General features: G+C 65.8%; 54 protein-coding genes, 1 tRNA gene and 1 pseudogene (2 of these 56 running past the window's edge). 33 read left to right on the forward strand and 23 right to left on the reverse strand.

What is annotated here, in order from left to right; translation table 11 throughout:
• The 15 genes from ABD729_RS11455 to alaS all read left to right on the forward strand — a co-directional run.
• Positions 1-981: the 3' portion of an FGGY family carbohydrate kinase gene (locus ABD729_RS11455; protein WP_344710386.1), read on the forward strand. Its footprint begins 492 nt before the window's first position; the window shows 981 of its 1,473 coding nt (coding positions 493-1,473); its start codon lies beyond the left edge, outside the window; the stop codon is at positions 979-981.
• Complete coding sequence (locus tag ABD729_RS11460) at positions 978-1,985, forward strand: YeiH family protein (RefSeq protein WP_344710388.1); 1,008 nt, start codon at positions 978-980, stop codon at positions 1,983-1,985. Before ABD729_RS11455 ends, ABD729_RS11460 begins: the two co-directional genes overlap by 4 nt.
• Positions 1,986-2,196: 211 nt before the next feature.
• Positions 2,197-3,465, forward strand: a complete 1,269-nt coding sequence (gene clpX, locus ABD729_RS11465; protein WP_344710390.1) for an ATP-dependent Clp protease ATP-binding subunit ClpX — start codon at positions 2,197-2,199, stop codon at positions 3,463-3,465.
• A 247-nt stretch (positions 3,466-3,712) separates the two neighbouring features.
• Complete coding sequence (ffh, locus tag ABD729_RS11470) at positions 3,713-5,170, forward strand: signal recognition particle protein (RefSeq protein WP_344710392.1); 1,458 nt, start codon at positions 3,713-3,715, stop codon at positions 5,168-5,170.
• 27 nt (positions 5,171-5,197) lie between these two features.
• A complete protein-coding gene (rpsP, locus tag ABD729_RS11475; RefSeq protein ID WP_344710394.1) occupies positions 5,198-5,746 on the forward strand; it encodes a 30S ribosomal protein S16 in 549 nt (182 codons plus the stop codon).
• 89 nt (positions 5,747-5,835) lie between these two features.
• Positions 5,836-6,318, forward strand: a complete 483-nt coding sequence (rimM, locus tag ABD729_RS11480) for a ribosome maturation factor RimM (RefSeq protein ID WP_344710396.1) — start codon at positions 5,836-5,838, stop codon at positions 6,316-6,318.
• 69 nt (positions 6,319-6,387) lie between these two features.
• A complete protein-coding gene (locus ABD729_RS11485) occupies positions 6,388-8,736 on the forward strand; it encodes a chemotaxis protein CheA (protein WP_344710398.1) in 2,349 nt (782 codons plus the stop codon).
• 1 nt (position 8,737) lies between these two features.
• Positions 8,738-9,181 carry a chemotaxis protein CheW gene (locus tag ABD729_RS11490; RefSeq protein WP_344710400.1) on the forward strand — a complete coding sequence of 148 codons (444 nt, stop codon included), beginning with the start codon at positions 8,738-8,740 and terminating at the stop codon, positions 9,179-9,181.
• Positions 9,182-9,260: 79 nt separating this feature from the next.
• Positions 9,261-9,626: a response regulator gene (locus ABD729_RS11495; protein WP_249504473.1), complete on the forward strand. Its 366-nt coding sequence runs from the start codon at positions 9,261-9,263 to the stop codon at positions 9,624-9,626.
• 11 nt (positions 9,627-9,637) lie between these two features.
• Positions 9,638-10,735: a chemotaxis protein CheB gene (locus tag ABD729_RS11500; protein WP_344710405.1), complete on the forward strand. Its 1,098-nt coding sequence runs from the start codon at positions 9,638-9,640 to the stop codon at positions 10,733-10,735.
• A complete protein-coding gene (locus tag ABD729_RS11505; protein WP_344710407.1) occupies positions 10,722-11,558 on the forward strand; it encodes a CheR family methyltransferase in 837 nt (278 codons plus the stop codon). Before ABD729_RS11500 ends, ABD729_RS11505 begins: the two co-directional genes overlap by 14 nt.
• Positions 11,559-11,661: 103 nt before the next feature.
• Entirely contained in the window at positions 11,662-12,294 is a 633-nt protein-coding gene (locus ABD729_RS11510; RefSeq protein WP_425564912.1) for an N-acetylmuramoyl-L-alanine amidase, read from the forward strand.
• A 78-nt stretch (positions 12,295-12,372) separates the two neighbouring features.
• Positions 12,373-14,052, forward strand: a complete 1,680-nt coding sequence (ettA, locus tag ABD729_RS11515) for an energy-dependent translational throttle protein EttA (protein ID WP_344710411.1) — start codon at positions 12,373-12,375, stop codon at positions 14,050-14,052.
• A 90-nt stretch (positions 14,053-14,142) separates the two neighbouring features.
• Complete coding sequence (locus ABD729_RS11520; RefSeq protein ID WP_344710413.1) at positions 14,143-14,541, forward strand: BLUF domain-containing protein; 399 nt, start codon at positions 14,143-14,145, stop codon at positions 14,539-14,541.
• 181 nt (positions 14,542-14,722) lie between these two features.
• A complete protein-coding gene (gene alaS / locus ABD729_RS11525; RefSeq protein ID WP_344710415.1) occupies positions 14,723-17,377 on the forward strand; it encodes an alanine--tRNA ligase in 2,655 nt (884 codons plus the stop codon).
• Here alaS and ABD729_RS11530 read toward each other — a convergent pair.
• Positions 17,374-19,107, reverse strand: a complete 1,734-nt coding sequence (locus tag ABD729_RS11530) for a cation:proton antiporter domain-containing protein (protein WP_344710417.1) — start codon at positions 19,105-19,107, stop codon at positions 17,374-17,376. The genes alaS and ABD729_RS11530 overlap by 4 nt on opposite strands.
• Positions 19,108-19,189: 82 nt before the next feature.
• Here ABD729_RS11530 and ABD729_RS11535 point away from each other — a divergent pair, with 82 nt between their 5' ends.
• Positions 19,190-19,399, forward strand: coding sequence for a hypervirulence associated TUDOR domain-containing protein (locus ABD729_RS11535; protein ID WP_344710419.1), 210 nt, complete (start codon positions 19,190-19,192; stop codon positions 19,397-19,399).
• Positions 19,400-20,293: 894 nt separating this feature from the next.
• Here the strand turns inward: ABD729_RS11535 and ABD729_RS11540 are convergent.
• Entirely contained in the window at positions 20,294-22,588 is a 2,295-nt protein-coding gene (locus ABD729_RS11540) for an EAL domain-containing protein (protein WP_344710421.1), read from the reverse strand.
• A gap of 147 nt (positions 22,589-22,735) precedes the next feature.
• Here ABD729_RS11540 and ABD729_RS11545 point away from each other — a divergent pair, with 147 nt between their 5' ends.
• From ABD729_RS11545 to ABD729_RS11555, 3 genes are all read left to right on the forward strand, one after another.
• On the forward strand, positions 22,736-23,023 hold the full coding sequence (locus tag ABD729_RS11545) for a proton-translocating transhydrogenase family protein (RefSeq protein WP_344710423.1): 288 nt from the start codon (positions 22,736-22,738) through the stop codon (positions 23,021-23,023).
• A 29-nt stretch (positions 23,024-23,052) separates the two neighbouring features.
• Positions 23,053-24,513, forward strand: coding sequence for an NAD(P)(+) transhydrogenase (Re/Si-specific) subunit beta (locus ABD729_RS11550; protein WP_344711432.1), 1,461 nt, complete (start codon positions 23,053-23,055; stop codon positions 24,511-24,513).
• A 183-nt stretch (positions 24,514-24,696) separates the two neighbouring features.
• Positions 24,697-25,416 (forward strand): aspartate/glutamate racemase family protein, encoded by a 720-nt coding sequence (locus ABD729_RS11555; RefSeq protein ID WP_344710425.1) that lies wholly within the window; start codon positions 24,697-24,699, stop codon positions 25,414-25,416.
• 5 nt (positions 25,417-25,421) lie between these two features.
• Here the strand turns inward: ABD729_RS11555 and ABD729_RS11560 are convergent, their stop codons facing one another.
• Positions 25,422-27,233 (reverse strand): asparagine synthase-related protein, encoded by a 1,812-nt coding sequence (locus tag ABD729_RS11560; protein ID WP_344710427.1) that lies wholly within the window; start codon positions 27,231-27,233, stop codon positions 25,422-25,424.
• A gap of 285 nt (positions 27,234-27,518) precedes the next feature.
• Here ABD729_RS11560 and uvrC point away from each other — a divergent pair, with 285 nt between their 5' ends.
• From uvrC to ABD729_RS11580, 4 genes are read left to right on the forward strand one after another with little or no spacing between them, the layout of a single operon-like run.
• Positions 27,519-29,465 (forward strand): excinuclease ABC subunit UvrC, encoded by a 1,947-nt coding sequence (gene uvrC / locus ABD729_RS11565; RefSeq protein WP_344710429.1) that lies wholly within the window; start codon positions 27,519-27,521, stop codon positions 29,463-29,465.
• Between the two features lie 18 nt (positions 29,466-29,483).
• On the forward strand, positions 29,484-30,095 hold the full coding sequence (recO, locus tag ABD729_RS11570) for a DNA repair protein RecO (RefSeq protein WP_344710431.1): 612 nt from the start codon (positions 29,484-29,486) through the stop codon (positions 30,093-30,095).
• Positions 30,096-30,114: 19 nt separating this feature from the next.
• On the forward strand, positions 30,115-30,504 hold the full coding sequence (gene apaG, locus ABD729_RS11575) for a Co2+/Mg2+ efflux protein ApaG (RefSeq protein ID WP_344710433.1): 390 nt from the start codon (positions 30,115-30,117) through the stop codon (positions 30,502-30,504).
• Entirely contained in the window at positions 30,501-30,941 is a 441-nt protein-coding gene (locus ABD729_RS11580) for a DUF488 domain-containing protein (RefSeq protein WP_344711434.1), read from the forward strand. Before apaG ends, ABD729_RS11580 begins: the two co-directional genes overlap by 4 nt.
• A gap of 260 nt (positions 30,942-31,201) precedes the next feature.
• On the opposite strand, the pseudogene mtgA reads toward ABD729_RS11580, so the two are convergent.
• The 5 genes and pseudogenes from mtgA to ABD729_RS11605 all read right to left on the reverse strand — a co-directional run.
• Positions 31,202-31,921: pseudogene (mtgA, locus tag ABD729_RS11585) on the reverse strand (monofunctional biosynthetic peptidoglycan transglycosylase); the annotation flags it as partial.
• 50 nt (positions 31,922-31,971) lie between these two features.
• Positions 31,972-32,214 (reverse strand): hypothetical protein, encoded by a 243-nt coding sequence (locus tag ABD729_RS11590; RefSeq protein WP_344710435.1) that lies wholly within the window; start codon positions 32,212-32,214, stop codon positions 31,972-31,974.
• A gap of 112 nt (positions 32,215-32,326) precedes the next feature.
• Positions 32,327-32,842, reverse strand: a complete 516-nt coding sequence (locus tag ABD729_RS11595) for a pyridoxamine 5'-phosphate oxidase family protein (protein ID WP_344710437.1) — start codon at positions 32,840-32,842, stop codon at positions 32,327-32,329.
• Positions 32,843-32,904: 62 nt separating this feature from the next.
• Positions 32,905-33,612, reverse strand: a complete 708-nt coding sequence (locus ABD729_RS11600; protein ID WP_344710439.1) for an NYN domain-containing protein — start codon at positions 33,610-33,612, stop codon at positions 32,905-32,907.
• 3 nt (positions 33,613-33,615) lie between these two features.
• Positions 33,616-34,242, reverse strand: coding sequence for a carbonic anhydrase (locus ABD729_RS11605; protein WP_344710441.1), 627 nt, complete (start codon positions 34,240-34,242; stop codon positions 33,616-33,618).
• A 158-nt stretch (positions 34,243-34,400) separates the two neighbouring features.
• Here ABD729_RS11605 and ABD729_RS11610 point away from each other — a divergent pair, with 158 nt between their 5' ends.
• From ABD729_RS11610 to ABD729_RS11625, 4 genes are read left to right on the forward strand one after another with little or no spacing between them, the layout of a single operon-like run.
• Entirely contained in the window at positions 34,401-34,733 is a 333-nt protein-coding gene (locus tag ABD729_RS11610) for a hypothetical protein (RefSeq protein ID WP_344710442.1), read from the forward strand.
• 55 nt (positions 34,734-34,788) lie between these two features.
• The gene (gene lipA, locus ABD729_RS11615) at positions 34,789-35,724 is read left to right on the forward strand and encodes a lipoyl synthase (protein ID WP_344710443.1); all 936 of its coding nucleotides are present in this window, start codon (positions 34,789-34,791) and stop codon (positions 35,722-35,724) included.
• Positions 35,721-36,173 (forward strand): nuclear transport factor 2 family protein, encoded by a 453-nt coding sequence (locus ABD729_RS11620; RefSeq protein ID WP_344710444.1) that lies wholly within the window; start codon positions 35,721-35,723, stop codon positions 36,171-36,173. The genes lipA and ABD729_RS11620 overlap by 4 nt, the downstream gene beginning before the upstream one ends.
• Positions 36,173-36,631 carry a type II toxin-antitoxin system RatA family toxin gene (locus ABD729_RS11625; RefSeq protein ID WP_344710445.1) on the forward strand — a complete coding sequence of 153 codons (459 nt, stop codon included), beginning with the start codon at positions 36,173-36,175 and terminating at the stop codon, positions 36,629-36,631. Before ABD729_RS11620 ends, ABD729_RS11625 begins: the two co-directional genes overlap by 1 nt.
• On the opposite strand, the gene ABD729_RS11630 is transcribed toward ABD729_RS11625, so the two are convergent.
• Positions 36,592-37,095 carry a CinA family protein gene (locus ABD729_RS11630; protein WP_344710447.1) on the reverse strand — a complete coding sequence of 168 codons (504 nt, stop codon included), beginning with the start codon at positions 37,093-37,095 and terminating at the stop codon, positions 36,592-36,594. The two genes, ABD729_RS11625 and ABD729_RS11630, sit on opposite strands and share 40 nt — an antisense overlap.
• 12 nt (positions 37,096-37,107) lie before the next feature.
• Positions 37,108-38,247, reverse strand: a complete 1,140-nt coding sequence (locus ABD729_RS11635; RefSeq protein ID WP_344710449.1) for a bifunctional 2-C-methyl-D-erythritol 4-phosphate cytidylyltransferase/2-C-methyl-D-erythritol 2,4-cyclodiphosphate synthase — start codon at positions 38,245-38,247, stop codon at positions 37,108-37,110.
• A 50-nt stretch (positions 38,248-38,297) separates the two neighbouring features.
• Here ABD729_RS11635 and dusB point away from each other — a divergent pair, with 50 nt between their 5' ends.
• From dusB to hflX, 5 genes are all read left to right on the forward strand, one after another.
• On the forward strand, positions 38,298-39,293 hold the full coding sequence (gene dusB, locus ABD729_RS11640) for a tRNA dihydrouridine synthase DusB (protein WP_344710451.1): 996 nt from the start codon (positions 38,298-38,300) through the stop codon (positions 39,291-39,293).
• A gap of 92 nt (positions 39,294-39,385) precedes the next feature.
• Positions 39,386-41,635: a sensor histidine kinase gene (locus ABD729_RS11645; protein ID WP_344710453.1), complete on the forward strand. Its 2,250-nt coding sequence runs from the start codon at positions 39,386-39,388 to the stop codon at positions 41,633-41,635.
• Between the two features lies 1 nt (position 41,636).
• Positions 41,637-43,028 (forward strand): nitrogen assimilation response regulator NtrX, encoded by a 1,392-nt coding sequence (ntrX, locus tag ABD729_RS11650; RefSeq protein WP_344710455.1) that lies wholly within the window; start codon positions 41,637-41,639, stop codon positions 43,026-43,028.
• A gap of 42 nt (positions 43,029-43,070) precedes the next feature.
• The gene (hfq, locus tag ABD729_RS11655; RefSeq protein ID WP_344710457.1) at positions 43,071-43,571 is read left to right on the forward strand and encodes an RNA chaperone Hfq; all 501 of its coding nucleotides are present in this window, start codon (positions 43,071-43,073) and stop codon (positions 43,569-43,571) included.
• Positions 43,568-44,878 carry a GTPase HflX gene (hflX, locus tag ABD729_RS11660; protein WP_344710459.1) on the forward strand — a complete coding sequence of 437 codons (1,311 nt, stop codon included), beginning with the start codon at positions 43,568-43,570 and terminating at the stop codon, positions 44,876-44,878. Before hfq ends, hflX begins: the two co-directional genes overlap by 4 nt.
• On the opposite strand, the gene ABD729_RS11665 is transcribed toward hflX, so the two are convergent.
• The 11 genes from ABD729_RS11665 to ABD729_RS11715 all read right to left on the reverse strand — a co-directional run bounded on the left by ABD729_RS11665 (position 44,875) and on the right by ABD729_RS11715 (position 54,739).
• Positions 44,875-45,327, reverse strand: coding sequence for a tRNA (cytidine(34)-2'-O)-methyltransferase (locus ABD729_RS11665; protein ID WP_344710461.1), 453 nt, complete (start codon positions 45,325-45,327; stop codon positions 44,875-44,877). The genes hflX and ABD729_RS11665 overlap by 4 nt on opposite strands.
• Before the next feature lies 1 nt (position 45,328).
• Positions 45,329-46,048 (reverse strand): nucleoside triphosphate pyrophosphohydrolase, encoded by a 720-nt coding sequence (gene mazG / locus ABD729_RS11670; protein WP_344711436.1) that lies wholly within the window; start codon positions 46,046-46,048, stop codon positions 45,329-45,331.
• A gap of 159 nt (positions 46,049-46,207) precedes the next feature.
• Positions 46,208-46,798, reverse strand: coding sequence for a retropepsin-like aspartic protease family protein (locus ABD729_RS11675; protein WP_344710463.1), 591 nt, complete (start codon positions 46,796-46,798; stop codon positions 46,208-46,210).
• Positions 46,799-46,806: 8 nt separating this feature from the next.
• Entirely contained in the window at positions 46,807-47,397 is a 591-nt protein-coding gene (locus ABD729_RS11680) for a retropepsin-like aspartic protease family protein (RefSeq protein WP_344710465.1), read from the reverse strand.
• Between the two features lie 7 nt (positions 47,398-47,404).
• The gene (locus ABD729_RS11685; RefSeq protein ID WP_344710467.1) at positions 47,405-48,169 is read right to left on the reverse strand and encodes an MBL fold metallo-hydrolase; all 765 of its coding nucleotides are present in this window, start codon (positions 48,167-48,169) and stop codon (positions 47,405-47,407) included.
• Positions 48,166-48,948, reverse strand: coding sequence for a TatD family hydrolase (locus ABD729_RS11690; RefSeq protein ID WP_344710469.1), 783 nt, complete (start codon positions 48,946-48,948; stop codon positions 48,166-48,168). The genes ABD729_RS11685 and ABD729_RS11690 overlap by 4 nt, the downstream gene beginning before the upstream one ends.
• The gene (gene metG / locus ABD729_RS11695; RefSeq protein WP_344710471.1) at positions 48,948-50,453 is read right to left on the reverse strand and encodes a methionine--tRNA ligase; all 1,506 of its coding nucleotides are present in this window, start codon (positions 50,451-50,453) and stop codon (positions 48,948-48,950) included. Before metG ends, ABD729_RS11690 begins: the two co-directional genes overlap by 1 nt.
• Positions 50,454-50,677: 224 nt before the next feature.
• Positions 50,678-51,652 carry a DNA polymerase III subunit delta' gene (locus ABD729_RS11700; protein ID WP_344710473.1) on the reverse strand — a complete coding sequence of 325 codons (975 nt, stop codon included), beginning with the start codon at positions 51,650-51,652 and terminating at the stop codon, positions 50,678-50,680.
• On the reverse strand, positions 51,649-52,269 hold the full coding sequence (gene tmk / locus ABD729_RS11705) for a dTMP kinase (protein WP_344710475.1): 621 nt from the start codon (positions 52,267-52,269) through the stop codon (positions 51,649-51,651). Before tmk ends, ABD729_RS11700 begins: the two co-directional genes overlap by 4 nt.
• Positions 52,270-52,276: 7 nt before the next feature.
• Positions 52,277-53,455, reverse strand: a complete 1,179-nt coding sequence (locus tag ABD729_RS11710) for a D-alanyl-D-alanine carboxypeptidase family protein (protein ID WP_344710477.1) — start codon at positions 53,453-53,455, stop codon at positions 52,277-52,279.
• Positions 53,456-53,596: 141 nt separating this feature from the next.
• Complete coding sequence (locus tag ABD729_RS11715) at positions 53,597-54,739, reverse strand: lytic murein transglycosylase (protein ID WP_344710479.1); 1,143 nt, start codon at positions 54,737-54,739, stop codon at positions 53,597-53,599.
• A 143-nt stretch (positions 54,740-54,882) separates the two neighbouring features.
• On the opposite strand from ABD729_RS11715, the gene ABD729_RS11720 reads away from it, so the two are divergent.
• A tRNA-Ser gene (locus ABD729_RS11720) sits at positions 54,883-54,972 on the forward strand.
• A gap of 12 nt (positions 54,973-54,984) precedes the next feature.
• Here ABD729_RS11720 and ABD729_RS11725 read toward each other — a convergent pair.
• Both ABD729_RS11725 and ABD729_RS11730 read right to left on the reverse strand, forming a co-directional pair.
• Entirely contained in the window at positions 54,985-55,596 is a 612-nt protein-coding gene (locus ABD729_RS11725) for a GNAT family N-acetyltransferase (RefSeq protein ID WP_344710480.1), read from the reverse strand.
• A protein-coding gene (locus tag ABD729_RS11730; protein ID WP_344710482.1) for an amino acid adenylation domain-containing protein crosses the window boundary here: on the reverse strand, positions 55,593-56,691 show its 3' portion. Its footprint extends 467 nt past the window's final position; 1,099 of the gene's 1,566 nt are visible here — the last part of the coding sequence; the start codon falls outside the window, past its right edge; its stop codon occupies positions 55,593-55,595. The genes ABD729_RS11725 and ABD729_RS11730 overlap by 4 nt, the downstream gene beginning before the upstream one ends.

Below are 56,691 nucleotides of genomic sequence, written 5' to 3' on the forward strand. Positions count from 1 at the left end.
GTCGACAGCTGGCTGACCTGGAAGCTTTCGGGCAAGCACATCAGCGATGTCACCAACGCCAGCCGGACCCTCCTCCTTCCTCTCGAGGGAAAGGACTGGAGCGACGACCTCCTCTCACTGTTCGGCGTTCCCCGCCAAGCCCTGCCGCGGATCGTCGGCAATGCGGGTCCGCTGGCGGTCACCCACGCGGACCTGTTCGGCGCACCGATCCCCATCAGCGGAATGATCGGCGACCAGCAGTCGGCGACCGTCGGACAAGGCTGCTTCGCCTTCGGGCAGACCAAGCTGACGCTCGGCACCGGCGCCTTCGTCCTCACCAACGTCGGCACCTTGGCACCGACCAGCCCGGGCAAGCTGCTTGGCACCATCCTCTGCGAAGTGGCCGGGACGCGCCATTATGCGCTGGAGGGCGCGATCTTCGTCGCCGGCAGCCTGATCCAGTGGCTCCGCGACAATCTTGGCCTGCTCCGCTCCGCCGACGAGACCGAGGCGCTGGCCCGGTCGGTGGACGACAATGGCGGCGTCACCCTGCTCCCGGCGCTGGCGGGGCTGGGCGCGCCTTACTGGAAGCCGCATGCCACCGCGTCCATTTCGGGACTAAGCTTCTCCTCGACCCGGGCGCATGTGGCCCGCGCCGCGCTCGAGGCGGTCAGCCACCAGCTGGTCGATCTAGCCGCGGCCTTTGCCGGCGCCGGTGCCGAATGGCACAAATTGCGGATCGACGGGGGCATGGCGGTGAACGACTGGCTGGCGCAGGATCTTGCCGATATGACCCGCGTCGAAGTGACCCGCCCCGCCGACATCGAAACCACGGCCCGCGGCGCCGCCTTGCTTGCGGCGGTGGGGGCGGGGATCCATCCGGACCTCAATACCGCCGCCGCGGCGATGATCGGGGAGGGGGTCCGCTTTACCCCCCGCGATCTCGGTTCCGAGCGCGCTTCCCGGCTTGCGGCGTGGCGCACCGCGCTTGACGCATTTTGAACCCGCTCAAGCTACTCCCCGGTGTCCTGCTCTCGGTCCTGGTCGCTCTCGCGGCCAGTCTCCTTGGCGATGCCGAAGCCGCCCTGTTCGGCCGGCCCTGGCTGGAGCCCCTGGTGCTTGCGATCCTGCTGGGCATGGTGGTCGGTAATGCCGTGAAGCTGCCCGACAGCGCTGAGCCCGGCATCCAGTTCTCCGCCAAGACCGTCCTCGACATTGCCGTTGCCCTCCTTGGGGCGACACTGAGCTGGTCGGCGGTGCGCGCGCTTGGCGGGGAGCTGTTCCTGATCATCGTGCTGGTCGTCATGGCCGCACTTGGCCTCGTATTCCTGATCGGCCGCGCGCTCGGCCTCGGCCCCCGGCTCGCCATGCTGATCGCCGCGGGCAATGCGATCTGCGGCAACAGCGCGATTGCCGCGGTCGCCCCGATCATCGGTGCCAAGCGCGAAGAGGTCGCGGCCGCCATTGCGCTGACCGCCCTGATCGGCGTGGTCACGGTGATCGTGCTTCCGTTCGCGGTCTTCGGCTTTGGCCAGGACTTGCCCGATTACGCCGTCCTGACCGGCCTCACCGTCTACGCGGTGCCGCAGGTCGTCGCCGCTGCCGCGCCGTTCGGGACGGCGGCGATCGCACTTGCCACGCTGGTGAAATTATCGCGCGTGGTGATGCTCGGACCGCTCACCCTGCTTCTTGCGCTGCTCGCCCCGCGGTTCGCGGAAGAAGGCACGCCCGGCGCCGGGTCGGGCCGCGCGAAGCTCTACCTCCCCTGGTTCATCATCGCTTTCGCGCTCCTTGCGGCAGCACGCACCACCGGCTGGATTTCGGGCGATCTGGCCGCGACGCTTGGCACCATCTCCAAGCAGCTTTCGACCGTCGCCATGGCCGCGCTCGGGCTTGGCGTTCGTTTCTCCAGCCTGCGCAAGGCCGCGCCCAAGGTCGCGCTGACCAGCGCGCTCGCCGCCGCCCTGATGCTCGTTCTCGCCGCTTTGTCGCTGCTGCTGGTCTGACCAAGGACCCGGCAAAAACGCCCAAGCTGTTGACAGGGAAGCCGTTCGCGGCGCCAAGGCCTTGCTCCACCGTGGCACGAACGCCATATTCACGACAGAACATCGCTCCGGCAACGCAACGCGTTAAGCGTTCGGAGAGTTTGTATACGGCACATAAGCGGGCTAGGCTGCCCGTCCGGGTGCTTCGGTGCCCGGCGACACAAGGACGAATATGACCAAGCTTTCCGGCGGCGACGGCAAGAGCACGCTTTACTGCAGCTTCTGCGGCAAGTCGCAGCACGAGGTCCGCAAGCTGATCGCCGGACCCACCGTCTTCATCTGCGACGAATGCGTCGAGCTGTGCAACGACATCATCCGCGAGGAGAGCAAGTCCGCGCTGGTGAAGACCCGCGACGGCGTTCCGACGCCGAGCGAGATCTGCAAGGTGCTCGACGATTATGTGATCGGCCAGAACCGCGCCAAGCGCGTCCTGTCGGTCGCGGTCCACAACCATTACAAGCGTCTCAACCACGGCTCCAAGAGCGGCGCCGAGGTCGAGCTCGCCAAGTCGAACATCCTGCTGATCGGGCCGACCGGCTGCGGCAAGACCCTGCTCGCGCAGACGCTCGCCCGCATCCTCGACGTGCCGTTCACCATGGCCGACGCGACGACCCTGACCGAAGCCGGTTACGTGGGCGAGGATGTCGAGAACATCATCCTCAAGCTGCTCCAGGCTTCCGACTACAATGTCGAAAAGGCACAGCGCGGGATCGTTTACATCGACGAAATCGACAAGATCAGCCGCAAGTCGGACAATCCATCGATCACCCGCGACGTGTCGGGCGAGGGCGTCCAGCAGGCATTGCTGAAGCTGATGGAAGGCACCACCGCCTCCGTCCCGCCGCAGGGCGGGCGCAAGCATCCGCAGCAGGAGTTCCTCCAGGTCGACACGACCAACATCCTGTTCATCTGCGGCGGCGCCTTTGCCGGCCTCGACAAGATCATCGCCGACCGCCTCCAGGGTAAGTCGATCGGCTTTGGTGCCCATGTCGCGGCACCGGAAGATCGCCGCACGGGTGAAGTGCTGAAGAGCACCGAGCCTGAGGATCTGCTCAAGTTCGGCCTCATCCCCGAATTCATCGGCCGTCTGCCGGTCATCGCCACGCTCGAGGACCTTGACGAAACGGCGCTGGTCAAGATCTTGATCGAGCCGAAGAACGCGCTGGTGAAGCAATATGCCAAGCTGTTCGACATGGAAGATGTCGAGCTGGCCTTCTCGGACGAAGCGCTGAGCGCGGTCGCCCGCAAGGCGATCGAGCGCAAGACCGGTGCCCGCGGGCTCCGTTCCATCCTCGAATCCATCCTGCTCGACACCATGTTCGACCTCCCCGGCATGGACGGGGTCGACAAGGTGCATGTCGACAAGGACGTGGTCGACGGCCGCAAGGAACCCGTCCGCGTCTACGCCAACCGCGACAAGCAGGACGACGCGGCCGCTTAGGGCCATGGTCCGGATAGCTCGTTTGTCCTGAGCGTAGCGCGAAACGCATAGTCGAAGGGCCGATTGTCCTTCGACGACGCTCAGGACTTAACGAGGTGGCGAGTTGCCATTTCGTCTCCCGTCGGCTAAGCGCCGCCCCGTCATTCGTGACATTCATCGATGAGCGCCTTTCGGGGCACGCTGGCCGGCGAGGTTTCGCCCGCCGGCGCGTTATTGTTTTGCGCCTGTCGATACCGGAGTTGATTGCATGTTCGAGACCCTGAGCGACCGCCTCGGCGGCGTGTTCGACAAGCTTCGCGGCCGCGGCGCCCTCACCGAGGACGACGTCCGCTCGGCCATGCGTGAAGTGCGCGTGGCGCTGCTCGAAGCCGACGTCGCGCTGCCGGTCGCCCGCGATTTCGTCGATACGGTCACCAGCCGCGCGGTCGGCCAGGAAGTGCTCCGCTCGGTCACTCCGGGCCAGCAGGTCGTCAAGATCGTCAACGACGCGCTGGTCGAGATGCTCGGCGCCGACAGCAGCGAGCTCGAACTCGCCGTCGCGCCGCCCGCGATCATCATGATGGTCGGCCTGCAGGGCTCGGGTAAGACCACCTCGACCGCCAAGCTCGCCAAGCGCCTCTCCGAAAAAGAGCGCAAGAAGGTCCTGATGGCCTCGCTCGACGTCGCCCGTCCGGCGGCGCAGGAGCAGCTTGCGGTGCTCGGCCGTCAGGCCAGCGTCGACACGCTTCCGATCGTGCCCGGCCAGTCGCCCGTCGACATTGCCCGCCGCGCGCTGCAGTCGGCCAAGCTGCAGGGCTATGACGTCCTGCTGCTCGACACCGCCGGCCGTCTCCACGTCGACGACGCGTTGATGGGCGAGATGAAGGCGGTGGCCGAGGTCAGCCGCCCGGCCGAGACACTGCTGGTGGTCGACAGCCTCACCGGTCAGGACGCGGTCAACGTCGCCAAGGGCTTCTCCGACCAGATCACGCTCACCGGCGTCATCCTGACCCGCATGGACGGCGACGCCCGCGGCGGTGCGGCGCTGTCGATGCGCGCGGTCACCGGCAAGCCGATCAAGTTCGCCGGCACCGGCGAAGGCCTCGACGCGATCGAGCCTTTCCACCCCAGCCGCGTCGCCGGCCGCATCCTCGGCATGGGCGACGTCGTCAGCCTGGTCGAGCGCGCGGCCGAGACGATCAAGGTCGAGGACGCCGAAAAGCTCGCGGCCAAGATGGCCAAGGGCAAGTTCGACCTCGACGATCTTCGCATGCAGCTTGCCCAGATGCAGCGCATGGGCGGGCTCGGCGCGCTTGCCGGCATGATGCCGGGCCTCAAGGGCATGAAGGGCGCGATGGAAAAGGCGCAGGATGGCAAGGCGCTGGTCCACCTCGAAGCCATGCTGTCGTCGATGACCGCGACCGAGCGGGCCAAGCCGGGCCTCATCAACGCCAAGCGCAAGATCCGCATCGCCAAGGGCAGCGGCCGCACCGTGCAGGACGTCAACAAGCTCCTGAAGATGCATCAGGAAATGGAAGGCGCGATGAAGCGCCTCAAGAAGATGGGCGGCCTCGGCAAGCTCGCGGCGATGTTCGGCAAGGGTGGCCTCGAAGGCGCCATGGGCGGTCTTCTGCCCGGTGCCGGAGCGCCCGGGCTTCCCGGCCTGCCGGGTGGGTCGAGCCCATTCGGCCTGCCGCCCGGCGGCCAGAATTTCGGCAAGAAATAACAACGACTTCAAAGAAGGACTGAACAAATGGCAGTAGCAATTCGCCTCGCTCGTGGTGGCTCCAAGAAGCGCCCTTATTACCGCGTCGTCGTCGCCGACAGCCGCAACGCCCGTGACGGCCGCTTCATCGAGAAGGTCGGCACCTACAACCCGCTGCTGGCAAAGGATTCGCCCGAGCGCGTGAAGCTCGACGCCGACCGCATCTCGCATTGGCTGAGCGTCGGCGCGCAGCCGACCGACCGCGTTGCCCGCTTCCTCGATGCCGCTGGCCTCAAGGAGCGCACCGCGCGCAGCAACCCGAACAAGGGCAAGCCGGGCGAGAAGGCCACCGAGCGCGCCGAAGAGCGTGCGACCAAGGCTGCTGAAGCCGCCGAGGCCGCTGCCGCCGCCGCCGCCGCTCCGGCCCCGGCCGAAGAGCCCGCCGCCGAGGAAGCACCGGCCGCCGAAGCCGCCGCTGAAGAGGCTCCCGCCGCTGAAGCTCCGGCCGAGGAAGTCAGCGCTCCGACCCAGCCCGAGCCGGCCGAAGGCAGCGATGACGCCGCTCCGGCCGAAGGCGCCGAGAAGGCCGAAGGCTAAGCCAAGGTCCCTCGACTTCGCTCGGGATGAACGGTGGTTCGGTTTACTCCGCCTCCGTTCGTGTCGAGCGAAGTCGAGACACTTTGCTGATGACCACCCGCATCACCCTTGCCGCCATCGCCGGCGCCCACGGCGTGCGCGGCGAAGTGCGCCTCAAGCTTTTCACCGACAGCCTGGCGAGCCTGTCGGGCCATGACCGGGTGCTGGTGGACGGCACTCCCCGCCGCCTGCTGAATGTCGGTGGCACCCCCAAAAGCCCGACCGCGCGCATCGAAGGCGTCGCCGACCGCTCGGCCGCCGAGGCCCTCCGCGGCACTCTGATCGAGGTTGAACGTGACGCCTTGCCGCCACTCGACGAGGGCGAATATTATCATTCCGACCTGATCGGTCTCGACTGCGTCGCGCAGGACGGCACGCCCATCGGCTCCGTGGTCGCGGTCGAGAATTTCGGGGCAGGGGACCTCCTCGAAATCGAGGTGCAGGGCGGCAAGAAGTCGCTCATCCCGTTCAAACCCGGCATTGCCGACCTGGCGGACGGACGCATCCTGCTCGACCCCGCCTTCCTCGCCTGAGGCACACTAACGGCCCCTTAACCCTCACCGGCTAACCCGACCTTCCGTCAAAGCACGCGAAGTAGGGCCATGGACGATCTGATTGCCGATTTCGTCTCCGAATGCCGGGACATGCTCGAAAGTCTCGGCGGTGAGATCGTCGCCTGGGAAGCCGCGCCGCATGATCGTGCGCGCCTCGACAGCATTTTCCGCTTCGTCCACACGGTGAAGGGCAATTGCGGCTTTTTCGACTTTCCGCGCCTTGAAGCGCTCAGCCATGCGGCCGAAGACGCCCTGGCCGACGTCCGCGCCGGGCGCCGGCAGCCCGATCCGGCGCTGGTCAGTGCCGTCCTCGCGGTCATCGACCGCATCGGAGAGATGGTCGAGGTCATCGCCGCCGGATCCGCCATTCCCGACGGCGACGACAGCGACCTCATCGAAGCCTTGAAGCCCGGCGCCGAACAGGCCGCTCCGGCTGCTCCCGTTGCGGCGGCCAACCCGGCTGCGCCGCAAGGACCGGCCGCCCCGCGCACGATCCGCCTTTCGGTCGACCTTCTCGACCGCATGATGAGCGGCGTGTCCGACCTCGTGCTTGCCCGCAACGAACTCGCACGCCGCCTGCGTGACAGCAGCACTGACGTCGCGATCGACAGCGCCTTTGAACGGATGAGCGGCATCATCGCCGAGATGCGTGATGCGATCACCCGGACGCGGATGCAGCGGATCGAAAGCCTGTTCGTCGGCCTGCCGCGCATGGTCCGCGACCTGTCCGCCGAACTTGGCCGACAGGTGCTGATCGACATCGACGGCGGCGACGTCGAACTCGACCGCGAGATGATCGAGATGATCCGCGATCCGCTGACCCACATCGTCAGGAACGCGGTCGACCACGGGATCGAGCCGCCCGCCGACCGTCTGAAAGCCGGCAAGCGCGAAATCGGCCTGCTCAGCGTCTCGGCGCGCCAGTCGGGCAATCAGATCCTGATCGACATCGTCGACGACGGTCGCGGGATCGATGGCAAGCGCCTGGTCGACAAGGCGCTTGCCGCCGGAATCCTCGACAAGGCGGAGGCGGCCCGCCTGTCGCCCAAGGAGCAGCTTCAGCTCATCTTCGAAGCCGGCCTGTCGACCGCGGCCGCCGTCACCAGCATTTCGGGCCGCGGCGTCGGCATGGACGTCGTCCGCTCCAACGTCGAACGGATCGGCGGCGTCGTCGAGGTTGAATCGAAGCCGGGGCAGGGGACGCGGATGACGCTTCGCGTGCCGCTGACGCTGACCATCATTCCGGCGCTCACCGTCTCCATCGGCAATCAGCATTTCGCCATTCCCCGGGTCGCGATCGAGGAGATTGTCCGGGTCCGCGGCGACAGCGTGCAACTGTCCGAAGTCGGCGGCGCAGGCCTTGTCACCATCCGCGGCCGCCGGGTGCCCAAGATCGTACTCGCCGACCTGCTCGGCCTCGACAGCCAGCTTCCCACCAACGAGCGAACGCTGATCGTCCTCAAGCCCGCCGGCGGTGACGTCTATGCGCTGAGCGTCGACCGCGTTCACGATCACGAGGAACTGGTCGTGAAACCCGCCGCCCCCGCGGTCATGGCGACCGGCCTCTATGCCGGAACGACACTTGCCGACGACGGCTCGCCCATCCTGCTGTTCGATCCCGCGGGCCTCGCCCGTGTCGGCGGCGTCCGCTTCGAAGCGCAGGAACGCAGCGTGCGCCTGCTCGACGAAGTGGCCGCGGTCGCCGCTGAGGAAGCGACGCCGGTCCTGCTGTTCCGCGATTGTGCCGGCGCCCGCCGCGCGATCCGCCTTGGCGTGGTCGACCGGATCGAGGAAGTGCGCGGCAGCGCCATCTCGCTCTCTGCCGGCCGCGTGCGGGTCCAGCTCGGCGACGATATCCTGCCGCTCGAAGGCCTTGGCGAGCTTCCCGCGCCCGACACCAAGATTCGCCTGTTCCGCTTGAATGACGGGCAGGTGCAGCTAGGCCTCGCGTTCAGTGACGTCATCGACCTCGACGCCATCGCCGACCAGATCATTCCGTCCGAAGTCCCCGGCCTGGTCGAAGGCGTGACCTTGGTCGCAGGCGAACCGGCCGAACTGATCGACGCCCACTGGCTGTTTGCCGGTGCCAGCCGGATGACCGGCGCACCTTCCGCCGCGCCGCCGGTCTGCCGCCTCGATCTTCAGGATCCGTGGGTTCGCAACATGCTGCGTCCGATCGTCGAGGCCGCCGGCTACCGCGTCGTCGCTGCCGAGGCCGATACCGAGGCCGATCTCGCCATCGCCTGGGCCGGCTCCGCCGCGGCGCCCGCCAGCCGCCGGACCCTGTTCCTCAGCGCGGATGCCGATGGCGTCGCCAACGAGAACCATATCTACCGCTATGACCGCGCCGGCCTGCTGGTCGCGCTGCGCGACGCGGCTGCCGGAAAGGGACGCTGAGATGAACGAACTGCTGCTCGTGGTCCGCATCGCCGGCCAGCGCGTCGCGCTTCCGGCCGCCCGCATCGAAAGCGTGGTCGAGCTCGACACGCTGATCCCCGTTCCGCGCGCCGCGGACCATGTCGCCGGCCTGTCCGCGCTGCGCAGCCGGGTCCTGACGGTCATCTGCTGCCGCCGCTCGCTTGGCCTTCCCCAGGCCCACCTTGGCAATGCGGTTCGCGAAGCCGCCGTGACCGAGGTCGACGGCCACCATTACGCGCTGATCGTCGACGGCGTCGAAGACGTGCTCGAAGCGATCAGCGACGCGGCCCCCGTCCGCGCCACCATGGGCGACGGATGGGAGCGCGTTTCCTCCGGGATGGTCGAAACCGAGGAAGGCGCACTGCTGCTGGTCGATGTCGAGGCGCTGGTCGCCGGCCCTGACGTCACCCGCCAGGCCGCGTGAGAGCCTTTCTTAACGCTTGCCAGCCTATCACCCGATCATAGCCCTAGTCAGTCAGGACCCGAGCACGGTGCAAAGCCCCATGAAGACCTGCCTTATCGTCGATGATTCCAAGGTCATCCGGAAGGTTGCCCGCCACATCCTCGAAACGCTCGAATTCAGCGTCGAGGAAGCCGGCGACGGCCGCGAAGCGCTGGAGCGGTGCGAGGCATCGATGCCCGACGTCGTCCTGCTCGACTGGAACATGCCGGTGATGAGCGGGATGGAGTTTCTCAAGCTCCTCCGCCAGCGCGGCCATGCCGACCAGCCCAAGGTCGTCTTCTGCACCACCGAAAACGACATGGCCCACATCCGCGCCGCGCTCGAAGCCGGGGCGGACGAATATGTGATGAAGCCGTTCGACCGCGAAACGCTGCACATCAAGCTCCAGCTCGTCGGCGTCGCCTGAGGCCCTGATCCATGGCTCCGGCGCTCGCCCGTCGATCAGCGGAAGAGCCGTCCCAGCGACGCAACATCCGGCTGATGATCGTCGATGATTCGATGGTCGCGCGTGCCGTGCTCAGCCGGATGGTCGAGGTCGGCGGCGGGATCGAGATCAGCGCGGTCGCCGGAACCGCCGAAGACGCGGTCGAAGCGCTCGCCCATGTCTCGGTCGACGTCATCCTGCTCGATCTGGAAATGCCGGGGGCAGGGGGCCTCAGCAAGCTGCCCGAGATCATCGCCGCCGCCCGCGGTGCGCGCGTGCTGGTCTGCTCGAGCCTTGCCGAGGAAGGCGCCGCGGCGACCGTCCGGGCCCTTGCCCAAGGCGCTGCCGACACCTTGCTCAAGCCCGGTACCGGCAGGCTGCAGGGCCGCTTCGCCGACATCCTCACCGCCAAGATCCGCGCGCTTGGACCGCTTGAACGAGATGCCGTCAGGTCCCGTTCGGCAAGCAGCGCCGCGCCACTCCGGGCAATGGGCGTCGAAGACCTGTCGCTGCTCGCCATCGGCGCTTCGACCGGCGGCATCCATTCGCTCGGCCGCTTCTTCGCTGACCTCCCGCGCAAGATCGGCGTTCCGATCCTTGTCACCCAGCACCTTCCGGTGCCCTTCATGGACGTCTTCGCGCGGCAGCTCTCCTCTGCCGCCTATCGGCCTGCGCGCATCGCTACCGAGGGCGCTCCCCTTGTCCCCGACGAAGTGCTGATCGCTCCGGGCGACGCGCATCTGACGGTCGAGGGCGGGCGCAGCGGCGCACTTCGGGTCCGCCTGCTCCGTGGCCGCGCTGCAAGCGGATGCCTCCCGAGCGTCGATCCGATGCTCGCCTCGATCGCCGCACTCGACCTTCCCGGCGCCGTTGCCGTCATCCTGTCCGGTATGGGCCGTGACGGTGTGGACGGGGCCGGGCATCTCGTCGCTGCGGGCGGCGCGGTGCTGGTGCAGGACGAAGCCACCAGTGCGGTCTGGGGAATGCCCCGCGCCGTTGCCGACGCCGGGCTGGCCGCCGCCATCCTGCCCCCTGAAAAGCTTGCCCGCCGTGTTGCGTCGAGGATCGGCCAGTTTCATGCAAATCAGTGATTCCAGCTCGCGCATTCTTGCCGGCATGCTTGAAGCGAGGACCGGCCAGCAACTGACCATGAGCCGGCGCTGGCGGCTCGAAACCGCACTGTCTCAGCTTCTTCGCGAGCGCGGAATCGGAAGCATCGACGAACTCATCACCATCCTGGTGATGGGCCGCGAGCCCAGTCTCTCGACCCGCGTGGTGGAGGCCCTGTTGAACAACGAAACCTATTTCTTCCGTGACCGCCTGCCGTTCGATCTGGTCAAGACCGCCGCGCTTCCCGAATTGCGCAATCGCCGGGCGGGCAGCCGCACCCTGCGCATCTGGTCCGCCGGCTGTTCGGCGGGACAAGAAGTCTACAGCCTCGCCATGCTGTTCGCCGAAGATCCGGCAAGCTGGGCAGGCTGGAACATCGATATCCTTGGCACCGATGTCAGCGAGGGCATGGTCGAACGCGCGCGGTCGGGAACCTATACCCAGTTCGAAGTCCAGCGCGGCCTCGGCATCCAGCAGATGATCCGCTGGTTCGAGGAGCAGCCGGGCGGCTGGCGCGCCGCCGAGGTGCTGCGCCGGCAGGTCCGCTTCCAGGTCCACAATCTCCTCGAAGCGCCGCCCCACCCGGGACGGTTCGACCTCATCCTGTGTCGCAACGTCCTTCTTTATCTCAATGAAAACATGCGGCGACGCGCCTTTGAACGACTGTCCAGCGCGCTTGCCCCAGACGGCTGGCTGATGCTCGGGGCAGGGGAGACGGTGATCGGCCAGGCGCCAAGCCTCGAAGCCGACCGCGAGATGCGCGGGCTTTATCGCCACAGGGACCAGGCGGTGAAGGCCGCCTGATCCTTAAGGCTTGACCTTCCGCCCGTCCGCCTGTCCCATGGCGCGCGTGGACGCCGTTTTTCGCCCATCGCCCAACCATGACGAGCGCGCCGCGCCCGTCTCGATGATCGTGCTCCATTATACGGGCATGCCGACCTGCGAGGGCGCACTCGACCGCCTCTGCTCGCCCGAAGCCAAGGTGTCCTGCCATTATCTGATCGACGAAGACGGCACCCTCTACAGCCTCGTGCCCGAGGAACGCCGCGCCTGGCACGCCGGCAAAAGCTACTGGCGCGGCATCCGCGACGTGAACAGCGCCAGCGTCGGCATCGAGATCGTCAATCCCGGGCACGAATTCGGCTATCGCCCCTTCCCGGACGAGCAGATCGCAACACTCATCCCGCTCGTCACCCACATCAAGGATCGCCACGGCATCGGCCGCGGCAACGTGGTCGGCCATTCCGACATCGCGCCGACCCGCAAGGAAGATCCGGGCGAGCTGTTCCCGTGGGACGCGCTGGCCAAGCGCCGGCTCGCCTTGCCCAGCCCGACCCGCAACCTCATCGACCCTTACTGGTCTGACGCCGCCTTCCTCCTTGCGCTTGAACGGTTCGGCTATGACGTCAGCGACAGCTGGAAGGCCGTGATTGCCTTTCAGCGCCGCTTCCGGCCCGACCGGGTGGACGGCATCATCGACGGCGAGTGCCGCGCCAAGCTGCTCGCCCTGCTTCTGCCGCGGCCGCAGGGCGAACCCTGACCCGCTAGGCAAAGCCCGCGCGACCGACTATCTGGCGCGCAACCCCATACCGCTAAGAACACAAGGATCCGCGACCCCATGGCCGCTCAATATGCCTTCGTGATGAAGAACCTCACGAAGACCTTCCCCGGCGCCAACAAGCCGACGCTGAACAACATCAACCTGCAATTCTACCAGGGTGCCAAGATCGGCATCGTCGGTCCGAACGGAGCGGGTAAGTCGACCCTGATCAAGATCATGGCCGGGCTCGACAAGGAGTACACCGGCGAGGCCTGGCCGGGCGAGAACATCACCATCGGCTACCTCGAGCAGGAGCCCGAGCTCGACGCCTCCAAGACGGTGCTCGAGAACGTCAAGGACGGCGCGCGCGAAGTCGCGGACATGGTCGATCGCTTCAACGCCATCTCGGCCGAGATGGGCGATCCCAAGGACGACACCGATTTCGACGCGCTGATGGAGGAGATGGGCGATCTCCAGGGCAAGATCGACGCCGTCGACGGCTGGACGCTCGACAACCAGCTCGAGATCGCGATGGAAGCGCTCCGCTGCCCGCCGTCGGACAGCCCGGTTAGCGATCTGTCGGGTGGTGAAAAGCGTCGTGTCGCGCTGACCCGCCTGCTGATCCAGAAGCCCTCGATCCTGCTGCTCGACGAACCGACCAACCACCTCGACGCCGAAAGCGTCCAGTGGCTCGAAAACCACCTCAAGGAATATGCCGGCGCGGTGCTGATGATCACCCACGACCGCTACTTCCTCGACAATGTGGTGGAATGGATCCTCGAACTCGACCGCGGTTCCTACTATCCGTACGAAGGAAACTACTCCACCTACCTGGAAAAGAAGGCAAAACGCCTCGAACAGGAATCGCGTGAGGAAAGCGGCAAGCAAAAGGCGCTGCAGCGCGAACTCGAATGGATCCGGCAGACCCCCGCGGCCCGCCAGAGCAAGTCCAAGGCGCGTATCCGCAAGTTCGAACAGCTTCAGGACGCGCAGGACGATCGCCGCATCGGCAAGGCCCAGATCGTCATCCAGGTGCCCGAGCGCCTCGGCGGCAAGGTCATCGAGGTCGAGAATCTGACCAAGGCCTATGGCGACAAGCTGCTCTTCGAGAACTTGAGCTTCACCCTCCCGCCGGGCGGGATCGTCGGCGTGATCGGTCCGAATGGCGCGGGCAAGTCGACCCTGTTCAAGATGCTCACCGGCAAGGAACAGCCCGACAGCGGCACCGTCAGCGTCGGTGAGACCGTGCGCCTCGGTTATGTCGACCAGAGCCGCGACCATCTCGATCCCAAGAAGAACGTCTGGGAAGAGATCAGCGACGGGCTCGATTACATGAAGGTCAACGGCCAGGACGCCTCGACCCGTGCCTATGTCGGTGCCTTCAACTTCAAGGGTCCGGATCAGCAGAAGAACGTCGGCAAGCTGTCGGGCGGTGAGCGCAATCGCGTGCACATGGCCAAGATGCTGAAGCAGGGCGGCAACGTGCTGCTGCTCGACGAACCGACTAACGACCTCGACGTCGAGACTTTGGGCGCGCTTGAAGACGCGATCGAGAACTTCGCCGGCTGCGCCGTGGTCATCAGCCACGATCGCTTCTTTCTCGACCGCTTGGCGACCCACATCCTCGCGTTCGAAGGCAACAGCCATGTCGAATGGTTCGAAGGCAATTTCGAAGCCTATGAAGAAGACAAGCGTCGTCGCCTCGGCCCGGAAGCCGACCGCCCGACCCGGACTGCCTACAAGAAGCTGGCGCGCTGATCGCTGACCCCAGCCGCGTTTACCCGTCGTTAAATGATGCGAGGTAAACGCCGCTGCGGGTGGGGGCTTTTTGCGTAATGGAGCCCAGCAGTGGAACGCATCGTCTACATCAGTACCTGTCGCACCGATCCGGACCGCGACATGGTTCAGGACATCTTGCGCACGTCGCGGCGAAATAACCGACAGGACGATCTCACCGGGCTGCTGGTCGTAGGCGGCCGCCGCTTCCTGCAGGTGCTCGAAGGCCCCACGGCGGGGATCGACGCTGCTTACGAACGGATCAAGGCCGACCCACGGCATTTCGCGCTGGTCGAACTCAGCCGCAGGCCGGTCGCCGCGCGGGCCTTCGCCGGCTGGAACATGGGCTGCGAGCAGATCGACGGCGAGGACATGACCGGTCTTGTCGATCGCCTCACCGAGAAGCTCGGCGACGCGACCCTGCAGGCCCAGTTCCGCTCCTTTGTCGCGCTGCATCGGACCGCGGCCTGATCGTTGCAATGTAGGGTTTGCGCAGGCATCGTTTCCGCACGATGCCGCCCCTCTCACCTCGGTTGAATCCGTTCGCCTTGGCCTCTCGAACGGCCGATGTGGACAAAGTGAAATCGAAGGCAGTTTCGCTTTTGCTGCCCGCTCTTCCGCACCGCAGCATCGTCATGGTAGAGGCCGCGCCATGACCTCGACCAACGACATCCGCCGTTCCTTCCTCGACTATTTCGAGAACGCCCAGCACAGCCGCCAGCCGTCCGCGCCGCTGGTGCCGCAGAACGACCCGACGCTGATGTTCGTCAACGCCGGGATGGTGCCGTTCAAGAACGTCTTCACCGGCCTCGAAACGCGTCCCTACAGCACCGCCGCTTCCTCGCAGAAATGCGTCCGCGCCGGGGGCAAGCACAATGACCTCGACAATGTCGGCTACACCGCGCGCCACCACACTTTCTTCGAAATGCTCGGCAACTTCTCGTTCGGCGACTATTTCAAGGAACGCGCGATCGAACTCGCCTGGGGCCTGCTGACCCGCGAATGGGGCCTGCCCAAGGACAAGCTGACCGTCACCGTCTACCACACCGACGACGAAGCGCACGGCCTCTGGAAGCGGATTGCCGGGCTCCCCGACGAGCGCATCATCCGCATCGCCACCAAGGATAATTTCTGGGCGATGGGTCCGGACGGTCCGTCGGGTCCCTGCAGCGAGATCTTCTACGATCACGGCGACCACATCTTCGGCGGCCCTCCCGGATCCCCGAACGAAGACGGCGATCGCTTCGTCGAGATCTGGAACCTCGTCTTCATGCAACACCTGCAGGAAAATGACGTCATCGTATCCGACCTGCCGCGGCCGTCGATCGACACCGGCATGGGGCTCGAGCGGATTGCGGCGGTCATGCAGGGGGTCCACGACAATTACGACACGGACACCTTCCGCAACCTCATCGCCGCCTCGGAAGAACTGACGCGCACCAAGGCCGAGGGCGACCAGAAGGCCAGCCACCGCGTCATCGCCGATCACCTTCGCGCGACCAGCTTCCTGATCGCCGACGGCGTGCTTCCGGCCAACGAGGGCCGCGGCTACGTCCTGCGCCGCATCATGCGCCGCGCCATGCGTCACGCCCACCTGCTCGGCGCCTCCGAACCGCTGATGCACCGCCTGGTTCCCGCGCTGTCTGCGGAAATGGGGGCCGCTTACCCCGAGCTCGTTCGTGCCCAGCCGCTGATCGAGGCCACGCTGCGCCAGGAAGAAACGCGGTTCCGCCAGACCCTTTCCAATGGGCTGCGGCTGCTCGACGAAGCCACCGCAGGCCTCGGCGAAGGCGGCACTCTGCCGGGCGAGACTGCCTTCAAGCTCTATGACACCTTCGGCTTCCCCTACGACCTGACCGAGGACGCCCTGCGCGCCCAAGGCCTCGCCGTCGACCGCGCCGGTTTCGACACCGCCATGGCCGAGCAGAAGGCCCGTGCCCGCGCAGCCTGGAAGGGTTCGGGCCAGGCGGCCTCCGACGAAGTATGGTTCGACCTCGCCGAGGAACATGGCGCGACCGAGTTCACCGGCTACGCCGGCCATGACGGCGAGGGCGTGGTACTGGCGATCGTCCGCGACGGAGCGGTCGTTGGCGAGGCAGGCGAGGGCGACGAGGTGCAGCTTTTGCTCAACCAGACCCCCTTCTATGCCGAAAGTGGCGGGCAGGTAGGCGATGCTGGAAAGCTCAGCACGCTCAACGGCTTCGAGGGAGATGTTCAGGATACGTCCAAGCAGCTCGGCAAGCTCCACCTGCTCCGTACCCTTGTTCGCAAGGGAGGCCTCAAGACCGGCGACACGGTGGTCCAGCAGGTCGACGAGGAGCGCCGCCGCGCGATCCGTGCCAATCACAGTGCGACCCACCTCCTGCACGCCGCGCTGCGTCATCGGCTTGGCGCTCATGTCACGCAGAAGGGGAGCCTGGTCGCCCCCGACCGCCTGCGCTTCGACTTCGCGCACAATAGCGCATTGAGCCCCGACGACATCGCCGCGATCGAGGCCGAGGTGAACTGGCACGTCCGCCACAACCAGCCGGTTACCACCCGGCTGATGAGCCCCGACGAGGCCATTGCCGAAGGTGCGATGGCGCTGTTCGGTGAGAAATATGGCGACGAAGTTCGCGTCCTCTCGATGGGGACGGCCGATGGCGCCACCTATTCAACCGAATTGTGCGGCGGCACCCACGTCACCGCGCTTGGCGACATCGCCTTGTTCAAGATCGTCTCGGAAAGCGCCGTTTCCAGCGGCGTGAGGCGGATCGAGGCGCTGACCGGAGAGGCCGCGCGCCAGTGGCTGATCGACCGCGACAATCGCCTGCGCGCCATTGCCGCGAGCCTCAAGACCGCGCCCGACGAGGCGCCGCAGCGGGTTGCCGCGCTAACCGACCAGGTCCGCAAGCTCGAACGCGAACTGGCCGAGGCCAAGCGCCAGCTCGCCCTCGGTGGTGGCAGCGGCGGGGAAGCAAGCGGCCCTGAAGAGGTTGCTGGCCTGAAATTCATCGGCCGCGTCCTCGAAGGGCTCGATCCCAAGGGCCTGCGCGGCGAGATCGATGCGATGAAGCAGCAGCTTGGCAGCGGCGTCGCAGCCCTCATTGCCGTTAACGAAGGGCGCGCATCGGTCGCCGCTGGCGTCACTGGCGACCTCACCGGTCAGGTCAGCGCCGTCGATCTCGTCAAGGCGGCGGTAGCGGCGCTCGGCGGGCAGGGCGGGGGAGGCCGCCCCGACATGGCGCAGGGCGGCGGTCCGGACGGCGAGAAGGCCGGCGAAGCGCTGGCCGCCATCCGCGACGCGCTGGCGAAGGTCTCGGCCTAGCGCCGTCGGCCCAACGCCGGCTCCTCGGCAAGCTCGCCCGCTTCCCGGATCTGCGCGCGAAGCTGGCTGCGTTTTTCGTGGATCGAGGCGATGACCGGACCCATGGCGACGCCGATATCGACGAGGATCGCCTCGCTCATCTGCAGCGATCCTTCCATCGTCTCGGGCACGGCATCGGTGGCGCCGGCGCGATAAAGCTGCGCCGCATGCGCCCCATCCCGGGCCCGGGCGACGATCGACAGCTCCGGGCAGGCCACGCGGATATCCTTGGACAGGCGCACCGTCAGCACCGGATCGTCCATCGTCAGAACGACCGCCGCTGCCTCGCTAAGGCCGAACCGCTCGACCGCATCGCCGCGCGCGACGTCGCCGAAGATCACCTTGTATCCCTGCTCACGGGCCGCGGCGACGCAGTCGATGTCGCCGTCCACCGCGACATAGGGTCGGCCATGTTCGGCCATCATGTCCGCGATGATCCGGCCGACCCGCCCGAAGCCGAAGATCAGGGTGACGCCGCTCGTGTCCGAAACGCCGCTGGCCAGCGACTGCGGATCCACCCGCCGCGCCATCCTCCGTCCCAGGGCGGCGAGCAGCGGCGTCAAGGTAAGGCCAAGGGCGGTGACCAATGTCCAGAAGGCAGCGGTCGAGGCACTGAGGACACCCGCCGCAAAGGCTCCGGACAGGACGATCAGGGTCAATTCCGAGGGGCTCGCCATCAGCAGCCCGGTTTCGACCGCGGTGGCGAGGCGGCTGCGATGGAAGCGCAGCAGGCTGAAGATGACCGCCGCCTTGATCAGCAGCACCGCCGCGGTCGCGGCCAGCAGCTGCGGCCAGGCAGCGTAGAGCGCTCCAAGGTCAAGCCGCATGCCGACCGTGATCAGGAAGATGCCGAGCGCCAGCCCACGCAGCGGCGCGGTGATGACCTCGACCTCGGCGTGATAGTCCGTCTCGGCGATCAGCAGCCCGGCGATCAGTGCCCCGGCCGCTGCCCCAAGGCCGACCGAGCCGGTAGCGATGCTGGCGAGCATAACGACCAGCAGACTGATCGCGAGGAACAGCTCGGGGCTCTTGGTTCGGGCTGCCTGCGCGAACAGGCGCGGCAACAGGAAGCGTCCGACCAGCAGCAATCCGGCGATGACCGCAAGCCCGCCGACGAGAACGGTCAGCAGGGCGCCGGTGCCGCTCTTGGCGTCGAGGACCAGCAGGAGCGGAATGAGGCTGAGGTCCTGCAGGAGGAGGATCGCGAAGGCGACCTGGCCAGTCGCACTCACCGTTCCCGTAAGCGGCATGACGATAGCCGTCGAGCTCATTGCGAGGGCGAGGCCAAGGATCGCGGCAGGGAGCGGTTCGAGCGCGCCGATGAGCATGAGGCCGCAACTCAGCACGAGGCCGGTCGCGAGCATCTGCAGGCCGCCCAGCCCGAACACCCGGCCACGCATTGCCCACAGACGCCTGAAGCTGAGCTCAAGCCCGATCCCGAACAGCAGCATGAGGATGCCGATCTCGGCAAAGGGCTCGATCCGGCCGCGATCGTCGATGGTGATCGTCTCGAGCCACGGATGCCCATTGGCAAGCGAGCCCAGACCAGCAGGTCCGATCGCGACCCCGACAAGGATGAAGCCGATCACCGGTGAAATGCGCAGCCGGGCAAAGGCCGGGATGACGACCCCGGCCGCCCCCAGGATCACCAGCGCGTCATGTAGCCCCTGTCCGCCAAGATCCCCTGCCATGACCGCCCTTGTGCCGTAGTCGCGGGGGGGAGCCAAGCTGGAGCCCGGGCCGTTGGCAAATCCGTATAGAAGGAGACGATCGATGGCCGAGAAGACGTTGAAGGCAGGCGACAAGGTGAGCTGGTCCAGCCACGGTGGCAGTGCCCATGGCACGGTGAAGAAGAAGCTCACCAGCCCGATGGACATCAAGGGACATCATGTCGCCGCATCGAAGGATAATCCCGAATATCTGGTCGAGACGGCCGACGGAAAGCAGGCCGCCCACAAGGCGGGTTCGCTGAAGAAGGGCTGAGCCGCCGCATCGTGGCAAGGCCCGGCTTCGGATCGATCAGCCCTTCGCACGGCGTCTATCTAGCGAGCGCAAGCGTAAGAGCGTGAGGGAAGCTGACGATCCTTCTCTTGTCCGCGCCGGTTTGCGAGTGCGGGTAAGCGCGAAACACGCCGACTTCCCGCATGACCTCCGGCTGCAGCGGTTCAGCCCTTGATGGGGAGTATCCTAGGCCTGCTGCTGCGGCGGCGGGGGAGGGCAATTGCCGGTTGATGCGAAGCGAGCGAATCGATGGTTCGCCCGCAGCCTGCACGGTCCTCAATGAAGAAGCGCGCCGTGACCCGGGCCACGACGCGCTTCGAAAATCTTGGTGCTTTCTAAGGCTCGCTTAGCCGCGACCGCCGCTGCTCTCAGCGCCCGAACCCCACAGCCAATTATAGAAATTCCACATGGTCTTTTGCTCCCAGTGACGCGGTAAGACCACCGCCCCGATGGATTTGTTAACCCTAATAGATACGGTTAGCAAACGACTTCGGTGTCCCGAAATGAGGCTTTGGTGCTCGATTCGTGCGGTCTCGCGACTCGGGTGCTTGATCAGGTCCGGGCGGGCGTCGGCCATCCTGGAAAAGCAAAGCGCGCCGCAACGTGGGTCGCGACGCGCTTTCAATTTCTTCAGTGAATACCGAGACTTGTTTAGCCGCGGCCGCCGCTGCTTTCAGCGCCGGAGCCCCACAGCCAGTTCCAGAAATGCCACATGGTCCTGCTCCCTGTTGTGCGGATTGGAGACACCGCTTGCAGGGCATTATTAACCTTAATCGATACGGTTAGCAAACGATTCAGCATATTTCGTAAGGAAATCCGACAGGCGCGGGGGTGCGCGGCTATCGGGCTGGATTCAGTTTTCTTGGGAGAAAGGGGTCAGGCTGCCCGGCGGGTCGAGCGAATCTGCAGGCGCTGGACGAGTTCGCGAACGCCCATCGGGCGGCCGATGGCGAAGCCTTGCGCCACGTCGCATCCCATGGTGCGCAACTCGTTCAGGCACTGCTGGTCCTCGACCCCTTCGGCGACGACGATCCGGTTGAGGGAGTGGGCAAGGGCAATGGTGGACTGGACCATGATGAGATCCGAGCGATTGACCCGCATGGCCTTGATGAAGCTCTGGTCGATCTTGATCTCGGCCGCGGGGATCTTCTTGAGGTAATCGAGGGTCGAAAGACCCGTGCCATAATCGTCGATGGCAATGCGCAGGCCGAGGTCCTTGAGGGCGCCCAAGGTGGCAAGTCCGCCCTCGGCATCCTGCAGCGCGGCGGTCTCGGTCAGTTCGAGGGTCAGGCGAGCCGGGGGCAGGCCATGCGCATCGAGCATTGTCTGCACGCGGCCCAATAGTTCGCGGTCGGTAAGCAGCCGCGCCGAAAGGTTTACGGCAACCTGGAATTCGATTCCGCGACGATTGATCGCGGCGCCTGAACTGATCGCCCGATCGAGGACGAAGTCGGTCAACTTGCCGATGCGGCCGTTCGCTTCGGCGGCGGCGATGAATTCGGTCGGGCTGATCGGACCCTTGATCGGGTGCGTCCAGCGGGCGAGCGCTTCGGCGCCGATGATGCGCCCGGTCGCGATGTCCATCTGCGGCTGATAGGCCAGCCAGACTTCGCCCTGGTCGATCGCCTGGTCGAGCTCGCCAAGCAGCGACACCCGCCAGTTGACTTCTTCCTGCCGGGCCGGGTCATGCAGCTTCCAGCGCAGGCCCTCCTGCCAGGCCTCGTCCGCGGCCATGATGGCGCTTCCGATGCGATTGGTAAGGGTGCGGGCGACGCCGAGCTCGACCCCGAAGGTTAGCGCGACATCGATCTGGCGACCCGAGACCTGGACGGGCGAGCGGAACATGGCGTGCAGCGCTTCAAGGTGGTTGCCGATCGGAGCGCCGTTCTTGACCGTCCAGACGAAGGTTCCGTCATCGCCCTGGTGAAGGTCGGTACGCGCGCCAGTCGAAAGCCGGGCGACGACCTGGCGAAAGGCCTCCTTCTGTTCGGTTTCGCTGAGCGCACTGCTGATTTCGGCGTGGTTATGGATCTTGGCGAGGACGAGGGCGCGATCGATCGTGCCTTCCGAACGCAGCACCGCGAAATTGGGGAGTCCCGTCTGTTCGTGCACGCGCTGGCGGCGCCGCAGGCGAAGGTAGGCGAGGCGGCTGCTGACGATCACGATCATCAGCAGGCCCGGAACGACGTCGGCGCTCACGTAGAAGCGCTCGGCGACGAACGGCGCGCCGAGCAGGATCGCGCTACCGGTGACGAGGCACAGCGGCGTGGTCGTCGCGGTACGTCTCCAGAACAGTGCCAGCAGGCAGGCGAGGAAGGCGACGATCACCCCTGGGCCTGCGCCGAGGTCGATCGGAGTCCCGCGCATCAAGGTTTCGGCACCAAGGATCTGGACATAGGCGCCAGCCATCTTGCCCCAGCCGGGAACCCATTTCTGGTCGCCCAGGGTATCGGCATTGAGACCGACGATGAGTTGCTTGCCGCGCAGCGCGCCGGGCGAGAACTTGCCGGAGATGACATCGGCCGCCGACAGATAGGGGATCGACTTGGGCTGGATCGAATAGTCGATCCAGAACTGCCGGTTCGGTTCGCTGGTCCGGTTCGCCAGGCTGGCCGAGAAAGTGGGGATGGGCTTGCCGTCGATCTTGCCGGACAGCCAGTGATCCCACACGACCCCGCTGAAGTCATAGAAGACCGAGATGCTGGCCGTTCGCGCCTGCTCGCGGAAGCGCTTCAGGGGCCGCGTTTCCGCCTGCTTGAGGTCGGAGCCATTGCCAAGGGCATGCCGGTCGGCGAGGACGACCCGCCCGGAACGTGCCAGCGCCTGTTCGAACCGGCGATCGTCGGCGGAGGTCGACGGACTGTCATAGATGATGTCGAGGTGGATGCTCTCCGCGCCGGCCTTGGTGGCCTGGTCGACCAACTCTGCCTGCACGCGCCGGGGCCACGGCCACATCCCGATTTCCGACAGGCTTTTGTCGTCGACGCCGACCATGACGATGTTGCCGCTTGCGCGATTTTCGTGCGTCGCGTTGCGCAGAACCTTGAGATAGGCCTCGAGCGGATCGCCAAGATAAGCCGCCCAGCACAACAGTGCAGCGGCGAGCGACCACAGAAGCAGCCTCCACGGCCGCTCCTTCCCGCTCTTCGTCGTGGCAGGTTCCGAGCCCATGCCTCCAATGTGCCCGGGAAAGGTTATGAAATAGGAAACCTCCGTCTGGTGAACGACAGAAGGGTCAGGTCGCGGCGCGATGATTTTGCTCTTAGCAGCGCGCCCTTGCTGTGCCACACAGGCGCAACGCACCTGAGGGGAGGGCTTGTGGACTTCATCTCGATCCTGTCGATCTTCGTCCTGAGCTGTTTTGTCGGCTATTACGTGGTTTGGTCTGTAACGCCCGCATTGCACACGCCGTTAATGGCGGTGACCAACGCGATCTCCTCGGTCATCATTGTCGGAGCATTGATCGCCTCGGCCGCCGCGGGCAGTCCCGCTTCCAGGTGGCTCGGGCTCCTCGCCGTGGTCTTCGCCAGCATCAACATCTTCGGCGGGTTCGCGGTGACCAGCCGAATGCTCGCCATGTACAAGAAGAAGGAGCGGCCCGAGTGAGCGGCGTGCACGACACGCCAGCCTGGGTGATGCTGGCCTACCTCGTCGCCGGCATCTGCTTCATCCTCGCGCTTCGCGGCCTTTCCAGCCCCGCCACCAGCCAGCGCGGCAACCGCCTCGGCATGATCGGCATGGCGATCGCGGTGGTGACGACGCTCGTCACCCACGTCCCCAGCGCGATTCAGCCTGGCGGCCATCCGCTTCAATATTCGCCGGTCTTCGCTCCCGACTGGACGACCATCGCGCTGATCCTGGCGGCGATCGGGATCGGCGCGGTCATCGGTATCATCGGCGCGCGGCGTATCCAGATGACGGCGATGCCGCAGCTGGTCGCTGCCTTTCACAGTCTTGTTGGCCTTGCTGCGGTGCTGGTCGGAGCGGCCGCCTTCCTCAATCCCGAGGCGTTCGGGATCGTCACCCGCATCACGCCCATCGCCGAGCCGTCATTCCTGATGATCAATCCGGTGAGCCGGATCGAACTCGGTCTCGGTGTCGCGATCGGTGCGATCACCTTCTCGGGCTCGGTCATCGCGTTCCTCAAGCTGAACGGGAACATGGGCGGTGCGCCGATCCTGTTGCCCGGACGGCACGTCATCAATCTCGGCACGCTGGTCGCGATCCTCGGGCTCGTCGCCTATTTCACCCAGGACCAGGCGCCATGGGTGTTCTGGACGATCCTGGCGCTCAGCTTCGCGATCGGCTTCCTGCTGATCATTCCCATTGGCGGCGCCGACATGCCGGTCGTCGTTTCAATGCTGAACAGCTATTCGGGCTGGGCCGCGGCGGCGATGGGCTTCACGCTTCACAACAGCGCGATGATCATCACCGGCGCATTGGTCGGCAGCTCGGGCGCGATCCTCAGCTACATCATGTGCCGGGCGATGAACCGCAGCTTCATCAGCGTCATCGCCGGCGGTTTCGGCGCGGTGGCGTCGAGCGGGAGCGGGGAAGTCATCGACCGCCCCTACAAGCGCGGCTCGGCCGAAGACGCCGCCTTCCTGATGAAACAGTCGGACCAGGTCATCATCGTGCCAGGGTACGGCATGGCGGTGGCACAGGCGCAGCACGTGCTCCGCGAAATGGCCGATCTCCTCAAGAAGGAGGGGGTCAGGGTGAAATATGCGATCCACCCCGTTGCCGGCCGCATGCCAGGCCATATGAACGTGCTCCTGGCCGAAGCCAACGTCCCTTATGACGAGGTGTTTGAGCTCGAGGATATCAACAGCGAGTTTGCGCAGACCGACGTCGCCTTCGTCATCGGCGCCAACGACGTCACCAATCCCGCTGCCAAGACCGACAAGACTTCTCCCATCTACGGCATGCCGGTGCTGGACGTCGAAAAGGCACGCACCGTGCTCTTCATCAAGCGGTCAATGGGTGGTGCAGGTTATGCCGGAGTCGACAACGAGCTCTTCTATCGCGACAATACGATGATGCTGCTGGCCGATGCGAAGAAGATGGTGGAGGAGATCGTCAAGGCGCTCGCCTGATGGCCTAGACTCCTTTCGCACCCGCAACCTCTTGTCGCCGCTTCGCAACAGTCTGCCTTTGCCGCGTTAAGAAGCCCCAGAATCTCCCTTCATCCGCTTGCCGTCCTGACCGGTCTGCGAGACAAGATTCCGTGTAACCAATTGGGGCGGCACATCTGGTGCGCGCGGGTGAGGGGATCAGGCGTGAAGAAGCTCGGAATGGTCGGCGGTGCGAGCTGGAACAGCACGGCGCTCTACTACGAGCATATCAACAAGGGCGTCGCGGCCCGGCTGGGCGGACTGCACAGCGCCCGGATGGTGATCGAAAGCCTCGACTGCGAGGACGATTATGCCGCCTTTCATCGCAAGGGCGACTGGGCGGGCGGCGAATTGGTGATCATCGACGCCTGCAAGCGCCTCGTCGCCGCGGGTGCGGAAGGCCTTATCCTGACCTCGAATACCATGCACAAGCATTATGACGCGGTCGCCGCCGCTGTGTCGCTGCCGGTGCTGCACATCGGCGAGGCTGCCGCGGAAAAGCTTGCTTCCGACAACCGTCGCAATGTCGCGCTTCTCGGCACCCGGGTGACGATGACCGAACCGCATGTCCGGCAATCGTTCGAGACACGCGGCATCCAGCTTGCGGCGATCGAAGAGGGCTGGATCACCGAGGTCGATCGCATCATCTACGAGGAGCTGGCCGCCGGACGAGTGGTCCGCGAAAGCCAGCGCAAGCTCAAGACCCTGATCACCGAGCTTGGCAAGAAGCGGGTCGAAGCGATCGTGCTGGGCTGCACCGAGCTAGTGCTGGCAGTCGACCCTCGCGCCAATATCATGCCGGTTTACGACACCACCGCGATCCATGCGCGCAAGGCCGTTGAATGGATCCTCGGTGCCGACGAGGCCGCCCGCGCTGCGGCCTGAGGAGCCTAGGATGCCGCTTCGACTTCCTTGAGGAAGATGCCGGCACAGAGGGCGCGGGTTACCGACACCCGATAGCGCCCGTAATTGGCCTCGCTGTTCCAGTCGCTGGTCGGCCACCCGGCAATGGCCTGTTCGAGAGCCGCCATGTCGAGCAGTTCCGTGGCCAAGGTGCTGCCCTTGATGTCTTCCAGCACCTCGAGGGCATCGGCCTGGCTGACCCGCTGGTACCAGTCGCTCGCCTGGAGTCCGCGCAATTGAAGGTCGAGCACTTCTGCCGGAACCAGCCCATCCAGCGCGTGCCTGGCCAGGGGACGCAGGACGCCCTTCGAGACGAGATCTTCGGGAGGCAGGGTCAGGCTGAATTCCACGAGGCGCCGATCGGACGTGGGATCGCTCTCCATCAGGCCAAATGCACTGAAGGCCGACCGGCGGGTCTCACCTGTATCGGTCTGGAGGATGGCCTCGAGGCGATCCTTGTAAGGGTTCATGGATACGTGGACGTCTTCACGTCCGGGTCGCCACTCGGGGCGGAAAAATTCCGAAGCGCTGTTGCGAACGCCGAACTGGCCGCGGAGCAATCGACTGACCGCCGCCGGAAGAAGCGGTTCCATGCTGGCAAATGCGATACCTCGCCAGCGGGCGCGGCGACTTGCCACCACGGCATGGCTTTCGCTCCACCAGCGACGTAAATGACCTGCATAGAAGTGCGCTCGAAGCGTCCCGACGCCGCTCGCGTTCAGTGAGAGATTGCCAAGCTCTCCGGTAAGCAGGCCCTTGGCGCCTATTGCCGCGGCTTCGGTCCTGATCTGTTGCCACCACGACATATTGTAGGGGCAGTGCACCAGATAATGGGAGCGCGCCGCTAGCTGCCGCGCAACGGCGAAGGGCGGGGCGGATTGCCGGACGATCGCGTGCCGGATGCCAAGACTGCGGGCGGTCACGGCCGCAGCTTCGGATTCGTCGACGAAGCGGCCGCGGATCACCGACCCTCCGACGGCCTGCAGCGGAGCGGAGGTGAAGGCCGTAACGCGCGGCGGCCCGGCCACGTCGGCGGCCACCGCGGTAACGGCGCTGCTGTCCCACCCCGAACTCAGCTGCGTTGCGACCGGGCCCGGTTCCAGCCGGCAGGACACCGCCGACCGCAACAAGCTGCGATATTCCTCGGCCCGGTCCTCGAGCTTGCTGACCGCCACCGGCCAGATTGCGGGGCACCAGTAGCGCCGGCGATCGATTTTGCCCGGCTTCAGGCGGATAATCTCGCCGGGAAGGACGCGCTCGATCGAGGTGAACAGGCTACGCCGACCCAGGGAGCCGCCGCCCATAACTGCTGCTATCGATCCGAGATCAGGCTCCAGCTGCCCGATAAGCGCACGCAGTCCTATCGGAATAGAGGCGAAGCGCACGCCCGAAACATCAAATTGGTAACTGAGCGGGCGTTCGGACGAGGGGGAGGCGAACAGCCAGACTGCCCTGTCGTGCGAGGAGTAAATAGCGACCGCGAAGTCGCCGAGCAGCCGGTTGGGTAGTTCTTCGGCCCATGCCCGCCATCCGCACAGGAGAAGCTGGGCCGGACTGCAATTGGTCGGCAAGCCCAAGCGCTTGGAAAGCTCGAGCCGGTTATCAATCCGGCCATCGACGGCAATAAGAAGACTGCCGTCGCGCATCAGCGCTGACGGGTGATCCGATCCGAATTCTGCTTGATCCAGGCTGGCGAACGCATGTCCGCGCCCCGGCAGCTGTGCCGTCAGGCTGGCGGCAAGCCTGTCACGCCGGACCTCGCGACCATCGAACGCAGCAATGCCAGCAAGGGAGTTCACCCGGAACTCCCGCGGCGACGATTACGACTTGGAGTTGCCGGGGCCGTCCGAAATGTTTGAGAACTTGCCATTCTCGGCGCGGCCAGCACGGAAGACGCGCAGTTCGGGCTTGGTCCAGGTCTTCTTGGTCTTCATCATCCGGCATCCAGACTGCTGGCATTCGCCGAATGACGACGCCTCGTTCGCTCTGAGCTATCGCCTAAGACTGCGGAGTGCAAGTCTGGGAGGCGAACCTGGCCCGCTCCCTGCTTCCGCTCCCGTCCTCAAGCTCCTACATGCCGCATCATGAACCGCACCCCGGCTGACCGACCGGACCACCCCCGCGCGACCGAGCGTTTCAACGAGGAAGCCGCGACTACTACCGTGAAGGGGGGTGGGGAAGCGCCTGACCTCGAAGCCGGTGTCGCGGCAATCCGCAATGTCGTGAAGACCCTGCCGGTCCGCCCTGGCGTCTATCGCATGCAGGATTCGCGCGGCGAGGTTCTCTATGTCGGCAAGGCCCGCGCACTCAAGAACCGGGTCGCCAATTACACCCAGGTCACGCGGCTTTCGAAGCGCCTGCAGCGAATGGTCTCGCAAACGCGGACGATGACCATCGTCACCACCAATACCGAGGCCGAGGCGCTGCTCCTCGAGGCGCAGCTGATCAAGCGCTTCCGCCCGCCCTACAACGTGCTTCTGCGCGACGATAAAAGCTTTCCCTTCATCCTCCTGCGCGAGGACCATGCCTATCCCCGGGTACAGAAGCATCGCGGCGCGCGGCGTTCGAAGGGGCAGTATTTCGGACCGTTCGCAAGCGCCGGGTCGGTCACCCGCACGCTTAACGCGCTTCAGAAGCTCTTCCTGCTAAGATCTTGCAGCGACGGCTTTTTCAACAATCGCTCGCGGCCTTGCCTGCTGTATCAAATCCGGCGCTGTTCGGGGCCCTGCGTGGGCCGGATCGCGCCCGATGCCTATGGCGAACTGGTCGACGACGCGAAGAATTTCCTCGCGGGCAAGTCGACCGGCGTCCAGGCCCGCTTGTCCAAGCAGATGGCGGAAGCGGCCGAGAAGCAGGATTACGAACTTGCCGCGGTCTACCGCGATCGGTTGCGCGCGCTGACCTACATTCAGGGCACGCAGACCGTCCACGCCGAGGGATTGGGCGATGCCGACATCTTCGCCTTGGCAGCGAAGGGCGGGACGATGTGCATCCAGGCCTTCTTCATCCGCGGCGGTCAGAATTGGGGCCACCGCGCCTTCTTTCCCTCGCACACCGCCGACGTTCCTGAAGACGAAGTCCTCGCGAGCTTTCTGATCCAGTTCTACGAAGACATGCCGCCGCCCAAGCGCATTCTCGTCGATCGCGACGTGGCCGAAGCCGAGCTGGTCGCCGATGCGCTTGGCGAAAAGGCCGGCCGCAAGGTGCTGATCGAGCGGCCGCAGCGGGGCGACCGCAGGAAGTTGATCGAACAGGCCAGCCGCAACGCGGTCGAGGCGCTCGACAGGCGCCACGCCGAGAGCACCACGCAGACCAAGTTGCTGCGTGAACTGGCCGACGCATTCGAGCTGCCCGATGTGCCCAAGCGGATTGAAGTGTACGACAACAGCCACATCATGGGCACCGCTGCAACCGGCGCGATGGTCGTCGCCGGGCCGCAGGGGTTCGTGAAGAACAGCTATCGCAAGTTCAACATCAAGAAGGCCGCGACCGACGACGACTTTGCGATGATGAAGGAAGTGCTCGAGCGGCGCTTCCAGCGGCTCGAGAAGGACGATCCCGACCGTTCGAGCGGCGAATGGCCCGATCTCATCCTGATCGACGGGGGCAGGGGGCAGTTGAACGCCGTGCTTGAGATCATGGAGGATGCTGGGGTTCACGACGTCCCGGTTGTCGGCGTTGCCAAGGGGCCGCACCACGGCCGTGAGGGCCGCGAGGTGTTCCACCTTCCGAACGGCCGCGAGCTGACCTTTCCGGTCAACTCTCCGTTGCTGTTCTATCTCCAGCGGCTGCGTGACGAGGTTCACCGCTTCGCCATCGGCACGCATCGCGCCAAGCGGGCCAAGAACCTCGTCACTTCGAGCCTGGACGAGGTTCCCGGGATCGGGCCGACCCGCAAGCGGGCGCTCCTGATGCACTTCGGCACGGCACGAGCGGTCAAGGGCGCGGCGCTCGAAGACCTCGAGAAAGCGCCGGGGATCAGCAAGGCGACGGCGCGTCAGCTTTATGACTATTTCCACCCGAATGGGTGACGGGCCAAGGCTGACGTCATGCGGCTGACCACGCCGGCGATCATCCTGTCGCTGCGGGCCCACGGGGAGCATGGCGCCGTGGTGCGCATGCTGACGCCCGACCAAGGTCTTGTCGCGGCCTATGTTCGCGGTGCCCGCGGGCGGCGGATGCGCCCGGTGCTGGTTGCCGGCAACGCGGTAGAGGCGCGGCTGGCAGCCCGCACCGAGGCGCAGTTACCACAAGCGGAGGTGGAGCTCACCCGCAGCCGCGCCCCGTTGATGACCGAACCCTTGCCGGCGGCGGCAATTGTCTGGGCCACCGCGCTGACCGCCCAGGTCCTGCCGGAACACCAGCCTTATCCGGCTCTGTATCAGGGCCTCGACGGCCTTCTCGAGGCGGTTGCGTCCGCGCCGTCGGCGAGCGGGTGGGGGCCTGCCCTCCTTGCCTATGAAATACTGCTGCTGGCGGAACTCGGCTTCGGGTTCGAGCCTGACCTTATCGAGCGGGCGGCGGCCGATTGGCTTGCCGGCCTCACGCTGACGGGGCGCCGAATTCGCCGCGACCTGCTCGATCGCCCGGGCGATCCGGCGTGGGATGCGCGTGAACGCCTCACGCATCGCTTGCGCCGGGCCGCCGGACTGGTAGCGTGATCCGATGACAGTGTCGGCGATGGCCATCCTTTTCCCCCACGAGGCGGTCACCGGTGACGTCACGGTACGGGTCGCGGTGAGTTTCCTTGCCGAGCAATCGGCGCCGTCGAACGGGCGGTGGTTTTGGTCCTATCACATCCGGATCGAGAATAATGGCGAGGGCAGCGTGCAGCTGCTTGCCCGCAGCTGGACCATCACCGACGGCCGCGGCGCGGTGCACGAGGTGCGGGGCGAGGGCGTGGTGGGCGAGATGCCTGTAATCGCACCGGGCGCCGCTTATGACTATGTGTCCGGTTGCCCGCTTCCGACCCCGACGGGACGGATGACCGGAAGCTATCAGATGGTCGACGAGGACGGTCGTGCCTTCGATGCAGCCATCCCCAGTTTCGCCCTGGTTGGCCCGGTCTGACCGCGCCCAAGCTCTTTACCATCGGCTATGAGGCGACAACCCAGGCCGAATTCCTCGCGGCGCTGAAACGGGCGGGTGTGCGGCAGGTGATCGACGTCCGTGCGCTTCCGCTGTCGCGGCGACCCGGCTTTTCAAAGACGCCGCTGCGGCTGGCACTCGAGGAAGAAGGCATCGGCTATGTCCATTTGCGCGCCCTCGGGACGCCGCCGGACGGCCGCGAAGCCGCGCGCAAAGGCCGCACCGCCGAGATGGAACGCATCTATGCCGGGCAACTCGCCTTGCCCGAGGCGATGGCGGCGTCAGCGCAACTGGGCGAACTGGTGCGCGAAAAACCGTCGGCCCTGCTCTGCTTCGAACGGGAACCGAAGGGTTGCCACCGAAGCATGCTCATCCGCGAGGCGCTGCCCGACCTCGAGGTGGAGCACCTCTTTCCCTGAGTGACCTGTCAGGCGCCGTTGCCGTCCGTTTCTTGCGGGCTCGGCTCCGGTGGCGCGCCCGGGTCCGGGTCCGGGTCCGGGTCCAAAAGTGGCTCCGACACGGGCGGCGCAGGCGCGTCGGACGCAGGCGGAAGTTGTTCCAGCACTTCCTGCGGGGGCGGTGGCGGCGGTGTGCTGGTCTCGACGTCGGCGCCCGGCAAGGTCACCGGCTTCCTGCTCGGCGGCGGGGTGCGGTCCTTCGGTGCGGTCTGCCCGGCATAGACGCAGGCATCGAGGCCATCGCGCGCGACGATCCCGACGCGGGCCGAAATGCTGTTACCGTAGCGCTTGGTAAAGCCGCGCGGCGCGATTGCCTCCCGGCCCTTGGGTAATGGCAGGACCGCTGCAATCCTTGCGGCCTCGACCCGGGTCATCGCGCTCGCATCATGGCCGTAATAGCGCTGCGAACCGGCATTGACCCCGTAGGTCCCGATGCCGGTCTCCGCGACGTTGAGGTAAACCTCCATGATCCGCCGCTTGCCCCACAGCTGCTCGATCAGAAAGGTGAACCACGCCTCCAGGCCTTTACGGGCATAGCCGCCGCCTTGCCACAGGAAGGCGTTCTTCGCGGTCTGCTGACTGATGGTCGAGCCGCCGCGGATACGTCCGCCGCTTGCATTGCGCCGGGCAGCATCACTGATCGCGTCCCAGTCGAAGCCTGCATGCGAACAGAATTTGGCATCTTCGCCGCCGATGACGGCACGGACCATGTCCCGGTCGATCCTGTCGAGGCCCATCCACTCCCGCGCCGCGCCGCGTCCCGCGATCATGTCGCCCATCATCGTCGCGGTGATCGGCGGATTGATGAAGCGGTAGATCAGCACCCAGCCGACCGACAGCAAGACAAAGCCGACCAGCAGCTTGAGCAGGCCGCCGAGCAGACGTGAAGGAAGGGATCGGCCGCCTCGCCGGCCGAGCGAACGGGAAGTTGGCCGCGCCATGGCGGCGAGCTAGACTGAAAAGCGCACCGGAGGCCAGCCCCCGCGAGCAGTTACACTGTGGGGTTAGCGCCCTTCAGCCGTTCGGCGGCATCCTGATAGCCGCGGGCCATGCCCGTCAGCACGTCCGACGCCTGTTTGTCGGAAATTCCTGCAGCGAGCCTCCGGCAACGTTCAGCCTTGGCTGTCAACGTTGCGGAATCTTCGCTGGGATCGGGGAAATCGCCGACGCGGATATCAAATCCAATCTTCGGATCACTGGCCAAAGTACAAATCCACCTGAGCACACTGGTCACTACCTCCCGCTATGAGAGGTGGACACAGGAACGAAAGTCCCTGTGTCCGGTTCCGAACAGAAGCGTCTGACATACGTATGCGGATGCTCCCTGTTGCACAGGGAGCACAGTTTCAGAGGGCGACCTCGGCCTGATTTTCGCGCTGATGATCCTTGCCGGGGTCGCGTCCCAGCATCTTGAGTGCCGCGGCGACCAGGGTCGCGCCAGCCTCGGCCTTCCAGATTTCCGCCTTGCTGGTGTCGAATCGCAGGAGCTGCAGGTCAGGATCGTCCTTGCCGTCCTTGTACCAGCTGGCGATGAACGGGTTCCAGAACTTGTCCACGAGGGTCCGGTCTTCGACCAGTTCCAGCGTTCCGTGGATGTGCGCGAACAGGTCGTGGCCCTTCGCGACATAGGTGCAGACCACGCGATTGTTTTCCGACAGGCCCTTCACGATCGCTTCGGACTTGGCACCGAAGAAATAGATGTCGCCGCCGTCCTTGGTGTCGTCCTGCCAATCGACCTGCGCGGTCCAGGGGCGGGTACGGCTGTCCTCGACGCCCTGCAGGCCGATCATCACGAAGGGCGAGCTCTTCAGCTCTTTCCAGAAATCCTGCTTCAGTTCCTCGGCGCGCTCGGCATCAGCCACTTGGTCTCTCCCGTGAATTGGTTTCCACCGAAACGGGAGAGGGGGAGGAGGGTTCCTTCGCGCTAGCGGACCCGGCGCACCAGCAGGCCGCCGCCATCGGCTTCCTTGACCTGGAATTCGGGCATCGAGCGGACCAGTTCGGACAGGCTACGCGCGCCGTAGTTGCGCACCGAGAAGCTCAGCACTGCCTTCGCCCGCTGTCCGACCTCCGAAAGCGAGGCGAAACCTTCCTGGTCGCGCTTGCTCTGCTTCCACGCCGAACCGAGAGCTTTGAGCAATTCTTCCTCGACCGGTCGTGCTTCATGCTCGGGGTCCGTCGGTTCGCCTTGCTCCGCGCCTGCCAGCGCGGCGACGTCGAAGAAGCGGGTGCAGCTGTTCTGGAAGCTGACCGGCGTCTTGGCGGTGCCGAAACCGTAGACCGGAATGCCTGCCTCGCGGATGCGCTGCGCCAGGGGCAGGAAATCGCTGTCGCTCGACATGATGCCAAGTCCGTCGATCTGGTCGCGGTGGAGCATGTCCATGGCGTCGATCACCATCCGCATGTCGGTCGCCGACTTGCCCTTGACCACGTCGAACTGCTGGATCGGCTGGATCGAATGCTGCGTGGTCAATTGTCCCCAGCCCTTGAGCGCGGGCTTGGACCAATTGCCGTAGGCCCGGCGGACGTTGATCCCACCAAGCTCGCCCAGCACCAGGAGTACCTCGTCGAGATGGTCGGGCGAGGCATTGTCGGCATCGATCAGCAGGGCGATGTTGCGATCGCGGTCCATGGCTCAGGCGGCCTCCGGCACGGGCGCGAACTGCCCGGCCTTCTCGTCGAGCTCGTAGAGCGTTCCTTCGGCAATGGCGAACCAGCAGCCGTGCAGCTTGAGCCTGCCCGCGGCCTCGCGTTCGGCGACGAAGGGGAAGGTGCGAAGATTGTCGAGGCTGACCTTGACGCCCTCCAGCTCCAGCGCGTGCTGCGGATCTTCCGGGGCCTGCTCCAGCACCTTGTCGCGGGCGCTGTCGAGGAGGCCGATCCACTTGTCGATGAAGATTCGGTCAGGTTCGCCATGGCCGGCAAGCGCCGCGCTGATGCCGCCGCAGGCGCCGTGCCCCATGACGACGATATGCTTCACCTCAAGCTTGGTGACGGCAAATTCGAGTGCTGCCGAGACCCCGTGAAGCCCGCCGCCCTGCTCGAAAGGGGGTACAAGATTGGCGACGTTCCGGAGGATGAAGGCCTGGCCCGGGACCGTGTCGAAGATGGTCGCGGGATCGACCCGACTGTCGCAGCAGCCGATGATCATCACCGGCGGCTCCTGCCCCTCGGCCAGCGTTTCCCAGCGGCGGTGCTGGTCGCGATAGCCGCTGGAGCGAAAGCGGCCATAACCGCGGAGGAGGGCTGCGAATTCGGGCATGGACCGGGGCCTTTGTACAAATTGGCACAGGTTGGCGCCCGCCGGGCGCCTCCGGGTCGGCGGCTAGAAGAAGCGGCCGGGCTTGGCAATTGGGCGTTCATGGAACCTCGGCCGGGTCGCGGACGCTTTGGCCGGGTAAGATCTTTAGGAGACGACCCATGAAGAAGGTAATGATGACGGCGCTGGTCGCCAGCAGCATGTCGCTCGGCGCTTGCGCGACGACCGGTTACAACGATGGCTATTATGGCCGGAACAACGGCACCGCGACCCGCGCCGCCACGGGCGCTGCGGTCGGCGCAGCGGTCGGCGCCGGCGTCGGCGCGATCGTGCCTGGTGTTTCGACGGTTGAAGGCGCGGTTGCGGGCGGCATTGCCGGCGCGGTGCTCGGCGCGGTCGTGAATGGTCGCCAGTATTACCGCGATACCCGCGGCTATTGCTATTACGTCGATCGCAACGGCCAGCCGATCTACGACAACTCGACCCGCTGCTAGTCCATGGGCCGGGGAGGGGTGGCAGAGGCTGCCCCTCCTCGCTACATGGCGCGCCATGAACGCGCCCGCCGATCTGCCCGTCCCCAGCCCACCCCGGGTCCGCAAGCCCGACTGGATCCGGGTCAAGGCTCCTACCAGCGAAGGCTATGCCGAAACCCGGCGCCTGATGCGCAGCCTCAAGCTCGCCACCGTGTGCGAGGAGGCGGCCTGCCCCAACATCGGGGAATGCTGGACCAAGAAGCACGCCACGGTGATGATCCTTGGCGACACCTGCACCCGGGCCTGCGCCTTCTGCAACGTCAAGACCGGCATGCCGCGTGCGGTCGACCCGTTCGAGCCGCAGAACACGGCTATCGCCGCGGCCGAGCTTGGCCTTGAACATATCGTCGTTACCAGCGTCGACCGTGACGACCTTCCCGACGGCGGCGCCAGCCAGTTCGTCAAGGTGATCGAAGCGCTCCGCCGCGAGACGCCCAGGACCACGATCGAGATCCTTACCCCCGACTTCCGCAACAAGAGCGAGGAAGCGGTGGCCCGGATCGTCGATGCCGGCCCCGACGTCTACAATCACAATCTCGAGACCGTCCCGAGGCTCTATCCGACCATCCGTCCAGGCGCGCGCTATTATGCCTCCCTGCGGCTGCTAGAGAGCGTCAAGCGGCGCAATCCCGCCATCTTCACCAAGTCCGGCGTGATGGTCGGCCTCGGCGAGCAGCGCCTCGAAGTCCACCAGGTGATGGACGACATGCGGTCGGCCGACGTCGATTTCCTGACCATGGGCCAGTATCTTCAGCCGACCCCGCGCCACGCGACGGTGGAAGAGTTCGTCACGCCCGACGCCTTCAAGGCCTATGCCGCGATCGCGCGTGCCAAGGGCTTCCTACTGGTTGCCGCTTCGCCGCTGACCCGGTCGAGCTACCACGCCGGCGATGACTTCAAGAAGATGCAGGCGGCCCGGTCCGAACGCCTCAATCGCGGGCAGAAGGGATGATTCTGGCGGCGCTGACGCTGGCTTCGCAGATCGCCGGTCCTGAGGTCGCCATCCGCGCCGAGCGCCAGCGTTTGAACCAGGCCATCGCCGCGCACGATTGGGAGGCGATGAAGGGCTCCTTCCTGCCGGACTATACCATCCTGCCGGGTTCGAGCGGCCGGCCCTTCGACGTGGCCGCGTTTCGCGACCGGATCGGGCAGGGCTTTGCCGATCCGACCTTCCGTACGTATCTGCGGACGCCCGACAGCATCCGCATCAGCCGCAACGGAAAGCGCGCCAGCGAGAGCGGGCATTGGGTCGGGTCGTGGCGCAAGCCCGAAGGGGAGATGCGGCTGAGCGGCAGCTACCTAGCAACCTGGGAGCCTTCGGGCGGCGGATGGAAGCTCAAGAACGAGGCCTATGTCTCGCTCGATTGCACCGGCAGCAAGGTCTGCGCCGAGGTCTACTGATGCCGCGGCACAGCGAACAGCGCTTCCTTCCCTACACGCCCGAGCAATTGTTCGAGCTGGTCGCTGACGTGAAGCGGTATGATGAATTCCTGCCGTGGGTCACCGCGGTGCGCGTCCGCTCGTCGAGCGAGACCGAGATGGTGGCCGACCTGATCGTCGGCTTCGGCGCCTTCCGGGAGCGCTTCACCAGCCGGGTGAAGAAGGAACGGCCAAGCCACATCACCGTCGATTATGTCGAGGGACCGCTCAAGTTCCTGCACAATGAATGGCGTTTCGAGCCTGCCGACGGGGGCACGAACCTCGGCTTCACCGTCGACTTCGCCTTCAAGAACCGGATTTTCGAGGCGGTCGCAGGGCAGGTGTTCGACCGGGCGCTGCGCAAGATGACCAACGCCTTCGAGGAGCGCGCGAACGCGCTTTACGGCTCGAGCAATTCCAGCGCGCATAGCGCGGCCTGAAGCCTGATCCCGCTCCGCCCCGACGCGGTGTCGAAGCATTTGGTGTCGGCGACGATGCTCTCGTCCTCATGGCCGCGTTCGGCGCGGGCGAAGACCACGGTGCCGACCGGCTTGGCAGCGCTGCCGCCGTCCGGGCCGGCAATCCCGGTGATCGCCACCGCCACATCAGCCCCGGACCGGATGAGCGCACCCCGTGCCATCGCCCAGGCGGTGGCGACGCTGACCGCACCGAAGGTTCCGAGCACGTCCTCGGAGACGCCGAGCGCGGACATCTTCGCTTCGTTGGCATAGGTGACATAACCTGCTTCGAATACCGCGCTGCTGCCCGCCACTTCCGTCAGGGCGGCGCTGACCAGGCCGCCGGTGCAGCTTTCTGCAACGGCGATACGCCGTCCCGCGGCGCGGTTCTTGTCGATCACGCTGCGGGCCCGTTCGACGAGTTCGGCAGGAAGCAGCGAATCCATGGGCGCTTATCCTCAGGCGGGAAGGCGGATCGTAGCGATTGCAGACGCGGCTATACCTTCGCGGCGTCCGGTGAAACCCAGCTGTTCAGTGGTAGTCGCCTTGATGCTCACCGCGTGGAGGGCGAGGCCGAGAATGTCGGCGACCCGCGCCTGGATGGCGGCGCGGTGCGGTCCGACCTTGGGCGCCTCGCAGATGACGGTGCAATCGACATGGTCGATGATCCCACCGCGATTTCCGATCAGTTCAGCGGCGTGGACCAGGAAGCGATCGCTTGCCGCCCCCTTCCACCGCGGGTCCGAGGGAGGGAAATGCTGGCCAATGTCGCCCAGTGCCGCGGCGCCCAGCAGCGCGTCGGTAATCGCGTGGAGAACGACGTCGGCATCGCTGTGCCCGGCCAAGCCCTGCGGATGATCGATGGTGATCCCGCCCATGATCAGCGGTCCTGGTCCGTCGAAAGCGTGGACATCGAAGCCGGTTCCCGAACGGCTGACCATGCGAGCAGCAAGCATCATTTCGGCGCGTTCCCAATCTCTTGGCGAGGTAAGTTTATGCAGGCTCTCGTCACCGGCAACGGTTGCGACCTTGAGGCCGGCCTGCTGCATCACCGTGGACTCGTCGGTCGGCGCGCTGCTTCCCGCTTCTTCATAAGCGTAGCGCAGGTCCTCGAGGTGGAAGGCCTGCGGCGTCTGCACGCGCAGGATCTGAGCACGGTTTACCGTGCCGCGCAGCTCGCTGTCGCCCTTGGCCAGCGTGTCCGCTACCGGCAGGACCGGTACCGCGCCGTCGGCCTTCGCCAGCGCATCGAGCAGCCGATCGACGACCTCGGGCGGGCAAAAGGGGCGGGCGGCGTCGTGCACCAAAACCACGCCTTCGCCGATCGCGTCGAGCCCGGCGCGAACACTGTCGGCCCGCTCGGCGCCGCCGGTGATCAGCCCGCCGACATCCAGCCCGGCCAGGGCCTGCGCAGCCTCGTTCTCCTGGCCGTTGCCGATCACCACCCGCACGCCCGAAATCCTCGGATGCGCGATCAGGGCCTCGACAGCATGCCGGAGCAGGGGCTTGCCCGCGAGCAGCCGATATTGCTTGGGTGTCTCGGCTCCCATTCGGGTGCCGGATCCAGCGGCGACGATAAGGGCGGTGACGGTCTCCACGTCCCGCGCCTTGCCCGCTTGCGCCCGGTTCTGTAAAGGCGCGCGCTCCCATGGACAGCTACAAGCCAATCTCGATCGGCCCGGTCCGGATCGACGCGCCGGTGATCCTTGCGCCGATGACCGGCGTCAGCGACCTTCCATTCCGCAAGATCGTGAAGCGCTATGGCGCCGGCCTGACGGTGAGCGAGATGATCGCCAGCCAGGCCGCCATCCGCGAGACTCGGCAGAGCCTGCAAAAGGCACTGTGGGACCCGAGCGAGGAACCGGTCAGCCTTCAGCTCGCCGGCTGCAGCCCGACCGAAATGGCCGAAGCGGCGCGCCTCAACGAGCAGCGCGGCGCGGCGATCATCGACATCAACATGGGCTGCCCGGTCAAGAAAGTGGTGAATGGCGATGCGGGCTCGGCGCTGATGCGCGACCTGCCGCTGGCGGCTGCGATCATCGAGGCGACGGTCAAAGCGGTCAAGGTGCCGGTGACGGTCAAGATGCGCATGGGCTGGTGTCATGACAGCCTCAACGCGCCCGAGCTTGCCCGTATCGCCGAGGATCTCGGCGCGAAGATGATCACGGTTCATGGCCGCACCCGCAATCAGATGTATAAGGGCAGCGCCGACTGGTCCTTCGTCAGGCTGGTCAAGGAAGCGGTCAGCCTTCCGGTGATCGTCAATGGCGACATCAACAGCCGAGAGGATGCGCGCGAGGCGTTGGCGCAGTCGGGTGCCGACGGCGTGATGGTCGGCCGCGGTGCCTATGGCCGGCCCTGGCTGCTCGGCCAGATCCTCGCCGACCTGGCCGGAGGCGAACGCCCCGACCCGGGCATGGACGAGCAGCTGGCGGTGATCCTCGAACAGTATGACGCCATGCAATCGCTCTACGGGGCGCACACCGGCGTGAACCTCGCCCGCAAGCATATCGGCTGGTATACCAAGGGACTGCACGGATCGGCCGAGTTCCGGCAGAAGGTGAATACGATCGACGACCCCAAGCTGGTCGTCGCCATGCTGCGGGACTTCTACGCGCCTTGGCTGAGCAAAGCCGCGGCTTGACCGCTCGGGCTTCTGGAGCGCCGAAAGAAAGTTAACATCACCCGCCACAAACTGTGTTCTTTGCGCCACAAGTCCATGCTAGGGCGGTGGCGATGGATGCCCGAACGGCCGCTTCCAACCTCGATCAGCCCCCGAGCCTGAAGCGCTGGCTTGCGGCGGAGCGGAGCAATGGCCGCTTCTATCGCGTGATGGAGCTGGTGGCCGCGCTCGCCCTCGCCGTGATGCTGTCGATTAGCTACGCCAGCCTGGCGCAAGGCGATCCGACTCAGATGGCCTCGCCGCCGCTGATCGCCCTGTTGCTGGTCGCCAACCTCATCCCCGCCATTCTGCTGATGGTGCTCCTGACCCGCCGCCTCGCGGTCAAGCGGGCGGAGCAGGGCGGGCTCGGCACGGGGCTGCTGCACACGCGGCTGGTGGCATTGTTCTCGATCATCGCCGCAGTGCCGACGGTCCTGGTCGCCATCTTCGCGTCGTTCCTGCTTCAATCGGGGCTTGAGTTCTGGTTCTCGAACAAGGCGCGCAGCATGCTGGAAAACAGCGTGCAGATCGCCCGCACGACCTTTCAGCAGGAGGTCGATCGCGTCGGGCTGGAGACGGTCACCATGGCCGGCGATCTTCAGCGCGATTACCTTCCCCGGTTCGCGCTGGACGATGTCCGCTTTGCCGACGCCTTCGCGCGCTATCAGGTGCTTCCCCGCAATCTCAGCGAGGCGATCATCTTCACGGTGGGCGAGGATGGCGTCATCCGCACGCAGGTGCTGGTCAACCCCTACGACCGCCCGCTCGACCGCCAGATCAGCGCCGCCAAGCTGGCCGAACTTAACCAGGGCCGCGAATGGGTGGAGGTCAGCAGCCCCGATCGGGTCGGCGCGCTGACCCGGCTCGATAGCCGCACTCCGCTCTATCTATACTCGGCGCGCGTGTTCGAGCCCGCTTTGCGCGAGCAGATGAGCCGCGCAGACAGCGTTCTGACCGACTATCGCACGCTGCAGGAACGCGCGCGGGTTTATCAGCTGCGTTTCAACACGGCCTTGCTGCTGGGCGCCTTGATCATCGTTGGGCTTGCGATCTTCGTCGCCCTGCGGCTGGCCGATCGGCTGGTCCGGCCTCTGGGGGGCCTCGTGACCGCAGCGGGCCGGGTCGAGGAGGGCGACTTTTCCGCCCGTGTGGAGGTCGAGCGCAAGGATGACGAAATCGGCGTCCTCGCCGCTGCGTTCAATCGCATGACCGGCCGGCTCGAGGAACAGACCGGCGCCCTCAAGGCCGCCAACACGCAGCTCGATACGCGCCGCGCCTTTATCGAGGCGGTGCTCGGATCGGTCACGGCGGGCGTCATTGCGCTCGACGACGACCGCCGGATTTTGCTCACCAATCGCTCGGCCGAGGCCCTGCTGCAGCATGGCGCGGAAGGCATCGAGGAACGTGCCCTAGGCGAGGTCAGCCCGGAACTGGAAGAGTTCCTGTGCGGCGACCAGAGGGAGGCCGACGTACTGGTGCGCGCCGAGGGCGGGCAGCGCACGCTTGCGGTCAAGCGCGTGCGCTATGCCGACGGCTGGGTGCTGACCTTCGACGACATCACCGAGCAGCTTGCCGACCAGCGCCGCGCCGCCTGGTCCGACATCGCGCGCCGTATTGCCCACGAAATCAAGAATCCGCTCACCCCGATCCAGCTCGCCGCCGAACGCATCCAGCGCCGCTTCGGCAAGGAAGTCGAAAGCGATCCGGAAACCTTCGGCCGCCTGACCGAAACGATCATCCGTCAGGTCGGCGACCTGCGCCGGATGGTCGATGAGTTCAGCAATTTCGCGCGTATGCCGAAGCCCGTCTTCCGCGACGAGAATGTGCACGACATCGCCCGCACCAGCCTGTTCCTGCACGAGGTGGCGCATCCCGGCGTGACGTTCACGCTCGACCCGCCAGCGGGCGATATCCGCATGATCTGCGACCGCCGCCAGCTTGGGCAAGCGTTGACAAATGTTGTCAAGAACGCTGTAGAAGCTATTGAAAGCAGGCGAAATCGCGGTGAACATAGTCTTGAAGGCGATCGCGTGGGATTGCGCATCTGCAGCGACGCGCGGCAATTGGTGATCGACGTCAACGATACCGGTGTCGGCCTGCCCCACGACCGTGAGCGACTGACCGAACCCTATATGACGACGCGGGTCCGCGGCACCGGGCTCGGGCTCGCCATTGTCAAGAAGATCGTCGAGGAGCATGGCGGCGAGATTGCCTTCCTCGATCGCGCGGGCGGCGGCACCCACGTCCGTATCGCTTTCGACCTTGCCCGCCTGGCCTTGCTTGCCGAGGCGGCTGAACAACCCCAAGACGAGGAGCCTGCCTAGTATGGCGCTTGAAGTGCTGGTGGTCGACGATGAGGCCGACATCCGCGAGCTGGTCGCCGGCGTGCTCGAGGATGAGGGCTATGCGGTGCGCTCCGCGGCCAATTCGACGGACGCGCTCGAAGCGATCGAGAGCCGCCGACCGAGTCTCGTGCTGCTCGACGTGTGGCTGCAAGGCTCGCGGATGGACGGGCTGCAGTTGCTCGAGGAAGTGAAGCGGCGCGATCCCTCGCTGCCGGTGTTGATGATCAGCGGCCATGGCAACCTCGACACCGCGGTGGCGGCAATCCGCGAGGGCGCGATCGATTTCATCGAAAAGCCCTTCGAGGCCAGCCGCCTGCTTCATCTGGTGGGCCGAGCGACCGAGACCGATCGCCTGCGCCGAGAGAATGCCGACCTCAAGATGCGGATCGGGAGCGACGATCAGCTGAACGGCTCGTCGATCGCGATCAACACCGTCCGCGCCACGTTGAAGCGGGTGGCGCCGACCGGCAGCCGCGTACTCATCACGGGGCCTGCAGGCGTCGGCAAGGAGATTGCGGCCCGCACGATCCACAATTGGAGCACGCGCAACGGCGGCCCGTTCGTGACGGTCGCGGCCGCGCGGATGGACCCCGACCGGGTCGAGGAGGAATTGTTCGGCTCTGAAGGCGATGGCGTCGCGCGCCCCGGCTTCCTCGAGCAGGCGCACGGGGGGACCCTGTTCCTCGACGAAATCGCGGACATGCCGCTCACCACCCAGGGCAAGATCCTTAGGGTGCTCACCGACCAAAGCTTCACCCGGGTTGGGGGCCAGCGTCCGGTCAAGGTCGATGTGCGCGTGCTTTCCGCGACGTCGCGCAACCTGTCGGAAGAAATCTCTGCCGGTCGTTTCCGCGAGGATCTCTACTACCGCCTCAATGTGGTGCCGGTCCGGATCCCGCCCTTGCGGGAGCGGCGCGAGGACATTCCTGAACTGAGCGCCCATTATCTCGCGCGCTTCGCAGCCGAGCGGCGGATGCCGCCGCCAAATCTCTCCGACGAGGCGTTGGCCGCGCTTCAGGCGCACGACTGGCCGGGCAATGTCCGCCAGTTGCGCAACATCATCGAACGCACGGTGATCATGGCACCGAGCGATCGGCTGGGCCGGATCGATGTCGACATGCTTCCGACCGAGGTGCTCGATAGCGGCGGCTCCGGCGGGCTGAGTTCTGCGACCTTGTCGATCATGGGCTCACCGCTCCGCGAGGCACGGGAGAGCTTCGAGCGCGAATATCTGCGGGTCCAGATACGACGCTTCTCCGGAAACATCAGCCGGACCGCCAGCTTCATCGGCATGGAACGCTCGGCACTGCATCGCAAGCTCAAGGCCTTGGGACTGGGCGACAAGGGACAGAATGGCGAGGAGGAGCGTTAGTCCTTGCCTGACTAATCAGAATAATAAGAAGAACAGCAAACAATGCCGTCCAAGTCCCTAAGTTTGCAGGATCATTTTCTCAACAGCCTGCGCCGGTCGAAGACTCCGGTGACGATCTTTCTGGTCAAGGGCGTGAAGCTGACCGGCGTGATCACCTGGTTCGACGCCTTCTCTCTCCTGCTCCGGCGCGAAGGCGTGGCGCAGCTTATCTACAAGCACGCGATGTCGACGATCCTGCCCGCCGAACCGCCGACCGACATCGATCTCGCCAGCTTTCGCGGTGACGGGGTAGAGGAGGGCAGGGCGACGCTCCAGGACCTCTTCCTGGCCGCGGCCATTCGCGAACGCTCGGCGATGACGGTCTTCCTCGTCAATGGCGTCATGCTCCAGGGCGAAGTGGTGGCGTTCAACCGCTTCTCGATGCTGCTTGGCCGCGGAGCGCAGGTGCAACTGGTCTACAAGCATGCGGTTTCGACCATGCAGCCGGCGGTCTCCCTGTACCTCGGCGCGGCCGATCCCGATGGCGAGGAACTTGGCGCATGAGCACCGGCTTTGACCGCGCCGGCGGGGACGGGCTGAGGCGCGGGGAAAAGGCGCTGGTCGTCCTTCCCGACCGCAACAGCGAGACGAACGCGCGATCGACCGATGCCCGCCTTGACGAGGCCGCGGGGCTAGCCGAAGCCATCAGCCTCGACGTCACCGACCGCATCGCCTTCCGCATCCGTCAGCCGCGCCCCGCGACACTGTTCGGCAAGGGGCAGGTGGAGGAGATCGCCAGCCGCGCCGAGGCCGCCGAGGCCAAGGTGCTGGTGGTCGATGCCGCCCTGACGCCAGTGCAGCAAAAGAACCTCGAGGACGGGACCAAGGCCAAGGTCATCGATCGTACCGGATTGATCCTCGAAATCTTCGGAGAGCGTGCAGCGACCGCCGAAGGCCGCTTGCAGGTCGAGCTAGCCCACCTCGATTACCAGGCGGGACGGCTGGTCCGCAGCTGGACCCACCTCGAACGCCAGCGCGGCGGCTTTGGCTTCCTTGGCGGACCGGGCGAAACGCAGATCGAGGCCGACCGCCGCCTCATTCGCGACCGCATGGCCCGCATCCGCAAGGAGCTTGAGCAGGTGAAGCGCACGCGGGCGCTGCACCGCGACCGTCGCAAGCGCGCGCCATGGCCGATCATCGCGCTGGTCGGCTACACCAATGCCGGCAAGTCCACGCTGTTCAATCGCCTGACCCGCGCCACTGTTCTGGCCGAGGACCTGCTGTTTGCAACGCTCGATCCTACCTTGCGCGAGATCCAGTTGCCCGGCTTCGACAAGGCGATCCTTTCGGACACCGTCGGTTTCGTTTCGAACCTTCCGACCGAACTGGTCGCAGCCTTCCGTGCGACGCTTGAGGAAGTGGCTTCGGCCGACCTCATTCTTCACGTCCGCGATATCCATCACCCCGACAGCGATGCCCAGAAGGCCGATGTGGAGCAGGTGCTCGAAAGCCTCGGACTGGGCCTTGGCGAAGGGGAAGGGGGCCCGCAGCGGCTCGAAGTCTGGAACAAGGTCGACCTGCTCGAAGGGATCGACCGTGAAGCCCTGCTCAATGAGGCGGCAAGGCGCGAGGACGTGGTGACCGTCTCGGCGCTCAGCGGGGAGGGGACCGACCAGCTTCTGGCCCGTGTCGCCGCGCAATTGCGGGAAGGGGCCAGCGTACACCATCTGCGACTGCCCGCGGGTGACGGCCAGCGTCTCGCCTGGCTGCATCGAAGCGGCGAAGTGCTGGAAAGCCGCTCGGAAGGCGACGAGATGTTCATCGCGGTCCGCCTCACGCCTGAAAACTGGCAGCGCTGGCAGGCGCTCTAGGCGGGCAGTTTGCCGGTCTGCCTCAAGGCTTCGCCGACGGCGAGGGCGGCGGATGTCGCGAGATTCAGCGAGCGGACCTGAGGCCGCATCGGGATGCGCAGCTGCACCGCGCACTCGTCGGCGATCTCGGCCGGAACGCCCGCACTTTCCTTTCCGAACAGCAGGATGTCGGTAGGCGCGAAGACAATGTCGTAAGGCGATGCCACCGCCTTGCTGCTGAACAGGACAAGGCGGGCTCCTGCTCGCACCGCCTGAAACGCGGCCCAGTCGGCGTGTCGCGCCACCTCGACATGATCGATATAGTCCATCGCCGTCCTGCGCACACGGCGGTCGTCCCAGGCGAATCCCATCGGCTCGATCAGATCGACGGGCACCCCCATGCAGGCGCCCAGCCGCAGCACCGCCCCGACATTTCCGGCTATCTCAGGTTGATAGAGCGCGATCCGCATCTCAGCTGGCCTTGTGCGCGGTCCATAACCATTCCTGCTCGTCGAGGCTCATGTCGCTGAAGCCCGGGACGCTCTCGATTGCGCGGAAGCGGCGCTCGAACTTGGCATTGCCCTTGCGAAGCGCTTCCTCGGGATTGATCTTCAGAAACCGTGCGAGGTTGGCGACGGCGAAAAGCAGGTCGCCGACTTCCTCCTCCCGCTGTTCGTCGGTTTCGGCGGTGAAGATCTCCTCCAGTTCCTCGAAGATCTTGTCGCGCGGACCGCTGACGTCGGGCCAGTCGAAGCCGGTCCTCGCGGCACGCTTTTGCAGTTTTACCGCGCGTTCGAGTGAAGGGAGCGCAAGCGCGATACCTGCAAGAACGCTGGTGTCGTCGGCCTTGGCAGCGCGCTCCGCCGCCTTGATTTCCTCCCAGCGATGATGGCCGCCGGTCGGATCGTCACCAAAGATGTGAGGATGACGGCGCTCCATCTTGTCGCAGATGCCTTCCAGCACGTCGGAAAGCGTGAAGTGACCGGCTTCGGCTGCCATTTGCGCATGAAAGACGATCTGTAGCGCGAGGTCGCCCAGTTCGTCCTTCAGCTCGGCCAAATCGTTTCGCTGGATGGCGTCGGCGACCTCGTAGGCTTCCTCGATCGTGTACGGCGCGATGGTCGAAAAGGTCTGCACCTTGTCCCATTCGCAGCCTTGTTCGGGATCGCGCAGCCTCGCCATGACCGCCATGAGGCGACGAAGCGCTACTGAAGCATCTGGTTGCAGCGAATTGGTTGGATGCGTTTCCATGGGCTGACAATGGGGGCGTCGGAGAGCGGACGCAATCAGATCGAACCGCAAGTCTGATAATATGTATTATGTAAAGCTGTCCTTGGCAATCTCGCTTTCTTAGCTTTCAAGCACCAGCCAGCGCCCCTCGACACTCCACCGCTTGAGACTGGTCAGGTAATTCATGCCGAGGACGTTGAGATCGTCTCCATCGGCCACGAACATACCAACCCCGCGGCGCTCGATGCCGCCGACCTCGACCGTGTCCGCGGTTCCCGTGGCAACGCGGATCGTGCCGTTGCCGGTCCGCACGAGCTGATTGCGCTGGCCGCTGACCTTGATGCCGGCCAGCTCTGCGGTTTTCCGGCCGACCGTGGTCATCGTGGCACCGCTGTCGACAAGGAAATCGACCGGCACGCCGTTGACGTCGGCTTGCACCCAGAAATGACCGTCGACGGCGATCGGCACGCGAATGACGTCACCGTCAAGTTCGACCGGCCTTCCGGTTGCTTCGGCTTCCAGCCGCTGAGCGACGTAATGAAGGTCGTCGCGGAAGCTGAACACGACAAAACCGGCGCCGAAGATGACGATGAAGGCCAGCACCGACGTGATGCCCTTCGCGAATGCCGCGCGGCGGCCGATCAGTGCTCCGGCGACCAGCATTACCGCCATCAACAGATAGAGCCCGCCCAGTTGAAGATCGTTCGTCATCATAGCGTTCAGGGCCGCAGGATCAGGGCGTCGCCTTCGACGCCCCAGCCAGACAGGCTGGACAGGAAGTCCATACCAAGCACGTTGACGCCATCGTTCGGATTGATGTTGACCGACATGTCCGACCGCCGGATCGGACCGATCTCGAGCAAGCCCGCAGTGACCCGCGGCATGAAGACGTCGCCATTGGCGGTGCTGACGACGTTGCCGCGCATCCCGCGCTCGAGGTTGGCGGCTGCCGCAATACTGGCGGAGACGGTCGTGGTCGTAGCGCCGCTGTCGACCAGGAAGCGAACATCGCGCCCGTTGATCTTGCCATCGACCCAGAAGTGCCCGTCATCGCGCTTCGCAATCCGCACCGTTCCGCCGCTGACCTGCGGCGGCGCCTGGCCAAGCGCTTCGCTTTTCAGGCGGGTACCGATGGCCGAAAATTCACTGCGGAAAGCGAACAGCGCGAAGGCCACGCCGAAGATCCCGATCCAGGCGAACGCCATGCGGGCGGTCTTTCCGGCGCTCATCCCGCGGCCGATCAGGCTGGTCGCAACAAAAGCGATAATCGCCAGCAGGATCAAGGCGTTGGGCAGCTGATCCTGGTTCATTCGCGAATCACAACTCCAGTTCGAGCCCGTCATATGCGGGCTCTGCCCAATCAGGCAGCTCGGCCCTTAGTTGGGCATGGTCCATGCTGTTGTCGAGGTGCGTCAGGACGAGGTGGCCGACCTGCAGATCGCGCGCCCATCCGAGCACCGCGTCGAGATGCGCGTGGGTCGGGTGAGGCCGTCGCCGCAGGCAGTCAGCAATCCAGATGTCCGCGCCCTGGTAAAGTGACGCCATGGCGTCCGTCAGCTGAACGAAGTCGATGGCATAGACGAGGCTGCGCTCCGCTTCGTCGAAGCGGATACCGAGGCTGGTAATGCGGCCGTGTGGCTGGTCGACGAAACGGACGCGGGTTCCTTCGATCAGCCATTCATCGTCGATGACGTGGGATACGCACACTGCTGGATAGAGCGGATTGCCCCGGAACAGATATTCAAAGCGCGGGACGATGCGCTCGACCAACTCGGCCCGGCCGTAGACTGGCACTTGGTCGCCGCGGTTGTGCGCGACCTGCCGCAGATCGTCGAGGCCGTGGATGTGGTCAGCATGATCGTGGGTCAGGAGAACACGATCGACCTCCCCCACCCCGGCCGTGTTGAGCTGTTCGCGAAGGTCGGGCCCTGTATCGATCAGCAGGCGCTGGCCACCGATCGTTGCCAGTGCCGAGGCGCGCAGGCGCCGGTTCCTGGGCTCGGACGGATCGACGCTGCCCCAGTCATTGCCGATCCGCGGCACGCCCGAACTGGTGCCGGAGCCGAGGATCCTCAGTTTCACGGTGCGGGCCGCGCCTTGTCGAACAGGCGGAAGAAATTGGCCGTCGTCGTCTTCGCAAGCTGCTCCGGCGATTGGTCACGCAGGCTGGCGACGAAGGCGGCCGTATCGGCGACGAAGGCCGGCTCGCAGGTTTTGCCGCGGTTGGGTACGGGCGCCAGAAACGGACTGTCGGTTTCGACCAGCAGCCTGTCTTCGGGAATGGTCCTGGCGACTTCCTGCAAGTCCCTGGCGCTCTTGAAGGTCACGATGCCCGACAGCGAGATGAAGAAGCCGATTTCCAGCCCGCGATCGGCCAGCCATTGGGTGCCGGTGAAGCAATGGAGGACGCCTTTGACGCCTCCTTTCGCGGCCTCTTCGGCGAGGATGGCGGTGGTATCCTCTTCCGCGTCGCGGGTGTGGATGATCAGCGGCAGATCTGCCTGCCGGGCCGCGTCGATCTGGGCCCGGAAACGGGCTTTCTGGCTGTCGCGGTCCGACTTGTCATAGAAATAGTCGAGGCCGCATTCGCCGATCGCCACTACCCTGGGATGAGCGGCGGCGTCGACCAAGGCCGCAGTGCCAAGGTCGGGGTGAGCATCCGCCTCGTGCGGGTGGACGCCGATCGATGCCCAGACGTCGTCGTGGCGTTCGGTCGCGGCGACAACCTCGGCCCATTCGCGCTGGCGGGTCGAGATGTTGAGAAAGCCCTCTACCCCGCGGGCGCGGGCGCGGGCGAGGACTTCGCCTTCGTGCTCGACCAGGCCGGGGTAATTGAGGTGGCAGTGACTATCGATCAGCATCAGGCGGGCTCGTCGGTCTGGACCAGTTCCAGCCGCGGGAAGATCGGCTGGGGCGGCGCGAGGCGGCCGGCGGCTCTTCCCTCTTTCAGATAGGCGGCGAGCTTCGCGATCGAGCCTGGGACGATAGGCTCGACCACCGTTCCGAGCCGCTCCACGACGGCGGCGAGCGTGCCGAGCACCTCGGCCATCCGTGCCGGATCGGTCTTGCGCAGCGCCCAGGGGGCCTGCGCGTCGACGTAGGCGTTGGCGGCGAAGACGGCGGCCATCCAGGCTTCGAGCCCGGCCGAGAAGTCGTATTCGGCGAAGCGGGTTGCAGCGCTTTCTTCGGCTTCGAGCACTTTGGCGAGCAGTGCCGCGTCGTCGGCGGCAGTGCCGGCGGGAGGGACCAGGCCGTCGAGGTTCTTCACGATCATCGAGAAGGTGCGCTGCGCGAGGTTGCCAAAGCTGTTCGCCAGCTCGGCGTTGCAGCGGGTGACGATGGCTTCGTCCGAATAGCTGCCGTCCTGCCCGAAGCTGACTTCGCGCATCAGGAAGTAGCGCAGCGAATCGACGCCGTAGGTGTGGGCTAGGTCCATCGGATCGACGACATTGCCCAGGCTCTTCGACATCTTCTCCCCGCGGGCGAGGAGGAAACCGTGGCCGAACAGGGCCTTGGGCAGCGGCAGCTTGGCGCTCATCAGGAAGGCGGGCCAATAGACCGCGTGGAAGCGGACGATGTCCTTTCCGATCAGGTGGAGATCGGCGGGCCAGAAGCGGTCATATTCGGCGCGGTCGTCGGGAAAGCCGACCCCGGTCATGTAGGTCGTGAGCGCGTCGACCCAGACGTACATGACATGGCCCGGTGACCCGGGGACCGGAACGCCCCAGTCGAAGCTGGTGCGGCTGACCGACAGGTCCTTGAGGCCCCCTTCGACGAAGCGGACGATCTCGTTGCGGCGGCTTTCCGGGCGGATGAAGTCGGGGTGCGCTTCGTAATGGGCAAGCAGGCGGTCGGCATATCGCGAAAGGCGGAAAAACCAGCTTTCCTCGACGGTCCATTCGACCGGGGTGCCCTGGGGCGAGAGTTTCTCGCCGACAGCCCCCTCGATCAGCTCCTTTTCGTCGTAATAAGCCTCGTCGCGGACCGAATACCAACCTTCGTAGCGGTCGAGGTAGAGGTCGCCGCTCGCCTCCATCGCCTTCCACAGGGCGATGCTGGCGGCGTGGTGGCGTTCCTCCGTCGTGCGGACGAAAGCATCGTAGCTGATCGCAAGTTCATCGCACATCGCCCGGAAATGGCCGGACATTTCATCGGCAAATTCAAGCGTGTCGCGACCCTGCCCGCGCGCGGTCTGGACCATCTTGAGGCCATGCTCATCGGTGCCGGTGACCAGCCGCACGTCCCGCCCGCGGGCACGATGCCAGCGCGCGATGACGTCGGCGGCGATCGCTTCATAGGCGTGGCCGATGTGCGGACGGCCATTGGGATAAGCGATGGCGGTGGTGATGTAGAAAGGTTCGGACATGTGGCCGCCGCTCTAGGCGAGCTTGCGGCAAATCGGAAGTGGAGGCCGGAGGACGCGGACTGGGCCGGCAAGGTCACGAAGTTGACGAAGTTGACGGGGTCAGGGGTGCGCCCACCCGCCGGATTTCCGTAGCGAAAGCCCAAGAGCCTCACGCTGCAGAGAATACCAGAAGACGAACCCATGTGGTTAGGCTGACACGCCGAATCCTACATGGCAAGGGCGGATCAGCCGGCGACGCTGGCCATGATCGTGCCGAGCGCAAACACCGTCGAGGCGGGATCGAGCGACAGGCGTGGAGCAAGGGTCGCGGTTTCGCGGGCCCGTTCATAGGCTTCGGCGGCGCGGAGGCGGCGCGGGCCTTCCGCCTTGCGGGCCTCGGCGGCGAGCAGGGGCGGGATGAGGTCGAGAAAAGCCGCGTAGCGCGGGGCGGCGGCCTTGAGCGCGAGCGCAGAAGCAAGACGGGAACGACGGCTGTTGTCGGGATCGCCCTGGCGCATGATGGCGACGGCTTCCTGCGCCAGCGGGGTGAGGTCGAGCGACGCAAAGTCGAGGGCGCGGCCCGCCGATCCGCTGGCGAGGGGAATGAGGCGCGCGCGGTCGGCAGCCGAGAGGTCTGGCCGTTCGGCCGACAGGATGGCTTCCATCGCGGCATCGTCGAGCGGGCCGAATTCGAGCCGGCGGCAGCGCGACCGGATGGTCGGCAATAGTCGCCCGGGCGAGTGAGAAACGAGCAGGAACAGGCTCTTGGCGGGAGGTTCTTCAAGCGTCTTGAGAAGTGCCTGCTGCGCCTGCGGTTCAAGTTCGTCCATGCAATCGATGATCGCCACCCGCCAGTCGCCAAGGCTTGGCGCGACGGAAAACAGGTCCTGCAGCTTGCGGACCTGCTTGATGGTGATGCTGCGGCGAAGTTCGCCCTTCTTCTTGGGATCGTCGTGAAGCTCACGCTTAACCAGCCGGAAGTCGGGATGGCTCCCGGCCTCCATCAGCCGCACCATGCGGTGATCGTCGGGCGTTTCGAGACCGGGGAGGTCGACGGGAGGGCCACCGGCCTCGGCCAACATCCGGCGGGCGGCGGCGCGGGCAAAAGTCCCCTTCCCCACTCCGCGTGGGCCGGCCAGAAGCCAGGCATGATGGAGGCTGCCGCTGTCCATCGCATCGCGGAAGGCGGCGACGGCACGGTCCTGGCCGAGCAACGTCAAAGCAGGTCGTCCAGCGCTGCCAGCAGCCGGGCGGTGACGTCAGCCGGTGTGCCCGAGGCGTCGATCAGGCGAACCCTATCGGGCTCAGCGGCGGCAATGTCGCGGAAGGCCTGTTCGACCCCCTGGTGATAGGAAGCGGGGCGGCCGCCGATGCGATCGGCCGCGTCACCATCACGCGCCCTTGCCCGCTCGGCGCCCTCAGGGTGAAGGAGCAGCAGGGTCCGGTCGGGGAACCATTCTTCGATCCCGAAGGCATTGATGGCGCGCACCGCTTCGATGCCGAGGTCGCCGGCGCCGCCCTGATAGGCAAGGCTGCTGTCGATGAAGCGGTCGGAGATGACCCATTTGCCGGCCAGCACCGCGGGGCGGACCAGCTTGTCGACATGGTCGGTGCGGGCAGCGGCGAACAAAAGGGCTTCGGCGGGCGCGCTCCAGCGGTCTTCGCCGCCTTCGAGGAGCAGGCGGCGGATTGCCTCGGCGCCTTCGCTGCCGCCCGGTTCGCGGGTCGTGACCACGTCAATTCCGCGCGCGCCGAGGGCATCGGCAAGCGCGCGGAGCTGGGTGGTCTTGCCGACCCCCTCCCCGCCTTCGAGCGTGATGAACCGGCCGCGCGTCACGCCCGGGTCACGCCATCCCCACGAGCTGCTTCAGACCGAGCCAGAGGCGGCCAAAGAAACCCGCTTCCCCAACCGCTTCGGCGGTGACCAGCGGCATGCGCTGGACGGTGCCGTCAGGCGTGGTGACGATCAGTTGCGCAACCTCGGCGCCCTTGGCGAGCGGCGCCTTCAGCGGACCGTTGTAGGCAATCCTGAGCTTGGGATCGCCGCCGACCGAACCGGCGGGATAGGTGACGGCGATGGCGCGAGGAGCCACCAGCTGGACAGTGCTGGCGTCACCGAGCTGGACCTCGGCAGAACCAACCGCGGCATTGGCGGCGAACAGGGGCTTGGACTGCCAGGCGTTGAACCCCCAGTTCATCAGCTTGACCGATTCCTCGATGCGGCTGTTGAAGCTGCCGAGACCAGCGACGACCATGATCAGGCGCCGGCCGCTCTGTTCGGCCGAACCGGTAAAGCCGTAGCCGGCTTCCTCGGTGTGGCCGGTCTTGAGCCCGTCAGCGCCGGGGATCTTGCCGAGGATCGGGTTGCGGTTGGCCTGGGTGATATCGGCGCCCGAGCCCATGGTCTTGCCCCAGGTGAAGGTCGGCTGGCCGTAGAACTGCTTGTAGAGCTTGGGATGGCGCTCGATCGAGGCGCGGGCGAGCCTGGCGAGATCGCGGGCGGTGACGACGGTGCAGCCTTCGTCGGGCCAGCCGTTGGAATTGCAGAAGCGGCTGCCGGTCATGCCGAGCTTCTTCGCCAGCGCATTCATCTGAGTCGCGAAGGCCTGTTCGGTCCCGCCGAGGCATTCGGCGACGACCACCGAAGCGTCGTTGCCCGACAGGGTGACGATGCCGTGAAGCAGGTTTTCGAGGCTGACCTGTTCGTTGGGCGAAAGGAACATGGTCGAGCCGGCGGCGGGGCCGTGCCATTTCTGCCAGGTCGCGGGCTGGACCGTGCACATCTTGGACAAGGGGACCTTGCCGCTGTCGATCAGTTCAAAGGCGACCTCGGTGGTCATCATTTTGGCCATGGAGGCCGGGGGCATGGGGGTGTCGGCACCCTTGTTGAGGAGCTCGGCGCCAGACGACAGGTCGAGGAGATAGGCGACGCGCGCAGGGGTCTCGAACGGCGGGGCGGCCGCGACGGCGGCGCTTGCGGCGGTGGCGAGGAACAGGGCGGCGAGGATGCGGGGGCGATTCATGCTGAGGGTGGTAGCCTCCCCTTCCCCGCTCGTCATCCGGGGTTGGGCCGCGATCCCGCTATTTTGTTGGGGTGGGCCGACGAATGGAGCCCGGTGGGCAGACCGGGGTGATGTCTGGCTGACGGGCTTTAGTGAACGGTCTTAGCGCCCCGCCGCGATGCGGTCGGCGAGGAGGCCGACCGAGAGCGCGTAGAAGTTGGAGCAATTGTAATCGAGGATCGCGCGGTAGTTGCCGGTGAGGAGGTAGGCGGTGGCCTGGCTTCCGTCGGGCTCGATCAGGGTGGCCATTTCGGTGTCGGGCAGGCTCTGGCCGGTGGGCTGGACGCCGAGGCTGCGCCATTCGCGCATGGTGAGCCAGCGGCTGTGGCGCTTGAACACCTGCGGGCAGCGCGGGGGCACCAGCGTGGTGCGAAGCGCCGAGCGGTCGAGCGCGGCGGGAACGCTGACGGGGATGCCCCAGTGGACCCCGCGCTTCCACCCGGCATCCTGCAGGTAGGCGGCGATCGAGGCGAGGCCGTCCATCTCGCTGCCCCAGATGTTGGCCGTGCCGTCGCCGTCGCCGTCGGTCGCCAGGCGAAGGACGTTGGAGGGCATGAACTGGGGGTAACCCGTGGCCCCCGCCCAGCTGCCCTTCAGTCGCTCGCGCGGGGTGCCGCGGTCGAGGAGGCGGAGCGAGGCGATGAACTCTTCCTCGAAGAACTGGCGGCGGCGGCCTTCGTAGGCGAGGGTCGCGAGCACTTCCGCCAGATCGAAATTGCCGGTGATCCGGCCGTAGCTCGTCTCATGGCCGAAGATCGCCATGACGACCTGCGGTTCGACCCCGAAGCGCTGCTCGAGCCAGGCGAGCTGGGGCGCGTAGGAGCGGAAGCGGGCGGCCCCGCGCGTGATGAGATCGGTGGTGACATGCTCGGCGCGATACGGCGCGAAGGGCGGGATGTAGCTGGAATTGGGCGGCCCGCCGGGCTGCGCGCGATCAAGCGCGATGACGCGGGCATTCTGGCGGAGCGCAGGAATGACGGCCTGGATGGTGGCTTCGCGCACGCCGGCGGTGCGGGCGGCGGCGATCAGGCGCTGCTTGTAGGCTTCAAAGCCGCTCGGCTGGGTGGGCGCCGTGACGACCGGCTGAAGCATCGGCTGTGCGACGGGCACGGGCGCGGCGCGCTGGGCCGACGCCGGGGGGCGATCGGGCAAGGGCGCGAGGGGGTCGCGTTCCTGCATCGCGCTAGCCGGGGTCAGGGCAAGCGCGGCAAGGCAGACGAGCGACGAGCTCCACCGAAATGCCACCTTGCCTGATCCCTCCCCTTCCATGGCGCTCCAACGCGTGGGCGCCTTTGGCTGTTCAGCCGCCTTGCGCCAAGCTGTCCCGAGGGTCTAGGCGGCGCAAGCTGAACCGGGGCCGACTTTGGACGCCGCGGGACGAAGCGACCGGATGGGTGGCCGAGTGGTTTAAGGCAGCGGTCTTGAAAACCGCCGTGCGGGGAACCGTACCGTGGGTTCGAATCCCACCCCATCCGCCAGCGCCCGTCAGCCTAGGCGAGGTCTCGGGCGAGGTGGTGGTAGGCGAGTGACCTGCCGCTGCGGGGGTCGGTCACCGCTTTCGTGTCGGCACGTCGGAAGCCGTGGCGCTCGTAGAAGCGGAGCGCGGGCGCGTTGTCGGCGGCGACTTCGAGGACGATGCGATTGGCCGCTGCGGCGCAGGCTTCGGTTTCGAGGTGGACTAGCAGCCGGTCGCCGACGCCCGTGCCGCGGGCGGCCGGGGTGACGGCGATGCGGCTGAGGTAATAGTCCCCGGGCCTGGGCTGGAGCATGACCGTGGCGGCGCGCTGCATGCGGTCGCGTAGATCGGCGTCGGCAGCGAGGAGGCCGCTGCGTTCAAGGGTCAGGGCGCTTTTGAGGCGTGCGACCTTGAGATCACGGGCCGACAGGCAGGCGATCATCCCGGCTGGAACCTCGTCTTGAAGCCAGAGCCAGCCATGCGGGGCGGCATATTCGGCGACGGCGCGGTCGAACAGGAGGCGGGTTGCCTGTCGCGCCAGGCCGAGATCGTCATAGGCGAAGTGGTTGTAGGCCGCGGAGGCGGCAGCCTCGAGCGCGAGATATTGGTCGCTCCACTCCGGAAACGGGCGGACGAAGTCGTTCAACTGGTGAGCGTCGCGGCAAGGGCGCGGCGGTCGATCTTGCCGTTGGCATTGAGGGGCATATCGTCGATCACGAGGACTTGGGAGGGCACCATGTAGGCAGGAAGCTGGGCCGCGACCGCCTGTCTGCAGGCGGCGGTGTCGATGTCGTTGCCGGTGACGAAGCCGACGATCCCGTCTGCCCTGCCATCGACTTCGGGCCAGCCGATGGCGACGGCCTGGATGACCCCCTGCTGGCCTTGCAGGCAAGCCTCGATTTCGCCGAGTTCGACGCGGTAGCCCTGCACCTTGATCTGGTGGTCGGTGCGACCGAGGTAGACGTAGGTGCCGTCCGGTAGGCGCCGGGCAAGGTCGCCGGTGCGGTAGAAGATGCCCGCTGCCTGCTCGTCGCCCGACAGGCGCACGAAGCGGTCGGCGGTCCGGCCGGGGTCGCGCCAGTAGCCGGGCGTGGTCTGCGCGCCGCACAGGCACAGCTCCCCCGCCTCGCCATCGGGGACGAGCTTCAGTTCGTCGTCGACCAGTGCCGCGCCGAGCCCCGCGAACGGCCGTCCAATGGGGACGATGCCGTTGATGCAGAGAGGCGGCGACACCTGCTCGTCCCAGCGATGCCACATGCAGGCGATGGTGAGTTCGGTCGGGCCGTAGAGGTTCTCGACGACCGAATTGGAGGCGGCGGCCTGCCACGCGCGGGCGGTGGCGAGGGGAAGCGGTTCGCCGCAGAACAGGCTCAGGCGCAGCGAGGGAAGCGCGGCATCGGCGAGCGTGCCCTTGCGCCGCATCAGGGCCGGGATCGAGGGGACCGAAAACCACACCGTCAGCGCATTGTTGCGAATGAAGCGTGCCGGCGCGAGCAGGTCGAGCGGCTGCATGGCGTAAACCGTCGCCCCCCGCTCCCACGCGACGAACAGATCGAAGATCGACAGGTCGAATGTCTGATCGAAAGTCTGGCTGAAGCGATCCTTGGCGGTGATCGCATAATGCGAGACGGCCCAGTCGATGAAGCTGCAGACGTTGGCGTTGGTGACGGGAACGCCCTTCGGAGTGCCCGTGCTGCCCGAGGTGAAGAGGATATAGGCAATGTCCTCACTCATCACGGAG

The sequence above is a fragment of the Sphingomonas humi genome (assembly GCF_039536725.1).
GTDB lineage: Bacteria > Pseudomonadota > Alphaproteobacteria > Sphingomonadales > Sphingomonadaceae > Sphingomicrobium > Sphingomicrobium humi.

Excerpts from the sequence above, each read along its gene's own strand:
- ABD729_RS11490 (WP_344710400.1), top strand. The coding sequence starts at position 8,738 with ATGAACGAACTGCTGCTCGTGGTCCGCATCGCCGGCCAGCGCGTCGCG.
- ABD729_RS11530 (WP_344710417.1), bottom strand. The coding sequence starts at position 19,107 with ATGGCAGGGGATCTTGGCGGACAGGGGCTACATGACGCGCTGGTGATC.
- ABD729_RS11535 (WP_344710419.1), top strand. The coding sequence starts at position 19,190 with ATGGCCGAGAAGACGTTGAAGGCAGGCGACAAGGTGAGCTGGTCCAGC.
- ABD729_RS11675 (WP_344710463.1), bottom strand. The coding sequence starts at position 46,798 with ATGACGAACGATCTTCAACTGGGCGGGCTCTATCTGTTGATGGCGGTA.
- ABD729_RS11510 (WP_425564912.1), top strand. The coding sequence starts at position 11,662 with ATGATCGTGCTCCATTATACGGGCATGCCGACCTGCGAGGGCGCACTC.
- ABD729_RS11620 (WP_344710444.1), top strand. The coding sequence starts at position 35,721 with ATGATTCTGGCGGCGCTGACGCTGGCTTCGCAGATCGCCGGTCCTGAG.
- dusB (WP_344710451.1), top strand. The coding sequence starts at position 38,298 with ATGGACAGCTACAAGCCAATCTCGATCGGCCCGGTCCGGATCGACGCG.
- ABD729_RS11505 (WP_344710407.1), top strand. The coding sequence starts at position 10,722 with ATGCAAATCAGTGATTCCAGCTCGCGCATTCTTGCCGGCATGCTTGAA.
- clpX (WP_344710390.1), top strand. The coding sequence starts at position 2,197 with ATGACCAAGCTTTCCGGCGGCGACGGCAAGAGCACGCTTTACTGCAGC.
- ABD729_RS11630 (WP_344710447.1), bottom strand. The coding sequence starts at position 37,095 with ATGGATTCGCTGCTTCCTGCCGAACTCGTCGAACGGGCCCGCAGCGTG.
- ffh (WP_344710392.1), top strand. The coding sequence starts at position 3,713 with ATGTTCGAGACCCTGAGCGACCGCCTCGGCGGCGTGTTCGACAAGCTT.
- ABD729_RS11710 (WP_344710477.1), bottom strand. The coding sequence starts at position 53,455 with ATGAATCGCCCCCGCATCCTCGCCGCCCTGTTCCTCGCCACCGCCGCA.
- alaS (WP_344710415.1), top strand. The coding sequence starts at position 14,723 with ATGACCTCGACCAACGACATCCGCCGTTCCTTCCTCGACTATTTCGAG.
- rpsP (WP_344710394.1), top strand. The coding sequence starts at position 5,198 with ATGGCAGTAGCAATTCGCCTCGCTCGTGGTGGCTCCAAGAAGCGCCCT.
- recO (WP_344710431.1), top strand. The coding sequence starts at position 29,484 with ATGCGGCTGACCACGCCGGCGATCATCCTGTCGCTGCGGGCCCACGGG.
- ABD729_RS11690 (WP_344710469.1), bottom strand. The coding sequence starts at position 48,948 with ATGCTGATCGATAGTCACTGCCACCTCAATTACCCCGGCCTGGTCGAG.
- apaG (WP_344710433.1), top strand. The coding sequence starts at position 30,115 with ATGGCCATCCTTTTCCCCCACGAGGCGGTCACCGGTGACGTCACGGTA.
- ntrX (WP_344710455.1), top strand. The coding sequence starts at position 41,637 with ATGGCGCTTGAAGTGCTGGTGGTCGACGATGAGGCCGACATCCGCGAG.
- ABD729_RS11610 (WP_344710442.1), top strand. The coding sequence starts at position 34,401 with ATGAAGAAGGTAATGATGACGGCGCTGGTCGCCAGCAGCATGTCGCTC.
- ABD729_RS11645 (WP_344710453.1), top strand. The coding sequence starts at position 39,386 with ATGGATGCCCGAACGGCCGCTTCCAACCTCGATCAGCCCCCGAGCCTG.
- mazG (WP_344711436.1), bottom strand. The coding sequence starts at position 46,048 with ATGGCGGTCATGGCGAGGCTGCGCGATCCCGAACAAGGCTGCGAATGG.
- ABD729_RS11495 (WP_249504473.1), top strand. The coding sequence starts at position 9,261 with ATGAAGACCTGCCTTATCGTCGATGATTCCAAGGTCATCCGGAAGGTT.
- ABD729_RS11680 (WP_344710465.1), bottom strand. The coding sequence starts at position 47,397 with ATGAACCAGGATCAGCTGCCCAACGCCTTGATCCTGCTGGCGATTATC.
- ABD729_RS11540 (WP_344710421.1), bottom strand. The coding sequence starts at position 22,588 with ATGGGCTCGGAACCTGCCACGACGAAGAGCGGGAAGGAGCGGCCGTGG.
- ABD729_RS11665 (WP_344710461.1), bottom strand. The coding sequence starts at position 45,327 with ATGCGGATCGCGCTCTATCAACCTGAGATAGCCGGAAATGTCGGGGCG.
- ABD729_RS11500 (WP_344710405.1), top strand. The coding sequence starts at position 9,638 with ATGGCTCCGGCGCTCGCCCGTCGATCAGCGGAAGAGCCGTCCCAGCGA.
- metG (WP_344710471.1), bottom strand. The coding sequence starts at position 50,453 with ATGTCCGAACCTTTCTACATCACCACCGCCATCGCTTATCCCAATGGC.
- hflX (WP_344710459.1), top strand. The coding sequence starts at position 43,568 with ATGAGCACCGGCTTTGACCGCGCCGGCGGGGACGGGCTGAGGCGCGGG.
- ettA (WP_344710411.1), top strand. The coding sequence starts at position 12,373 with ATGGCCGCTCAATATGCCTTCGTGATGAAGAACCTCACGAAGACCTTC.
- hfq (WP_344710457.1), top strand. The coding sequence starts at position 43,071 with ATGCCGTCCAAGTCCCTAAGTTTGCAGGATCATTTTCTCAACAGCCTG.
- rimM (WP_344710396.1), top strand. The coding sequence starts at position 5,836 with ATGACCACCCGCATCACCCTTGCCGCCATCGCCGGCGCCCACGGCGTG.
- ABD729_RS11600 (WP_344710439.1), bottom strand. The coding sequence starts at position 33,612 with ATGGACCGCGATCGCAACATCGCCCTGCTGATCGATGCCGACAATGCC.
- ABD729_RS11550 (WP_344711432.1), top strand. The coding sequence starts at position 23,053 with ATGCTGGCCTACCTCGTCGCCGGCATCTGCTTCATCCTCGCGCTTCGC.
- lipA (WP_344710443.1), top strand. The coding sequence starts at position 34,789 with ATGAACGCGCCCGCCGATCTGCCCGTCCCCAGCCCACCCCGGGTCCGC.
- ABD729_RS11485 (WP_344710398.1), top strand. The coding sequence starts at position 6,388 with ATGGACGATCTGATTGCCGATTTCGTCTCCGAATGCCGGGACATGCTC.
- ABD729_RS11605 (WP_344710441.1), bottom strand. The coding sequence starts at position 34,242 with ATGCCCGAATTCGCAGCCCTCCTCCGCGGTTATGGCCGCTTTCGCTCC.
- uvrC (WP_344710429.1), top strand. The coding sequence starts at position 27,519 with ATGAACCGCACCCCGGCTGACCGACCGGACCACCCCCGCGCGACCGAG.
- ABD729_RS11625 (WP_344710445.1), top strand. The coding sequence starts at position 36,173 with ATGCCGCGGCACAGCGAACAGCGCTTCCTTCCCTACACGCCCGAGCAA.